General features: G+C 63.6%; 53 protein-coding genes and 3 pseudogenes (2 of these 56 cut by a window edge). 26 read left to right on the forward strand and 30 right to left on the reverse strand.

The genetic code is table 11. The features are described from left to right. The 11 genes from ACN0V4_RS11325 to ACN0V4_RS11375 all read left to right on the forward strand — a co-directional run. Positions 1–153: the 3' portion of a calcium-binding protein gene (locus ACN0V4_RS11325; protein ID WP_417676110.1), read on the forward strand. Its footprint begins 1,557 nt before the window's first position; 153 of the gene's 1,710 nt are visible here — the last part of the coding sequence; the start codon falls outside the window, past its left edge; its stop codon occupies positions 151–153. Between the two features lie 102 nt (positions 154–255). Continuing rightward, positions 256–1,821, forward strand: a complete 1,566-nt coding sequence (guaA, locus tag ACN0V4_RS11330; protein ID WP_417676112.1) for a glutamine-hydrolyzing GMP synthase — start codon at positions 256–258, stop codon at positions 1,819–1,821. 169 nt (positions 1,822–1,990) lie between these two features. After that, positions 1,991–2,887: a DMT family transporter gene (locus ACN0V4_RS11335; protein ID WP_417676114.1), complete on the forward strand. Its 897-nt coding sequence runs from the start codon at positions 1,991–1,993 to the stop codon at positions 2,885–2,887. 55 nt (positions 2,888–2,942) lie between these two features. Next, positions 2,943–3,806, forward strand: a complete 864-nt coding sequence (locus ACN0V4_RS11340; protein ID WP_417676116.1) for an ATPase — start codon at positions 2,943–2,945, stop codon at positions 3,804–3,806. A 109-nt stretch (positions 3,807–3,915) separates the two neighbouring features. After that, positions 3,916–4,860, forward strand: coding sequence for a homoserine O-acetyltransferase MetA (metA, locus tag ACN0V4_RS11345; RefSeq protein ID WP_417676118.1), 945 nt, complete (start codon positions 3,916–3,918; stop codon positions 4,858–4,860). Positions 4,861–4,864: 4 nt separating this feature from the next. Next, positions 4,865–5,827, forward strand: a complete 963-nt coding sequence (locus ACN0V4_RS11350) for an alpha/beta fold hydrolase (RefSeq protein ID WP_417676120.1) — start codon at positions 4,865–4,867, stop codon at positions 5,825–5,827. Positions 5,828–5,870: 43 nt separating this feature from the next. Further along, positions 5,871–6,740, forward strand: a complete 870-nt coding sequence (gene ppk2, locus ACN0V4_RS11355; RefSeq protein ID WP_417676122.1) for a polyphosphate kinase 2 — start codon at positions 5,871–5,873, stop codon at positions 6,738–6,740. 12 nt (positions 6,741–6,752) lie between these two features. Further along, a complete protein-coding gene (locus ACN0V4_RS11360; RefSeq protein WP_417676392.1) occupies positions 6,753–7,367 on the forward strand; it encodes a TetR/AcrR family transcriptional regulator in 615 nt (204 codons plus the stop codon). Between the two features lie 95 nt (positions 7,368–7,462). Next, positions 7,463–8,371, forward strand: a complete 909-nt coding sequence (locus ACN0V4_RS11365; protein WP_417676124.1) for a glycosyltransferase — start codon at positions 7,463–7,465, stop codon at positions 8,369–8,371. Positions 8,372–8,690: 319 nt separating this feature from the next. Continuing rightward, positions 8,691–10,556, forward strand: a complete 1,866-nt coding sequence (locus ACN0V4_RS11370) for an FkbM family methyltransferase (RefSeq protein WP_417676126.1) — start codon at positions 8,691–8,693, stop codon at positions 10,554–10,556. Next, positions 10,553–11,380: a glycosyltransferase family 25 protein gene (locus ACN0V4_RS11375; RefSeq protein WP_417676128.1), complete on the forward strand. Its 828-nt coding sequence runs from the start codon at positions 10,553–10,555 to the stop codon at positions 11,378–11,380. Before ACN0V4_RS11370 ends, ACN0V4_RS11375 begins: the two co-directional genes overlap by 4 nt. 80 nt (positions 11,381–11,460) lie before the next feature. Here ACN0V4_RS11375 and rpsI read toward each other — a convergent pair whose 3' ends face one another. The 3 genes from rpsI to ACN0V4_RS11390 all read right to left on the reverse strand — a co-directional run bounded on the left by rpsI (position 11,461) and on the right by ACN0V4_RS11390 (position 14,023). Continuing rightward, positions 11,461–11,973 carry a 30S ribosomal protein S9 gene (gene rpsI / locus ACN0V4_RS11380; RefSeq protein WP_417676130.1) on the reverse strand — a complete coding sequence of 171 codons (513 nt, stop codon included), beginning with the start codon at positions 11,971–11,973 and terminating at the stop codon, positions 11,461–11,463. Positions 11,974–11,975: 2 nt separating this feature from the next. Next, complete coding sequence (gene rplM, locus ACN0V4_RS11385) at positions 11,976–12,434, reverse strand: 50S ribosomal protein L13 (protein WP_028092164.1); 459 nt, start codon at positions 12,432–12,434, stop codon at positions 11,976–11,978. A 161-nt stretch (positions 12,435–12,595) separates the two neighbouring features. Beyond that, a complete protein-coding gene (locus ACN0V4_RS11390) occupies positions 12,596–14,023 on the reverse strand; it encodes a PLP-dependent aminotransferase family protein (protein WP_417676133.1) in 1,428 nt (475 codons plus the stop codon). Positions 14,024–14,220: 197 nt separating this feature from the next. On the opposite strand from ACN0V4_RS11390, the gene ACN0V4_RS11395 reads away from it, so the two are divergent. Continuing rightward, positions 14,221–14,346, forward strand: a complete 126-nt coding sequence (locus ACN0V4_RS11395) for a DUF1127 domain-containing protein (protein ID WP_417676135.1) — start codon at positions 14,221–14,223, stop codon at positions 14,344–14,346. Positions 14,347–14,433: 87 nt separating this feature from the next. Here the strand turns inward: ACN0V4_RS11395 and ACN0V4_RS11400 are convergent, their stop codons facing one another. Both ACN0V4_RS11400 and ACN0V4_RS11405 read right to left on the reverse strand, forming a co-directional pair. Next, positions 14,434–15,423, reverse strand: a complete 990-nt coding sequence (locus tag ACN0V4_RS11400) for an SLAC1 anion channel family protein (RefSeq protein ID WP_417676137.1) — start codon at positions 15,421–15,423, stop codon at positions 14,434–14,436. A gap of 132 nt (positions 15,424–15,555) precedes the next feature. Further along, complete coding sequence (locus ACN0V4_RS11405) at positions 15,556–15,975, reverse strand: PaaI family thioesterase (RefSeq protein ID WP_417676139.1); 420 nt, start codon at positions 15,973–15,975, stop codon at positions 15,556–15,558. 59 nt (positions 15,976–16,034) lie between these two features. Between ACN0V4_RS11405 and ACN0V4_RS11410 the strand changes: the two genes are divergently transcribed. From ACN0V4_RS11410 to gluQRS, 3 genes are all read left to right on the forward strand, one after another. Beyond that, positions 16,035–16,820, forward strand: coding sequence for an enoyl-CoA hydratase (locus ACN0V4_RS11410; RefSeq protein ID WP_417676141.1), 786 nt, complete (start codon positions 16,035–16,037; stop codon positions 16,818–16,820). A 134-nt stretch (positions 16,821–16,954) separates the two neighbouring features. Beyond that, positions 16,955–18,307, forward strand: a complete 1,353-nt coding sequence (gene trmFO, locus ACN0V4_RS11415; RefSeq protein WP_417676143.1) for a methylenetetrahydrofolate--tRNA-(uracil(54)-C(5))-methyltransferase (FADH(2)-oxidizing) TrmFO — start codon at positions 16,955–16,957, stop codon at positions 18,305–18,307. Continuing rightward, the gene (gene gluQRS, locus ACN0V4_RS11420; RefSeq protein ID WP_417676145.1) at positions 18,268–19,149 is read left to right on the forward strand and encodes a tRNA glutamyl-Q(34) synthetase GluQRS; all 882 of its coding nucleotides are present in this window, start codon (positions 18,268–18,270) and stop codon (positions 19,147–19,149) included. The genes trmFO and gluQRS overlap by 40 nt, the downstream gene beginning before the upstream one ends. 107 nt (positions 19,150–19,256) lie before the next feature. Here gluQRS and hisI read toward each other — a convergent pair whose 3' ends face one another. Beyond that, positions 19,257–19,619, reverse strand: coding sequence for a phosphoribosyl-AMP cyclohydrolase (hisI, locus tag ACN0V4_RS11425; protein ID WP_417676147.1), 363 nt, complete (start codon positions 19,617–19,619; stop codon positions 19,257–19,259). 66 nt (positions 19,620–19,685) lie between these two features. On the opposite strand from hisI, the gene ACN0V4_RS11430 reads away from it, so the two are divergent. Beyond that, positions 19,686–20,138 (forward strand): iron-sulfur cluster assembly scaffold protein, encoded by a 453-nt coding sequence (locus tag ACN0V4_RS11430; RefSeq protein WP_417676149.1) that lies wholly within the window; start codon positions 19,686–19,688, stop codon positions 20,136–20,138. Between the two features lie 976 nt (positions 20,139–21,114). Here ACN0V4_RS11430 and ACN0V4_RS11435 read toward each other — a convergent pair. From ACN0V4_RS11435 to ACN0V4_RS11455, 5 genes are all read right to left on the reverse strand, one after another. Then, the gene (locus ACN0V4_RS11435; RefSeq protein ID WP_417676150.1) at positions 21,115–21,237 is read right to left on the reverse strand and encodes a hypothetical protein; all 123 of its coding nucleotides are present in this window, start codon (positions 21,235–21,237) and stop codon (positions 21,115–21,117) included. Positions 21,238–21,596: 359 nt separating this feature from the next. Continuing rightward, positions 21,597–23,687, reverse strand: coding sequence for an ATP-dependent DNA helicase RecG (gene recG / locus ACN0V4_RS11440; protein ID WP_417676152.1), 2,091 nt, complete (start codon positions 23,685–23,687; stop codon positions 21,597–21,599). After that, positions 23,684–26,125, reverse strand: coding sequence for an NAD-dependent DNA ligase LigA (ligA, locus tag ACN0V4_RS11445; RefSeq protein WP_417676154.1), 2,442 nt, complete (start codon positions 26,123–26,125; stop codon positions 23,684–23,686). The genes recG and ligA overlap by 4 nt, the downstream gene beginning before the upstream one ends. A gap of 109 nt (positions 26,126–26,234) precedes the next feature. Continuing rightward, the gene (gene ctrA, locus ACN0V4_RS11450) at positions 26,235–26,948 is read right to left on the reverse strand and encodes a response regulator transcription factor CtrA (RefSeq protein WP_417676156.1); all 714 of its coding nucleotides are present in this window, start codon (positions 26,946–26,948) and stop codon (positions 26,235–26,237) included. Between the two features lie 123 nt (positions 26,949–27,071). Next, on the reverse strand, positions 27,072–27,350 hold the full coding sequence (locus tag ACN0V4_RS11455; protein WP_417676158.1) for a DUF1153 domain-containing protein: 279 nt from the start codon (positions 27,348–27,350) through the stop codon (positions 27,072–27,074). Between the two features lie 159 nt (positions 27,351–27,509). Between ACN0V4_RS11455 and mnmA the strand changes: the two genes are divergently transcribed. Continuing rightward, positions 27,510–28,655: a tRNA 2-thiouridine(34) synthase MnmA gene (mnmA, locus tag ACN0V4_RS11460; RefSeq protein ID WP_417676160.1), complete on the forward strand. Its 1,146-nt coding sequence runs from the start codon at positions 27,510–27,512 to the stop codon at positions 28,653–28,655. On the opposite strand, the gene lpxB is transcribed toward mnmA, so the two are convergent. The 13 genes from lpxB to pyrH form a co-directional block, all read right to left on the reverse strand. Further along, the gene (gene lpxB / locus ACN0V4_RS11465; RefSeq protein ID WP_417676162.1) at positions 28,649–29,797 is read right to left on the reverse strand and encodes a lipid-A-disaccharide synthase; all 1,149 of its coding nucleotides are present in this window, start codon (positions 29,795–29,797) and stop codon (positions 28,649–28,651) included. The genes mnmA and lpxB overlap by 7 nt on opposite strands. Then, the gene (locus ACN0V4_RS11470; protein ID WP_417676164.1) at positions 29,797–30,591 is read right to left on the reverse strand and encodes an LpxI family protein; all 795 of its coding nucleotides are present in this window, start codon (positions 30,589–30,591) and stop codon (positions 29,797–29,799) included. Before ACN0V4_RS11470 ends, lpxB begins: the two co-directional genes overlap by 1 nt. A gap of 4 nt (positions 30,592–30,595) precedes the next feature. Next, complete coding sequence (lpxA, locus tag ACN0V4_RS11475) at positions 30,596–31,396, reverse strand: acyl-ACP--UDP-N-acetylglucosamine O-acyltransferase (protein WP_417676166.1); 801 nt, start codon at positions 31,394–31,396, stop codon at positions 30,596–30,598. A gap of 4 nt (positions 31,397–31,400) precedes the next feature. After that, positions 31,401–31,865, reverse strand: a complete 465-nt coding sequence (gene fabZ / locus ACN0V4_RS11480; RefSeq protein ID WP_417676168.1) for a 3-hydroxyacyl-ACP dehydratase FabZ — start codon at positions 31,863–31,865, stop codon at positions 31,401–31,403. Positions 31,866–31,931: 66 nt separating this feature from the next. Beyond that, entirely contained in the window at positions 31,932–32,522 is a 591-nt protein-coding gene (locus ACN0V4_RS11485) for an OmpH family outer membrane protein (protein WP_417676170.1), read from the reverse strand. Between the two features lie 27 nt (positions 32,523–32,549). Further along, positions 32,550–34,955 carry an outer membrane protein assembly factor BamA gene (gene bamA, locus ACN0V4_RS11490; RefSeq protein WP_417676172.1) on the reverse strand — a complete coding sequence of 802 codons (2,406 nt, stop codon included), beginning with the start codon at positions 34,953–34,955 and terminating at the stop codon, positions 32,550–32,552. Between the two features lie 122 nt (positions 34,956–35,077). Next, positions 35,078–35,206 (reverse strand): hypothetical protein, encoded by a 129-nt coding sequence (locus ACN0V4_RS11495; RefSeq protein WP_417676174.1) that lies wholly within the window; start codon positions 35,204–35,206, stop codon positions 35,078–35,080. A 136-nt stretch (positions 35,207–35,342) separates the two neighbouring features. After that, positions 35,343–36,695 (reverse strand): RIP metalloprotease RseP, encoded by a 1,353-nt coding sequence (gene rseP, locus ACN0V4_RS11500; protein WP_417676176.1) that lies wholly within the window; start codon positions 36,693–36,695, stop codon positions 35,343–35,345. Positions 36,696–36,699: 4 nt separating this feature from the next. Further along, positions 36,700–37,872 carry a 1-deoxy-D-xylulose-5-phosphate reductoisomerase gene (gene dxr, locus ACN0V4_RS11505; protein ID WP_417676178.1) on the reverse strand — a complete coding sequence of 391 codons (1,173 nt, stop codon included), beginning with the start codon at positions 37,870–37,872 and terminating at the stop codon, positions 36,700–36,702. Between the two features lie 13 nt (positions 37,873–37,885). Further along, entirely contained in the window at positions 37,886–38,686 is an 801-nt protein-coding gene (locus ACN0V4_RS11510; protein WP_417676180.1) for a phosphatidate cytidylyltransferase, read from the reverse strand. Further along, positions 38,683–39,447, reverse strand: coding sequence for an isoprenyl transferase (locus ACN0V4_RS11515; protein WP_417676394.1), 765 nt, complete (start codon positions 39,445–39,447; stop codon positions 38,683–38,685). Before ACN0V4_RS11515 ends, ACN0V4_RS11510 begins: the two co-directional genes overlap by 4 nt. Positions 39,448–39,455: 8 nt before the next feature. After that, entirely contained in the window at positions 39,456–40,019 is a 564-nt protein-coding gene (gene frr / locus ACN0V4_RS11520; protein WP_417676182.1) for a ribosome recycling factor, read from the reverse strand. 61 nt (positions 40,020–40,080) lie between these two features. Further along, entirely contained in the window at positions 40,081–40,791 is a 711-nt protein-coding gene (pyrH, locus tag ACN0V4_RS11525; RefSeq protein ID WP_417676184.1) for a UMP kinase, read from the reverse strand. A 153-nt stretch (positions 40,792–40,944) separates the two neighbouring features. Here pyrH and miaA point away from each other — a divergent pair, with 153 nt between their 5' ends. The 6 genes and pseudogenes from miaA to ACN0V4_RS11555 all read left to right on the forward strand — a co-directional run. After that, positions 40,945–41,844, forward strand: coding sequence for a tRNA (adenosine(37)-N6)-dimethylallyltransferase MiaA (gene miaA, locus ACN0V4_RS11530; protein ID WP_417676186.1), 900 nt, complete (start codon positions 40,945–40,947; stop codon positions 41,842–41,844). A 138-nt stretch (positions 41,845–41,982) separates the two neighbouring features. Then, positions 41,983–42,771 carry an AraC family transcriptional regulator gene (locus ACN0V4_RS11535; protein WP_417676188.1) on the forward strand — a complete coding sequence of 263 codons (789 nt, stop codon included), beginning with the start codon at positions 41,983–41,985 and terminating at the stop codon, positions 42,769–42,771. Between the two features lie 214 nt (positions 42,772–42,985). Beyond that, complete coding sequence (locus ACN0V4_RS11540; RefSeq protein WP_417676190.1) at positions 42,986–44,659, forward strand: ABC transporter substrate-binding protein; 1,674 nt, start codon at positions 42,986–42,988, stop codon at positions 44,657–44,659. A 166-nt stretch (positions 44,660–44,825) separates the two neighbouring features. Next, positions 44,826–44,939, forward strand: a pseudogene (locus ACN0V4_RS11545) (ABC transporter permease); the annotation flags it as partial. Positions 44,940–44,970: 31 nt separating this feature from the next. Next, positions 44,971–45,407: pseudogene (locus ACN0V4_RS11550) on the forward strand (ABC transporter permease subunit); the annotation flags it as partial. Between the two features lie 170 nt (positions 45,408–45,577). Further along, positions 45,578–46,405 (forward strand): annotated as a pseudogene (locus ACN0V4_RS11555) (oligopeptide/dipeptide ABC transporter ATP-binding protein); the annotation flags it as partial. 128 nt (positions 46,406–46,533) lie between these two features. Here the strand turns inward: ACN0V4_RS11555 and ACN0V4_RS11560 are convergent. The 5 genes from ACN0V4_RS11560 to ACN0V4_RS11580 all read right to left on the reverse strand — a co-directional run bounded on the left by ACN0V4_RS11560 (position 46,534) and on the right by ACN0V4_RS11580 (position 53,072). Continuing rightward, positions 46,534–47,736: a Hint domain-containing protein gene (locus ACN0V4_RS11560; protein WP_417676192.1), complete on the reverse strand. Its 1,203-nt coding sequence runs from the start codon at positions 47,734–47,736 to the stop codon at positions 46,534–46,536. 198 nt (positions 47,737–47,934) lie between these two features. Further along, on the reverse strand, positions 47,935–48,297 hold the full coding sequence (locus ACN0V4_RS11565) for a hypothetical protein (RefSeq protein WP_417676194.1): 363 nt from the start codon (positions 48,295–48,297) through the stop codon (positions 47,935–47,937). Positions 48,298–49,313: 1,016 nt separating this feature from the next. Next, positions 49,314–51,128: a Hint domain-containing protein gene (locus ACN0V4_RS11570; RefSeq protein WP_417676196.1), complete on the reverse strand. Its 1,815-nt coding sequence runs from the start codon at positions 51,126–51,128 to the stop codon at positions 49,314–49,316. A gap of 289 nt (positions 51,129–51,417) precedes the next feature. Next, a complete protein-coding gene (locus ACN0V4_RS11575) occupies positions 51,418–52,257 on the reverse strand; it encodes a helix-turn-helix domain-containing protein (protein WP_417676198.1) in 840 nt (279 codons plus the stop codon). Continuing rightward, positions 52,236–53,072: a helix-turn-helix domain-containing protein gene (locus ACN0V4_RS11580; protein WP_417676200.1), complete on the reverse strand. Its 837-nt coding sequence runs from the start codon at positions 53,070–53,072 to the stop codon at positions 52,236–52,238. Before ACN0V4_RS11580 ends, ACN0V4_RS11575 begins: the two co-directional genes overlap by 22 nt. 839 nt (positions 53,073–53,911) lie before the next feature. Between ACN0V4_RS11580 and ACN0V4_RS11585 the strand changes: the two genes are divergently transcribed. The 3 genes from ACN0V4_RS11585 to ACN0V4_RS11595 all read left to right on the forward strand — a co-directional run bounded on the left by ACN0V4_RS11585 (position 53,912) and on the right by ACN0V4_RS11595 (position 55,827). Further along, on the forward strand, positions 53,912–54,541 hold the full coding sequence (locus ACN0V4_RS11585; RefSeq protein ID WP_417676201.1) for a Hint domain-containing protein: 630 nt from the start codon (positions 53,912–53,914) through the stop codon (positions 54,539–54,541). Positions 54,542–54,825: 284 nt separating this feature from the next. Next, complete coding sequence (locus ACN0V4_RS11590; RefSeq protein ID WP_417676203.1) at positions 54,826–55,080, forward strand: hypothetical protein; 255 nt, start codon at positions 54,826–54,828, stop codon at positions 55,078–55,080. 120 nt (positions 55,081–55,200) lie between these two features. After that, complete coding sequence (locus ACN0V4_RS11595) at positions 55,201–55,827, forward strand: Hint domain-containing protein (protein WP_417676205.1); 627 nt, start codon at positions 55,201–55,203, stop codon at positions 55,825–55,827. Between the two features lie 489 nt (positions 55,828–56,316). On the opposite strand, the gene ACN0V4_RS11600 is transcribed toward ACN0V4_RS11595, so the two are convergent. After that, a protein-coding gene (locus tag ACN0V4_RS11600; RefSeq protein ID WP_417676207.1) for a Hint domain-containing protein crosses the window boundary here: on the reverse strand, positions 56,317–56,779 show its 3' portion. Its footprint extends 410 nt past the window's final position; 463 of the gene's 873 nt are visible here — the last part of the coding sequence; its start codon lies beyond the right edge, outside the window; it ends in the stop codon at positions 56,317–56,319.

A 56,779-nucleotide genomic window follows, 5' to 3' on the forward strand; every position in this document is an offset into this window, starting at 1 on the left:
TCTGCCGTCAAGGCGATCCGCAATTTTTTCGACCTGTCGCACAACCACATGGAACAGGTCGGCGCGGATGTGGTGATTTCCGCCGGCAGATTCGAACTGACGCTTGTGGCGGTCGATATCGACGATCTCGGACGGGGCGATTTTCTGTTCTGATGCGGCCCTGTTCCGTTCTGTTCGATCCCGTCGCCAAAGGTTTGAGCCATTGAATGCATCTGCCCCCTTGCCAGCTGCGCCGGCAAATTCTATGGGCCTGACATGACCCAGATATCGCATGACCGCCTTCTCATCATCGACTTCGGCTCTCAGGTGACGCAGCTGATCGCGCGTCGCCTGCGAGAGCTGAACGTCTATTGCGAAATCCACCCCTATCAGAACGTGACCGACACGTTTCTGAAGACCTTCGCGCCCAAGGCCGTGATCTTTTCCGGCGGACCGGATTCGGTCGTGCGCGAGGGATCGCCCCGGCCGCCGAAGGCGGTCTATGATCTGGGCGTGCCGATCCTCGGGATCTGCTATGGCCAGCAGGTGATGATGCAGGACCTCGGCGGCAAGGTCGAGGCCGGCGAAAGCCACACCGCCGAATTCGGCCGCGCCTATGTGACCCCGGGCAAGGAGCGGATCGACCTGCTTGCCGGCTGGTTCCTCGAGGAACGCGAACAGGTCTGGATGAGCCACGGCGATCACGTCAGCAAGCTGGCCCCCGGTTTCGAAGTCTATGGCACCTCTCCGGGCGCGCCCTTCGCGATCACCGCCGATCTGTCGCGCAATTTCTTCGCGGTGCAGTTCCACCCGGAAGTGCACCACACCCCGAACGGCGCCACGCTTTACGAAAACTTCGTGCGGCTGGCGGGCTTCACCGGCGACTGGACCATGTCCGCCTATCGCGACGAGATGGTGAAAGCCATCCGCGAGCAGGTCGGCGACGCCAAGGTCATCTGCGCGCTCTCCGGCGGGGTCGACAGTTCGGTCGCGGCGGCACTGATCCACGAGGCGATCGGCGAGAACCTGACCTGCGTCTTCGTCGACCACGGGCTGTTGCGCCTGAACGAGGCCGAGGAAGTCGTCGGCATGTTCCGTGATCACATGAACCTGAGGGTGATCCACGCGCAGGAGCAGGATCTCTTCCTGGGCGAGCTTGAGGGCGTCTCCGACCCCGAGACCAAGCGCAAGATCATCGGGCGCCTCTTCATCGACGTGTTCCAGAAATACGCCGACCAGATTGAGGGCGCCGAATTCCTGGCTCAGGGTACGCTTTATCCCGACGTGATCGAGAGCGTCTCCTTCTCCGGCGGGCCCTCGGTGACGATCAAGTCGCACCACAATGTCGGCGGTCTGCCCGAGAAGATGGGGCTGAAACTGGTCGAGCCGCTGCGCGAGCTGTTCAAGGACGAGGTCCGCGCGCTGGGTCGCGATCTGGGCCTGCCCGCCAGCTTTATCGGCCGTCATCCCTTCCCGGGACCGGGTCTGGCGATCCGCTGCCCCGGCGAGATCACCCGCGAAAAGCTGGAGATCCTGCGCAAGGCGGATGCGGTCTATATCGACCAGATCCGCAAGCACGATCTTTACGACGAGATCTGGCAGGCCTTTGCCGCCATCCTGCCGATGCGCACCGTCGGCGTGATGGGCGACGGGCGTACCTATGATTACGCCCTGGCGCTGCGCGCGGTGACCTCGGTGGATGGTATGACGGCGGATTACTATCCCTTCAGCCACGAATTCCTGAGCGAGACCTCGACCCGCATCATCAACGAGGTGAAGGGGGTGAACCGGGTGTTCTACGACTGCACCTCGAAACCGCCGGGGACCATCGAGCTGGAATGATCCCTGAAGCCCCGGCCCCGCGCCGGGGCTTTTTGTTTCAGGAGGTTATCGAAAAAACCTAATGCAAAGCATCAAGAATTCCGCGACGCACATCCCGCCGATCGCGCAATAGGTCTTGACCCTCTGCCGCTTTCCCGCTTCGGTTGCGGCCGGAGGAAGGAACCATCACATGCAGGATCAGACGCCCCCGCAGGTAGGCCGCGCCGCATTATGGATGACCGGGGCCATCGCCTCGTTCTCGGCCATGGCGGTGGCCGGGCGCAAGGTCAGCTTCGCGCTCGATACCTTTGAGATCATGATGTATCGCAGCGCGCTCGGCTTTGTCATCGTGCTGCTCGTGCTGAGCGTCACCGGCAATCTGCGCCAGGTCACCACCCGCAACATGGGCCTGCAGGTGATGCGCAACCTGGTGCATTTCTCGGGCCAGAACCTCTGGTTCTTCGCGGTCACCGTGATTCCGCTGGCGCAGGTCTTCGCGCTGGAGTTCACCGCGCCGCTCTGGGTGATCGTGCTGGCGCCCTTGGTGCTGGGCGAGCGGCTGACACCCACCCGCGCGATGGCCGCCGCCATCGGTTTCGTCGGCATCCTGATCGTCGCCCGGCCCAGCCCCGACACGCTGAACGCCGGCGTCTTCGCCGCCGCGGCCGCGGCGGTGTTCTTCGCCTTCACCAATATGCTGACCAAGAAGCTGACCCGCAGCCACAGCGTCGCCAACATCATGTTCTGGCTCACCCTGTTGCAACTGGGATTCGGGGTGATCGCCGCCGGATACGATGGCGATATCGCCCTGCCCGACGCCATCACCCTGCCCTGGCTGGTGGTGATCGCGCTTGGCGGGCTGCTGGCGCATTTCTGCATCACCAACGCGCTTTCCATCGCGCCGGCGGCGGTGGTGATGCCGATCGACTTCGCCCGGCTGCCCACCATCGCCGTGGTCGGCATGCTGCTTTATGGAGAGCCGCTCGACATCTGGGTCTTCGTCGGCGCCGCCGTCATCTTCGCCGGAAACTATCTGAACATCCTCTCCGAAACCGGCCGCCTGCGCGCCACCAGGCGCGCCGCCTGATTGACCGCGCCGCCGCCTGGGACTAGAGCAGGGCAAGGACGAAACGGAGCGGATGATGCTTTACCAGACGGCAGAAGATTGGCGCACGGCCCGCCGCAAGCGGGTCCTGTTCTTCGGCATGTCCGGGCTGGGCAAGACCCATATCAGCAATATGCTCCGCGCCGCCGGAGATTGGTTCCACTACAGCATCGATTACCGCATCGGCACCCGCTACATGGGCGAGTATATCACCGACAACGCCAAGGCCGAGGCGATGAAGGTGCCGTTTCTGCGCGATCTCCTGCTGTCGGATTCGATCTATATCGGTTCGAACATCAGCTTCGACAATCTGGCGCCGGTCTCGACCTATCTGGGCAAGCCCGGCAACCCGATGAAGGGCGGCCTGCCGATCGCCGAATACCGCCGCCGGCAGGAACAGTTCCGCCTGGCCGAGATTCACGCGCTGCTCGATACCGAGTATTTCGTCGACCGGGCAGAGCGGCTTTATGGCTATCCGCATTTCATCTGCGACACCGGCGGGTCGATCTGCGAATGGGTCGACCCCAGCAATCCAGACGACCCGGTGCTGAGCGAATTGGCCAAGCACACGCTGATGGTCTGGATCAAGGGCGATGAGGCCCATACCGAAGAGCTGATCCGCCGCTTCGACCGGGCGCCGAAACCGATGTCCTATCAGCCCGAGTTCCTGACCCGGGTCTGGGATCAGTACCTGGCCGAAAACGACTGCGACCCGCAAGAGGTCGACCCCGATGCCTTCATCCGCTGGACCTATGCCCAGGCGCTGGCGCATCGCCAGCCGCGCTATCAGGCCATGGCCGACAATTGGGGCATCACCGTCACCGCCGATCAGGTCGCCCGAATGCGGGATTCGCATGACTTCGACGATCTGATCGCCGAGACCCTCGCCGCCCGGGGCTGAGCCCCGGCCCGACGGCCCCGCATCCTCTCAGTTTCGTCCTCCCCCTCCCCGCTTGGCAGCGACGCCGGGCGGGTTTATCTATCGGGAAATCACAAGGAACCTTTTCGCCATGCCCATCAAGATCCCAGCTGACCTGCCTGCCTATGACGTGCTCTCGCGCGAGGGCGTCATGGTCATGTCCGAGGATCAGGCCGAGCGGCAGGACATCCGGCCGCTCAAGATCGCGCTCTTGAACCTGATGCCGAAAAAGATCCAGACCGAAAACCAGTTCGCCCGGCTGATCGGCGCCACGCCGCTGCAGATCGACCTGTCGCTGATCCGGATGACCGAACATCAGACCAAGACCACCGCCGCCGAGCACATGGAGGAGTTCTATCGCCCCTTCCAGGAGGTCAAGGACGAGAAGTTCGACGGGCTGATCATCACCGGCGCCCCGATCGAGCACCTGCCCTATGAGGAGGTCACCTATTGGGACGAGATCCAGGAGGTGTTCGACTGGACCCAGACCAATGTGCATTCCACCTTCGGCGTCTGCTGGGGCGGCATGGCGATGATCTATTATTTCCACCGGGTGCAGAAACACATCCTCGACCACAAGGCCTTCGGTTGTTTCCGGCAGAAGAACCTCAATCCGGCCTCGCCCTATCTGCGCGGGTTCTCGGATGATTTCGTCGTCCCGGTCAGCCGCTGGACCGAGATCAAGCAGGCCGAGATCGACGCGGTGCCGGAGCTGTCGACGCTGCTTGGCAGCTCCGAGGTCGGCCCCTGCCTGGTCGAGGACCCGGGGCATCGGGCGCTCTATGTCTTCAACCACTTCGAATATGACAGCGATACGCTCAAGCAGGAATATGATCGTGACGTCGCCTCCGGCGGAACGATCAACGTGCCGGTGAACTATTACCCCGACGACGACCCCAGCCGGAAACCGGCCAACCGCTGGCGCAGTCAGGCGCATCTGCTCTATGGCAACTGGATCGGCGAGATCTATCAGACCACGCCCTTCGACATGGCCAAGATCGGGCAGGAACGGATGGACCTGCGCAACCGCGGGTAGCATGATGGCATTGCGGGCCGCTTTTTTTCTGCTGGCACTCACCGCCCTCTTTTGGGCGGTGACGCTCTGGCGGGCGGCCCGGGCCGAAGCGCGTGCCGAGGCGAACCACCCGCCGATGGGCCAGATGATCCCGGTCAAGGGTGGCCGCATCCATGCCGAGGTGATCGGTAGCGGCCCCGATGTGGTGCTGATCCACGGCTCCAGCGGCAGCACCAGGGACATGGGCTTTGCGCTCGCGCCGCTGCTGGCCGACCGCTATCGGGTGATCCTGTTCGACCGCCCGGGGCTCGGCTATTCCGATGCGCTGAACCCGGCAGGGGCCAGCATCGCCGAACAGGCCGACGCGCTGGTCGAGGCGGCTGAGGCCCTGGGCGCGGCCCGTCCCATCGTCGTCGGCCAGAGCTATGGCGGCGCGGTGGCGCTGGCCTGGGCGGTACGCCATCCGGACAGGCTTGCCGCGCTGGTGCCGGTCTCGGCCGCCTCGCACCCCTGGGACGTGCCGCTCGAGCTGTTCTATCGGATCACCGCCACCCGGCTGGGACACTGGCTGGTGCTGCCACTGCTGACCGCCTGGGTGCCGGAACGAACGGTCACACGGGTGCTTGCCGAGGTCTTCGCGCCGCAGCCGGTGCCGCCGGGATTTGCCCGGTATTTCGGGCCGCATATGACGCTGCGCCGCGCCAGCCTGCGCGCCAATGCCCTGCAACGCGCCAATCTGCTGGCCGAGATCGAGGCCCTGGCGCCGCTCTATCCGCAGATCAGCGTCCCGGTCGAAATCATCCACGGCACCGCCGACACCATCGTCGACCCCGGGCTGCATGCCCAGACGCTGTCCGACCGGGTGCCCGGGGCGCGGGTGACCTGGCTGCAGAACGTCGGCCACATGCCCCACCATGTCGCCGCCCCCGAGGTCGCCGCCGCCATCGACCGCGCCGCCACCCGTGCGGGTTTGCGTAAATCGGTTTAACATTCCATATAGGGTATTCAGACCAATGCAGGATGGTATTGCCATGCAACTTCCCTTTGACGGGGCGATCACCCGGTTTTTCGAGAAAGACGCCCCCGCCTCTATCCGCGAGGCGATCAAGCGGGCCGACAAGGACGATATCCTGACGCCGAATTATCCCCATACCGAGCGGATGAAGAACGAGACCTATGAACGCCAACTGATGGCGCTGCATATCGAACTGGGCAAGATGCAGGCCTGGGTGAAGAAAAGCGGTGCCCGGGTCGTGGTGGTATTCGAGGGCCGCGATGCCGCCGGCAAGGGCGGCACCATCAAGCGGTTCCGCGAATATCTGAACCCGCGCGGCGCGCGCCTTGTCGCCTTGCCCAAGCCGACCGAGACCGAGTGCGGACAGTGGTATTTCCAGCGCTATATCGATCACCTGCCAAGCTGTGGCGAAATCGTCTTCTATGATCGCAGCTGGTACAACCGCGGGGTGGTGGAAAAGGTCTTCGGCTTTTGCACCGATGACCAACGCGAAAGGTTCTTCCACCAGGTGATGCCCTTCGAACAGTCTCTGGTCGAGGATGGCATCCACCTGTTCAAGTTCTGGCTCAACATCGGTCAGGCCGAACAGTTGCGCCGCTTCATGTCGCGCGAACGCGATCCGCTGAAGCAGTGGAAGCTGAGCGAAATCGACGTGAAAGGGCTGAAGCTCTGGGACGAATACACCCGGGCGATCGCCGAAACCCTGAGGCGCAGCCACAGCGCCTATGCCCCCTGGACCATCATCCGGTCGGACGACAAGCGGCGCACCCGGCTCGAGGCGATGCGCCATCTGCTGCTGAGCCTCGACTATACCCACAAGGACATCAAGGCGATCGGCAAACCGGATCTGAGCGTCTGCGACGGCCCCGGGCTGTGGGATAGCTGACACGCCATGGGCATGGGCAAACGCGGCTATCATCACGGCAATCTGCGCCAGGCGCTGGTCGAGGCGGCCTTGTCGCTGATCGAGGAGAAGGGCCCGACCGGGTTCACGCTCTCCGAGGCGGCGAAGCTCGCCGGAGTGACGCCGGCCGCGGTCTATCGGCATTTCGCCGGCCGCGAGGATCTGATCGCCGAAGCCGCCCGCCAGGGGTTCGACATCTTTGCCGACCTGATGCAATACGCCTATGACAGCGGCCTGCCCTCGGCGCTTTCCGCCTTCGAGGCGACCGGGCGCGCCTATCTCGCCTTCGCGCGCAAGCATCCGGGCCATTACATCGCCATGTTCGAAAGCGGCATCTCGCCCAATCGCACGCCCGAACTGGCCGCCGCCACCGCCCGGGCGCGCGGCGTGCTGGAACGGGCGGCAGAGAGACTGTCGCAACACATCCCCGCCGACCGGCGGCCGCCGGCCTCGATGTTCAGCGCCCATATCTGGGCGATGAGCCACGGGGTGGTGGAGCTTTACGCCCGCAACAATATCGCCGCGACGCCATTTTCCCCCGAGGATCTGCTGGAAAGCGGCATCGGCATCTATCTGCGCGGCCTAGGGCTGATCGCGCCCGACGGCTGAGCCTCAGGCGTGAGATCAAGCATCAGCACCGGATACCCGCGCGTTGGCAAGCACCACGCCCGGCATCGCCCACCCCCACCAGGACCTGAAATGTCATGACCGACACACCCCCTTCGGGCGATCTGCCCAGAACCGGCGGTGATCGCCCGCTCTTCTCAGTCATCACCGCCACGCACAACCTGATCCGTAACGAGCGCCAGGAAAGCTTTGAGCGGGTGATCGCCTGCCTGCGTACGCAGCATGCAACCGCCTTCGAGCATATCATTCAGGATGGCGGATCGGATGACGGCACCCAAGCCTTCGTCGCCAAGGTCACGGCAGGCCTGAATTGGGTACGCTTCGAAAGCCGCCCCGACAGGAGCCTCTACGACGGCATGAACATCGCCGCGGCCCGGTCCAGCGGGGAATATCTTCTGTTCTTGAACTCCGACGATTCCCTGGCCAGCTCCGATCTGATGGCCCGCACTGCGCGACGCCTGAGGCGTCAGCGCCCGGATTTCGCCTATGGCGGCACCGCATGGGAGGAGGACACCGGCCAACGCATCGTCAGCGCGCGCACCAACATGCGCGCGGTGTTGCAGCGCATGCCCTTCGGCCATAACTCCGTCTTCATCAGGCGCGACGTGTTCCATGCACTCGGCGGGCATGACATTCGGTATAGAATCGCTGCCGATTACGACCTGATCCTGCGCATGATCGCCACCGGCTATCATGGTCTCGCGCTCGACGACACGGTGTCGCTCTACTGGGCACGCGGCGCATCCGCCGACGACACCCAGGTCGGGCGGGAATATGCCCGGATCTGGCAGGCGTTCTTTGCCCGTTTCCTGCCGGAGCTACCAAGCGTCGAGACGTTCGAGACCTGCTACAGACAGGGACATATGCCAGCAGCCCTGCTGCTCCGCCTGCTCAGAACCAAGGGGCTGCCCCGACCGATTGCGGCGGCGGCTCGCCACAGTCTCGGGAAGTCGCTGCGCCGTGCGCTCCAACCCTGGCGCAAATAGCCGCCATCCCTGCCCCGGCAGCGCCGTTTACAACTCCAACCGATTTTGCCAAAGAGAAATCACTAAGAGACAAAGGCAAAGTCGAAACAGCAATTTCCACCCACGAGACAGAGCTCGCGCGGGTGAGCGGAACGCGATCTGAGGCATGATTTTTTTTTCCTCCAAGTCTGACTCTCGGAATGCCTTGGAGAGGGCGCTTGCGCAGAATGGATCGAGCGCGGCCAAGGAGGCATGCATCATCGACTTTTGCATCCGCGACATGGACGTGGTCGTTGAGACCAGCAACAATGACAGAGGTTGGTCAACCCTCCTGCAGCAAATGCGCACGGTCGATCTGCGTCACCCGATCGGGGTGCTTGATGCCTATTGGAACCGGCAGTCCGGGCAACTCCGTTTCCTGAAGATCGCCGCCGAAAACTGCGCATATGACATCCTGCGCGGTGCCGACGGGCTGCTGCGGCGCCATCAGGTCGATATCGTGCAATTCACATATGTCCCAGGGGCAGACGGGGTCAGATGGCTCACGGTCTGGTCACTGCTACGTCGCAACGGCTACCGCGTTCTTGACGTGGAAACCGGCAGCGCCGTGGGCATCGGGGACCAACAGGACCACCAGAGCGACTTTCTCGCGATACACGAGCGTCTCGCCGGCCCGCTTCTGAACGAACCGCCCGAGACCGGGATCGCCTTCCCGCTGCTCGACCGCTATGGCATCCGCCCCACCGGCGCGCTGCATGTCGGCGGCGCCCACAAGGGGGACGAGATCAAGACCTATCGCACCCGGGGGATCAGCCCCGTGGTCTTCATCGAGGCCAACCCCGGACTGGCCCAGGGCCTGCGCGACCGCTTTGCCAAGGACGCGGACGTCACCGTGATCGAATGCGCCGCCTCGGACAGCGAGGGCACGGCCACCTTCAAGATCACCTCGATGGATCAATCAAGCTCGCTGCTCGACCTCAAGGATCACGCCAAGCTCTATCCCAAGATCGGCGTGACCGAGACGATCGAGGTGCGCACCGCGCCGCTCGACCAGCTTTTGGCCGAGGCTGGGGTTGACCTGTCAAAGCTCGATTTCATCGCCATGGACATCCAGGGCGCGGAGCTGATGGCGCTCAGGGGCGCGACAGAGACGCTCAAGCATATCAATGCCTTGCAGCTCGAAGTGAATTACTCCGAGCTTTACGAGGGCTGCCCGCTGATCTCCGATCTCGATGCCTTCCTGGGCGATCACGGTTTCATCCGGGTGATGACCAATACCCCCTATTCCGAGGAATGGGGTGACGCGCTCTATATCCGGCGGCCAATGGTGACCTGTTCGGCGGTGGGCAATATGGGCCGGTTCGGCAACCAGCTCTATCAATACATGTTCATCCAGAGCTATGCGCGCGAACATGATTTCACCGCCGCCACCCCGATCTGGGCCGGCGACGAGATGTTCGAGGTCAAACCCGGCGTCGATCCACTGCCGAAGATGCCCTTCGGGATCGAGGAAACGAAATACGATCTGGAAACCAGCAATATCGCCAACGATCCGCTGCTGCATCCGAACACCGATTTCACCGGGTTCTTCCAGTATCACAGCCGCTATTACAAACCCTACAAGGCCGAGATCCTGCGCGATTTCACCTTCAAGGGCGCCTATGCCGACCGCGTGGCCGAGATCGCCGCGCTGTTCGAAAAGCAGCCCGGCCCGGTGGTGCCGCTGCACCTGCGGCGCGGCGATTTCGGCACCGGCGTCTTCTTCATCGCGCCGGAAAGCTGGTATCTCGACTGGCTGGCGCCGCTGCGCCAGGCGCATTCCGACCTGACGCTCTACATCGCCTCGGACGATCCGGCGGCCGTGCTGCCCGCCTTCAAGGATTTCAACGTCCTGACTGAGGCCGACCTGCCCGCGACCGATCTGCCGCACGGCTTCTTCACCGATTTCGCCGCGTTGACGCTGGGCGATCACCTGGCGATCTCGAACAGTTCCTTCTCCTTCGCGGCGAGTCTGTTGAACAAGACCGCGCAAAGCTTTGCGCGGCCCTGCCTGACCGAACAGCGGCTGATCCCCTATGAGCCCTGGAACGCCCCGGTGCTGCTGCGCGCCCATGAGGCCGAGGACGTGGGCGAGGAGTTCATGAGCGATCGTGCCAAAGGCCGGTCGAAATACAAATGGCGCAAGCTGCGAAAGCTCTTCGGGTGAGCCTGCCGGTTCATTTCATCAACCTCGACCGGGTGCCGGAACGAGCCGCCTTCATGCAGGCGCAATGCGCCCGCGCCGGGTTTGACAGCGTGCACCGCTTCGCCGCCGTGGATGCCGCGACCGCGCCGATCAGCCCGCGTTATCGCCCCGGTCGATGGGGCGCTTACTGGAGCCTGCTGCCATCGGAGGTCGCGGTATTCGAAAGCCACCGTGCGCTCTGGCAGCAAGTGGTGGAGAGCGGTCAGCCGGCGGTGCTGATGGAGGATGACGTTCTGCTGTCCGAACAGGCCGGCGCGGTCTCAGCCGCCCTCGCCCCCCATGCCGACCGCTTCGACATGGTCAAGCTCGACGCCCCCGGCGGGCTGATCCGCCTCGGGCCCGAGGTGACGTTGGGGGGGATGTCCCTGCGCCCGCTGACCGGGGTGATCGCCAGCGCCGCCGCCTATATCCTGACGCCTTCGGGGGCCAGGATCCTGCTGCATCGGTCGGAAAGCTATTGCGACCACCTGGATGATTTCCTGACCCGGCTGCATCCCGGCTATCGCCCGTTCCAGCTGGCGCCCATCGTGGCACTGCAGGGCATGTTCGCCGATCTGCGCGACGTGCCGGGCATCCCGCCCAGCATCTCGGGCAGCGAACGCACCTCGGCCGCGCCGCGCGCCCGGGCGCCCAAGGGCCCCGCCCCCTATCGCCTGGGCAAGGAGCTGAAGCGCAGCGCCCGCAAGCTGGCGCGCAAGCTCTATGCCGATCGCGCGCTTCTGGCGCAGGGCGGCCGCATCGGGCGGCTGCCGGTCGCCCCCGACCTGCCAGGCTACAAGACCTGATCCCGCAGGCAAACGAGATGGCAGAAACGAAAAAGGCCGCGCAAATTGCGCGGCCTTTCGTATTTGGAGCGTTCCAGCGATTAACGCTTGGAGAACTGGAAGGAGCGACGGGCCTTGGCCTTGCCGTATTTCTTCCGTTCGACCACGCGGCTGTCGCGGGTCAGGAAGCCAGCGGCTTTCAGAGCGCCACGCAGGCTGGGATCGTAAAGTTGCAGAGCCTTCGAGATGCCGTGCTTGACCGCACCGGCCTGACCCGAAAGACCGCCGCCCTTGACGGTTGCCATGACGTCGAATTCGCCTTCGACACCGGCCACCTGGAACGGCTGCCGCAGGATCATCTGCAGCACCGGACGGGCGAAGTATTTGGTATAGTCGATAAACTTGCCCTTGTTGTCCCGGATCAGGAACTTGCCCGAGCCCGGCTTGATCCAGACGCGAGCGACCGCGTCCTTCCGCTTGCCGGTGGCATAGGAGCGGCCCAGTTCATCACGGACGGGTTCGCGCGGCAAATCGAGAATGACCTCGGCGGTCACCAGTTCCCCATTGGCAGCGACAATGTCGAGTTCAGCGAGGGTCTTGATTTCTTCGGCCATGATCAGCTCCGGGTGTTTTTCTTGTTCATGGACTTCACGTCCAGAACTTCGGGGCTTTGCGCCTCATGCGGGTGCGCGGCGCCGGCGTAGATACGCAGATTGGTCAGTTGCTGACGCGACAGACGGTTGCCCGGCAGCATGCGCTTGACAGCCTGGAACACCACGCGCTCGGGATGCGCGCCTTCCAGGATTTGCTGCTTGGTGCGCGACTTGATGCCGCCCGGGTGGCCGGTGTGCCAGTAGAAGTGCTCTTCGCGCTTCCGGCCGGTCATCTGAACCTTGTCCGCATTGATGACAATGACGTTGTCGCCCATGTCCATATGCGGGGTGAAGGTTGCTTTGTGTTTGCCACGCAGACGCATGGCGATGATCGAGGCAAGACGACCCAGAACGACGCCCTCGGCGTCGATCAGGATCCATTTCTTGTCGATCTCTGCAGGTGTCGCAGAAAAGGTTTTCATCGGATCGGTCCTGTTTGACGTGATGCGCGGGACAGGGTCCGGCCCGCGGCAATTCGATGGGCGGGGTATAAGGAAGGTCTTATGCCGCGTCAACAGAGATGAATTTTGAATTACACAATATTTTCAGTCACTTAAAAAATAGGTATTATAATACCCCACACTCAGACGGCAATACGCTCCGGCGGATTGTCCAGAAGCGCGCGCAGCCGGCGCATCGCCTGTTCGAAGGTGTCGAGCCCGAGGCCGGCGTTGATCGACAAGCGCACCGCATGCGGCGCCCGCGAGGTGCGCAGGACGAAGTCCTCGGCCGATCGCAACCTCACCCCCTCGGCCTCGGCCGCCTGCACGAAGGCGCCGGTGCGCCACCCGAGCGGCAGATTGAGCCAGAGAAAGGGCGCGTCGGCGCGCCAGACCATCTGGTAGCTGCCCAGAACATTGACCGCGCATTGCACATAGTCGCGGATCGTCGCCTGGATCTTGTTGCTGAGCGGTTCCAACCGCGGATCGGCCAACAGCCGCGCGATCAGGTCGGTCAGCGGGGTCGCCAGGCCGAAAAAGCTGTATTCGGCCGAGCGGCGCAGATGCGCGGTGCGATCCTGTGGCGCCAGCGCGAACCCCACCCGCAGCGCCGGGGTGATGCTCTTGGAAATCGAGGTGACATACCAGCTGCGTTCGGGCGCCAGCAGCCGATAGCTGGGCACCGTCGCCTCAGAGACGTGATAGCAATTGTCCTCGAGGATCTGCAGATCGTGGCGCCGGGCGACCTCGACCAGGGCGCGGCGGCGCGCCAGCGGCGTATGGGTCAGCGTCGGATTATGCGCCTCGGGCGAGGTGCAGAGGATCTGGGCGTCGTGCTGGCGCGCCGCGACCTCCAGCGCCTCGGGGATGATGCCCTCGGCATCCATCGCCACCGGCACCACATCGGCGCGCAACAGCTCAGCCGCACGACGGAAACCGGGATAGGACAGCTCCTCGACCAGAACCACCGGGCGGCGGCCGCGCAGCACCGTCTGCAACACCAGGCAGAGCGCGTTCTGCCCGCCATTGGCAAAGACCACATCGCCTTCGCGCACCCGCCCCACCGCGCGTTCCGACAACCAGCGCGCCGCCGCCTGCCGGGCCGGTCGGGCCCCTTCGCGCGACGGGTAATGCATCAGCCCTGAGGGCGGGTTCCGCGCGATCTCGCCCAGAAGCTCGCGGATCAGACGGGCCTGGCCGATATTGGGCAGATGCGGCGAAAACAGGTTCACGTGATAGCCGTCGCCGGCCTCGTTGTTATGGGGGGCGACGTCCAGCACCAGTTCGCTATCGCGAAATCCCGGCTCGTCCGGCCCCTCGCTCACTGGCGGGGCCACGAAGGTGCCACGCCCGACCTCGGCCTGCAGCACCCCTTCGTCGGTCAGGATCTTATAGGCTCGCGCCACCGTGCCCGGCGTGATCTCGAGCTGATAGGCCAGTTCGCGCACCGGAGGCAGCTTTTCCCCGGCCGCAAGCTCCTTGCCACGCACCGCGCGCCGGATCCGGTCGACCACGGCCCGGTACTTGGGTCCGCTGCTGGCTGAGAAGGTATCCGCCCAAATTGTATTCATAACAATCTTTCTTTTGACCACGGCCAAAGTTCATTGTACCAAAATCATACCGAACAAAACGAAAGTGTGTCAATACAATCTCGATAGGTGCTCTAATGTCTCGCATGACGCAAACCGGATCTTCCACTGTCCTCGGCGCAGGTCGGCGCCAGCAGCCGACCATCTCCGGGTTCAAGCGTCTCACTCAGGTATTCGGCATGTGGTTGATGCGACGTCGCACCCGCATGCAATTGAGCGAGCTGGACGCCTATATGCTGGATGACATCGGCGTCACCCAGGCGCAGGCCCGCAGCGAGGCCGACCGCCCGTTCTGGCGCGGCTGAGCCGAGGCAAGATTATCCCCGTCCGTTTTATCGGACCTCTTCCTGGCCGGGGCTTTGCCCCGGCTCTTTTTTTGCCTGTGGTCGAGGTTACTCGGGCTGACAGATTTCCTTGCGGGCTATGGCCAGAAGCGTGCGCAGCGACAGACCCAGGATGATCACGCAGAGCGCCGCCAGCATCCCGTAGCCCAGCAGCAGATGCGCCGCCGATTGCGCCACCCCGGCATAGAGGAAGGACGCGATGGTCAACGCGGCGACCGGAAAGGACAGCGCCCACCAGCTCAGCGTGAAGGGCAGCCGCAAGAGCTTGGGCAGCTGCACCAGCACCAGAATGGCAAAGACATAGGCCGCGTTCAGCAGGATATGCGCGAAGGGGTCGATCTGGCCGACAAGCTGGTAATAGGCGACAAAGGCCACGGCGGGCGGTGCGATGAGGATCACCAGCGTCGGGAACAGCCGCGCCGGGATCGGATTGTGGAACACCAGCCGGTTCATCACCAGGGTCAGAAGCACGATCCAGAACACGATACCGCCGGAAAAGAACAGCCAGGACAGTTCATTGTACCCCAGGCGCACACCGGCGACTGGTACAATCACATTGCCCACCGCCGGAATGAACCAGGCCGGGGTCAGATGCGCCACCTCGAATGACCGATGGCTGATCCAGCCGGAGACCACGGCGATGGTCAGGATCCCCTGCCCGACCGTCCCGAGGATCCAGAGCGCCAGCGCCAGCTTGGGATAGGCGCCAAGGCAGGCCGTCGCCGTCAGCAGCAGCGCCACGGTCATCGCCGGAAAGAAGGCCAGCTTGACGGGGTGGTTCCACTCGGCCCGCACCGCGGCGGGATAGCGCAGCAGCTTCAGCAGATAGACCGTCGCGATCGCCATGAAGACGATTGCCGCGGCATAGAACACCCCCTGGCTCAAAGGGGCCGCCCAGGCGAGCGTCCGACCGGCGCCATGCAGCGCCAGCACCAGCCCCATCAGCCCCATCGCCACCGCAAAGAAGGTGACTGGGAAATGCGACAAACGTTGCGCCTCGGGCGTGGCAGAGGCGGCAGGATCGACAGCGGAAGACATTCAGAAAACCTCATGTGTTTTCCAGACCCTGCCCAAGCTTGACGCCGGCGACATTGATTCAGGTCAAAAGCAGCATTCCAAAAACAGCTTTTCTGCCCTTGCTTTCTCTCCGCGCTCGTCGACCCGCGCCCGCTATTTCGGCGGGATCGAATAGGTCATGCTGGCGCGCGCCACCGGATCGGAGCCGCCGTCCGAGAACATCAGCACATCGGCCACCGCCAGCACCCGCCCCAGCTTGAGCAAGCGGCATTCGGCGATCAGGTCGCGCCCGGCCTCGGGCTTGCGCATGAAATCCAGCGAACAGTTGGTGGTCACCGCCAGCGCCTTTTTCCCGACCCGAGCCAGCACCATGGCATAGACCGCCACATCTGCCAGGGCGAACATCGAGGGCCCCGACACCGTGCCGCCGGGCCGCAGGTGCCGCTCTGCCGTCAACAGCCGCATGGTGATCCGCTGGGGGCTCAGGTCGTCGATGGTGAAATCGTCGCGGATCTGCGGAAACACCTCGTGCAGATACTCCGCCAGTTCGTCCCGCGTCAGGGCCAATGTCATGCTTTTCCTCCCGTCTCTCCTCTCCTAGACTAGAGGCGAAGTGTGGGAGGAGAGACAAGATGGCAATTCTGGAACGTCACGACACCGGCGCGGTGGCGCATCTGCGGATGACCGCGCCCGAGCGGCTGAACGCCCTGTCGGACGAGATGCTGGCGGCGCTGCAATTCGAATTCGATGCGTTGAAGCAGGACCACGGCATCCGCGCCGTCATCCTGTCAGGCGCGGGCAAGGCCTTTTGCGCCGGCCACGACCTGAAACAGATGACCGCGGGGCGCCAGGCCGAAGACGGCGGCCGCGCCTATTTCACCGATCTCTTCGATCGCTGCACCCGGATGATGCTGTCGATCCGCGATCTGCCGCAACCGGTGATCGCGCAGGTGCATGGCATCGCCACCGCCGCCGGCTGCCAATTGGTGGCAAGCTGCGATCTGGCGGTGGCCGCCGCCGGCACCCGCTTCGGCGTCAACGGGGTGAACATCGGCCTGTTCTGCTCCACCCCCATGGTGGCGCTCAGCCGCAATATCGCGCGCAAGCAGGCCTTCGAGATGCTGACCACCGGCGCCTTCATCGAAGCGGAGGAGGCCCGCGCGCGCGGGCTGGTCAACCGCGTGGTCGCCCCCGAGACGCTGGAGGCCGAGACCGCCGACTTGGCCCAGACCATCGCCGCCAAGCTGAGCGCGGCGGTGCGCATCGGCAAGCGCGCCTTCTACGATCAGATCGAGATGCCGGTGGAACAGGCCTATGCCTATGCCGGCGATGTGATGGTGGAAAACATGCTCTACCGTGACACCGAAGAGGGTATCGCTGCCTTCCTCGACAAGCGGCCGCCAAGCTGGCAGCAATAGCCGCAATCCGGGGGATGTGACAGACGTCCCGCCGCCTGCGCCGCGACGGTCAGGCCCGCGTCCCGGCCATCGCTGCGACCCGCCCGCATCATCGCCCGTTGCGCCCCGCCGTCGCCTGGCCTATCTGGCAAAGCATGAGCGAGACACTTCATATCGTCGGCGGCGGCATGGCCGGGTCCGAGGCCGCCTGGCAGGCGGCAAACGCCGGGGTGCGCGTGGTGATCCACGAGATGCGCCCCAAGGTCGAAACCTTTGCCCATCGCACCGGCAACCTGGCCGAGATGGTCTGTTCCAACTCCTTCCGGTCGGATGACAGCGAACAGAACGCGGTCGGGCTGCTGCATTGGGAAATGCGCGCGGCGAACGGGCTGATCATGGCCACCGCCGACGCGCATCGCCTGCCCGCCGGTGGCGCCCTGGCGGTCGACCGCGATCCGTTCTCTGAGGCGGTGACCGCGACCCTGACGGCGCATCCCAATATCTCGGTCTCCGCCGAGGAGATCACCGAGCTGCCCGACCAGGGGCATTGGATCATCGCCACCGGGCCGCTGACCTCTTCGGCGCTGGGTCAGGCGATCCAGGCGGAAACCGGCGCCGATGCGCTGGCCTTCTTCGACGCCATCGCCCCGATCGTCTATGCCGAAAGCGTCAACATGGACCTGGCCTGGCGGCAAAGCCGCTATGACAAGGGCGAGACCGAGGAAGAGCGCACCGCCTATCTCAACTGCCCTATGGACAAGCCGCAGTACGAGGCTTTCATCGACGCGCTGCTGGCCGCCGACAAGACCGAGTTCCACGAGGGCGAAACCGCCGGCTATTTCGACGGCTGCCTGCCGATCGAGGTGATGGCCGAACGCGGCCGCGAGACGCTGCGCCACGGGCCGATGAAGCCGGTCGGGCTGACCAACGCCCACAAGCCCGAGGAAAAGGCCTATGCCGTGGTGCAGCTGCGCCGCGATAACGCCTTGGGCACGCTCTATAATATCGTCGGCTTCCAGACCAAGATGAAATACGGCGCCCAGACGGATGTGTTCCGCATGATCCCCGGGCTGGAGAACGCGAGCTTCGCCCGGTTGGGCGGCATCCACCGCAACACCTTCATCAACTCGCCGACACTGCTCGACAGCAACATGCGGCTGAAATCGCGGCCGAATATCCGCTTCGCCGGCCAGATCACCGGGGTCGAGGGCTATGTCGAAAGCTCGGCCATGGGGTTGCTGGCGGGCCGCATGGCCGCGGCCGAACTGGCGGGCCATCCGCTGACGCCGCCGCCGGGCACCACCGCCATGGGGGCATTGATCACCCATATCACCGGCGGGGCCGAGGCGAAGACCTTCCAGCCGATGAACGTGAACTTCGGCCTCTTCCCGCCCGTCGACGGGCTCAAGGGCGGACGCCGTGGTCGCAAGGATCGCTACAAGGCCTATACCGACCGCGCCAAGGCGGATTGGCAGGCCTGGCTCGGCGCGGCGGAGACCCTGGCCTGATCACCCGCTTCGCCCCCTCGCCCACCGGCCCGCTGCATCTGGGCCATGCCTATTCGGCTCTGCTGGCCTGGGACATGGCGCGGGCGGCGGGCGGGCAGTTCCTGCTCAGGATCGAGGACATCGACCAGAGCCGGTCGCGGTTCGAGTGGGAGGCGCAGATTTACGACGATCTGCATTGGCTGGGACTAAGCTGGCCCCTGCCGGTGATGCGGCAATCGGACCGGCTGCCGCGCTATGCCCTGGCGCTGCGGCGTCTGTCGGACATGGGGCTGACCTATCCCTGCCGCTGCCGGCGTGCCGATATCGAGGCTGCCGCCGGCGCGCCACAGGAGGGCGTGCCGCAATATGGCCCTGACGGGCGGATCTATCCCGGCACCTGCCGCGCCCGGCCGATGGCCGAGGCCGGCCCCGAGGATGCGATCCGGCTCAACATGGAAAAGGCCACGGCCTACCGCCCGCTGCGCGGCTTCACCGAAACCGGGCCGACGCATGGCGGTCAGCATCTGCTCGACCGCCCCAGTCTGATCGAAACCGTGGGCGATATCGTCCTGCTGCGCCGCGGCATGGGCGGGTCCTATCACCTGTCGGTGGTGGTCGATGATGCCGACCAGGGGATCATCCATGTCACCCGCGGCGAGGATCTGTTCGAGGCGACCCAAATCCACGTGCTGCTGCAGGGGCTGCTGGGCCTGCCGACGCCGATCTACCACCACCACCGGCTGATCCGCGACGCCACCGGCAAGCGGCTGGCCAAGCGCGACGACGCCCGTGCCATCGCCCGCTATCGCGACGAGGGGGCCACGCCGGCGGATATCCGGGCGATGGTGGGCTTGGCGGGCTGAGGACGGGGGGCTCTGCCCCCACGGCCTGCGGCCGCCCCCCGGGATATTTCACGCTAGAAAAAGGCTGCAGGCCGTCTTCCTTGGAAGCATGTCGCGGGCGCGGGCCCTCAGTCTTCCATCGGCTTCATCAGCTCGACCGGCTCGCCATCGCGGATCGCGGTGTAAAAGCAGCTCTGCCGGTTGGTGTGACAGGCCGGACCAGTCTGATCGACCAGCACCAGCAGGCAATCACCGTCGCAGTCGATGCGGAAATCGACCAGCTCCTGCACGTGACCCGAGCTTTCGCCCTTGATCCAGAAGCTCTGGCGCGAGCGCGACCAATAGGTGACGCGGCCCGTATCCAGCGTGCGGGCGACGGCCTCGGCATTCATCCAGGCCATCATCAGCACCTGATGGGTGTGCGCGTCCTGGGCAATCACCGGGATCAGGCCGGCCTCGTTATAGCTCAGGGACTCAGGATCGAAGGACATGCGGAAAACCTTTTGCAACGCGGATCGGGGTGACTATGTAAGGATATAACAGAGGAAGGGAACCCCATGTCCGGCGATAGCGATCTGGTCAAGCTCTATTCCCAGCGTATTCTGGCGCTGGCTGCGGATATTCCCCATCTGGGCCGGCTCGGCGCCCCCGAGGCCAGCGTCAGGAAACGCTCGCCGCTCTGCGGCTCGACGGTGACGGTCGACGTGGTGGTCAAGGATGGCAGGATCGCCGATTTCGCCCAGGACGTGAAGGCCTGTGCCTTGGGTCAGGCCGCCGCCGCGGTGGTCGGTGCCGCCGCCATCGGCGCCACCCGCGCCCAGGTGGAAACCGCCCGCGACCAGCTCAAGGCGATGCTGAAAGACGGCGGCCCCGCGCCCGAGGCGCCCTTCGACGGGCTCGAGGTGCTGCTGCCGGCCCGCGAGTACAAGAATCGCCACGCCTCGATCCTGCTGGCGCTGGAGGCGACCGCCGAGGCCATGGCGGAGGCCGATAGGGCCCATTGCGCCTGACCTGAACCGGATCCGCAGGCGGGTCTCGCATCTTGACCCAGCACCGCCCGGTCGTGATCGCCATCCCCATCTTCCTCCCCCTCACCGCCAGGAAGGTGGCGCAGCGGATTGCCTTGGGCGGCGCCGGAGGCGGCGGTTCTTCCAGCTCGGCGGCCGGGTCCTGATCGCGGCGCTGGCGCTCGCCTTCACCGCCTTCGCGGCGGGCATCGTTCCGGTCCTCTTCGCCCTCACGATGACAGGCGGCGAGGTCAGGGCAGAACCGAGTGCAAGGAGATCAGCAACCAGCGCGGGGAGCCCTCAAACCCAATCCGGCGCGCTTTCCGCTCGCCCGGCGCGGTGCCAGGTTGGCATCCTATCCCGACCGCGAACGATCGCCTCCCCCTCGCGGGTCGGGAGGTGAGCGCCGCGATCCGGCTGGCCGTGATCGTCGCCGCCTATCTGCTGACGCACTTGGCTGCCTCGATCATCGGGCTGATCGGTCATCCTCAGCCCTGTGATAGGGATGACCCTCGCTGCGGTCGCGGCCGATGCGGTCTTGATCGAGCGGCTGAAGCGCCGCGCCATCGGCGATCTCTGAGGTGACGAACATGCTCAGGCCTGGCCTGAGCCCCTCGGCGCCCTGCCCGATCGGCGCCGATGGCGCCGACCTCTGGCCGCCCCGCCGGAGGAGATGCGCCAGAACTCAAGCGTTCTGCGCGTTCGCGCCCGCCTCCACTTGCCCACCGGCGCGGCACAAGAAAAAACCGCCGCACGTTCCGGATGGGAACGGCGGCGGTGAAGTAAGCGTCTCTCGCGCGGGATCCGAGGTTGGCGCCATCCGGTCCAAGAGGCGGCGGACCGGTGGGAATGGGACAGGCAGGTCACCTTCCTTCGCCCCCAATGGGACAGTGAGACGAAGGCAGCGCTGACCTCGGCGCGAGATCGCAGGCAGAACCGAAAAATCTCCTTCAGATAGGAACCGGGAATATGGGAGCGATCAGATCAGCCCGGGCAAATGCAGCCCCGCCACCAACATGATCACCAGTGAAATCACCCCCATCGCATCCTGCAACAGCGTGTTGCGGTGGGTAGAAACAACGGTCTTGATCTGGCGCAGCATGGGATCACCTCCGGGTTGGTCAGCCAATCTGTTGCCACTTTGTTCTCATACCCCCCCGAGTCGATCAAGAACTTTTTGAGAACATTTGTGAACATCTGAGAACATGAAAGGCAAGGCACGGAAAAGACGGGGATTTTTTTTACCCCCTCTTTGTTCTCATTTCAAAGCTGCTGCGCCGGCGCCCTTCCGTTGACGGCTGAAAGGCTCCACGGGAGCCTTTCCGGGACGCGGCCTCCCCGGGGGCCAGGCCCGTCCGTGGCTGAAAACGGTCCGTGGGGCCGTTTTCCGGGACGAGGCCTTCCCGGGGCTCCGCCCGTTCGCGGCTGAAAGGCTCCACTGGAGCCTTTCCGGGACGCCGCTCACCCCACGGTGATCAATCGGATGGCCTGATCCTGCCGCATCAGCCACAGCATGGCGCGCGCCGCCTGCCCCCGCGGCCCCTGCAGGTCCGGATCGGTCTCGAGAAGCGTGCGGGCATCGCTCTGCGCCACGGCCATCAGCGCCGCCTGGCGTTCCATGTCGGCGATGCGAAACCGCGGCAGACCCGATTGCGCCGTGCCGATCAGATCGCCGGCGCCGCGCATTTCCAGATCGACCTCGGAGAGGCGAAAGCCATCCTCGGTCTCGCGCAGCACTTCCAGACGCCGCCGCCCGCCCTCGCTCAAGGGAGGCTGATACATCAGCAGGCAGGTGCTTTCTTCGCTGCCCCGCCCAACCCGGCCGCGCAGCTGATGCAGCTGCGCCAGGCCGAAAATCTCTGCCCGCTCGATCACCATGATGGTGGCATTGGGCACGTTCACCCCGACCTCGATCACCGTGGTGGCGACCAGAACCGATGTCTCGCCGCGCTGGAAGGCGGCCATCGCCGCATCCTTTTCGGCGGGTGGCATCTGGCCATGGACCAGACCCACATGGCCCTCGCCCAGCACCGCGCGCAGATGCTTGAACCGCTCCTCCGCCGCGGTCAGATCGGTCACCTCGGATTCATCGACCAGCGGGCAGACCCAATAGCATTGCTTGCCCTCGGCAATGGCGCGACGCAGATGCGCGACCACCTCGTCGCGCCGCTCGGTCGAGATCACGGCGGTCTTCACCGGCTTGCGCCCCGGCGGTTTCTCATCGAGGATCGAGACATCCATGTCACCATATTGCGCCAGCGCCAGCGACCGCGGGATCGGCGTCGCCGTCATCACCAGCACATCGGCCCCCATGCCCTTTTCCGCCAGCTCCAGCCGCTGGCGCACGCCGAAGCGGTGCTGTTCGTCGACGATGGCAAGCCGCAGGTCGGCAAAGCTCACATCCTGCTGGAACACCGCATGGGTGCCGACCAGGATCTGGATATCGCCCCGCGCCAGCGCCTCGAGCTTGGCGCGCCGCTCCGCCCCCTTGTCGCGGCCGGTCAGCAGGTCCAGCACGACGCCGGCCTCCTCGGCCAGGGGCCGCAACCCCTCCAGATGCTGGCGGGCGAGGATTTCGGTGGGCGCCATCATCACCCCCTGGCCGCCGGATTCCACCGCGATCAGCAGCGCCAGGAAGGCCACCAGTGTCTTGCCGGCGCCGACGTCGCCCTGCAGCAGCCGGTTCATCCGGCTGGGCTGCGCCATATCGGCGGCGATTTCCTCCACCGCGCGGGATTGCGCCCCGGTCGGACGATAGGGCAAAGAGGCCAGCACCTTGTTGCGCAGCCGGCCAGTGCCGACCGAGACGATGCCGCGCGCCTTGCGTTCGCGCCGCCGCGCCAGGGCCAGGGTCATCTGATGGGCGAAGAATTCGTCATAGGCCAGCCGTTCCCGCGCCGGCGCGGTCAGGGTGACGTCATCGGCCCCTTCAGGCGCATGGGCCATGCGCATGGCGCCCGCCCAATCGGGCCAGCCCTGCTTGACCAGGAGCGCCGGGTCGATCCATTCGGCCAGATCCGGCATCCGCATCAGCGCCCCGCGCGTGGCCTTGTACATCACCTTCTGGCTGATGCCCTGGGTCAGGTGATAGACCGGCTCGAACTCGGGGATATCGCCGGCCTCCTCGACCGGCAGCACATGGTCGGGATGGACCATCTGCGCCAGGCCGTCGAACAGTTCGAGCTTGCCCGAAACCAGCCGCCGCGCCCCCTGCGGCAGCAACCGCTGCAGGTAATCGCCGCGCGCATGGAAGAAGACCAGCTGGAATTCCTCCTGCGCGTCAGAGACATGCACGCGATAGGCGCCACCGCGATTGCGGGGCGGCCGATGCATCCCCACCGTCACCTCGACCGTGAGGGTGGCAGGCAGCTCTGCCCCGCGGATGGTATCGCGGCGGCGCCGGTCGATCACCGCATAGGGCAGATGGAACAGCAGATCGCGCGGCGCCTCGATATCGAGCTGCCCCATCAGCTGCGCCGTCTTGGGGCCGACGCCTTCCAAGGTCTCCAGCCCCGCGAAAAGCGGAAACAGGGGTTCCGGCCGTCCCTTCATGCCGCTCCGATCAGATCGAGCCATTCCGCCTCGTTCAAGGTGCGGATGCCAAGTTCGCGCGCCTTCTCTTCCTTCGACCCGGCACCGGGGCCAGCGACCACGATGTCGGTCTTCTTGCTGACCGAGCCCGAGACCTTGGCGCCAAGCGCCTCGGCCCGCGCCTTGGCCTCGGCCCGGGTCATCCGTTCGAGGCTGCCGGTGAAGACCACCGTGAGGCCGGCCACCGGGCTGCCCTCGGCCTTGGGCGCTTCGACCGCCTGGATGGCGAGATGCGCCGCCAGCCGATCGATCGAGGCGCGCTCGCGGCTTTGCGAAAAGGCGGTGACGAAGGCCACGGCGACGGTGGTGCCGATGCCGTCGATGCCGACCAGATCGTCCCAGGCGGCGCGGGCGCCTTCGGGGAGCGCCGGATCGGCGGTCCAGATGGCGGCGCGGGTGTCCGTGATCTTGGCCCGCCGCCCGTCATCGGCCGCCGCCTGCCGTTCGGCGTCGACAGCCTCTTCAGCCCTCAAATGGCGTTCCAGCGCCGGGCGGGCGGCGTCGAGCGCGGCGATCATCGCCTCCCAGGTGGTGTAATGGCGCGCCAGATCATTGGCCACCACCTCGCCCACATGGCGGATGCCGAGCGCGAAGATCACCCGGTTCAGCGGGATCTCCCGCCGCTCCTCGATGGCGGCGAAAAGGTTCTGCGCCGATTTCTCGCCCCAGCCCTTGATCTGCGCCAGCGGCTTGCCGGCCAGATGGCGAATGCCGGCAATCACGTGATCGGCGTCGCCCTCGTCCACCGGCACGCCAGAGCTGCGCAGCAGATCGGCCAGTTGCGCCAGAACCACGCTCCGCCGCTCCGGGTCGCTGCTGATCTGCTGGTCGATCCGGGCGCGGGGATCGGCGGTCAATTGCGCGGCATCGCCATCGCGACGCGCCAGGGTGAAGATATCGGCCGGTTCCGAGATCCGGCACATGAAATAGAAGAACTCCACCTGCTTGGCGCCGAGCCCCTCGATATCGAAGGCCGCGCGCGAGACGAAATGCTTCAGCTTCTCGACCGCCTGGGCGGGGCAGATCAGCCCGCCGGAACAGCGGCGGACGGAATCGCCCTCCTCCCGGATCGCGGCAGAGCCGCATTCCGGACAGACGTGCGGGAAATGATAGGGTTGCGCCGTCTCGGGACGTTTCGACAGATCGACATCGGCCACCTTGGGGATCACGTCACCGGCGCGATAGACCTGCACCCAGTCGCCGACGCGGATATCCTTGCCGTCGCGGATCTGGGCGCCATTGGCGTCGCGCCCGGCGATATAATCCTCGTTGTGCAGGGTGGCATTCGACACCACCACGCCGCCGACGGTGACCGGATGCAGCCGCGCCACCGGCGACAGCGCGCCGGTGCGGCCGACCTGAATGTCGATGGCCTCAAGCCGGGTCCAGGCAAGCTGGGCGGGAAACTTGTGGGCGATCGCCCATCGTGGCGTGGTCGAGCGGAACCCGAGCCGCGCCTGCAGCGCCAGATCGTTAACCTTATAGACCACCCCGTCGATGTCATAACCGAGCGTGGCGCGCTGTTCCTCGATCCTGGCGTAATGCGCCAGCATCTCTTGCGGGCCACGGCAGAGCACGGTCAGATCATTGGTGACGAAACCCAGATCGCGCAGCCGCGCCATCGCCCCCATCTGGGTGTCGGACAAAGGCTCTGACAGCTCCCCCCAGGCGTAGGCGAAGAATTTCAGCGGCCGCGACCGGGTGATTTCCGCATCGAGCTGGCGCAGCGATCCGGCAGCGGCGTTGCGCGGATTGGCGAAGGTCTTGTCGCCCTTCTCCTCCTGCCGCCGGTTCAGCGCCTGGAAATCGGCATCGGCCATATAGACCTCGCCGCGCACCTCGAGCAGATCGGGGGCGCCCTCCAGCCGATGCGGGATATCGGGGATGGTCATCGCATTGGCGGTGACGTTCTCGCCCACCGCGCCGTCGCCGCGGGTCGCCGCCTGCACCAGCACCCCCCGTTCATAGCGCAGCGACAGCGACAGCCCGTCGATCTTGGGTTCGGCGGTATAGGTGACCTCGCCATTCTCCAGCCCCAGATACTTCCGCACGCTGAGATCGAAGGCCTCGACATCCTCGGCCGAAAAGGCGTTGCCCAGCGACATCATCCGATGCACATGGGTGACCTTGGCAAAGCCCTCGGCCGGCCGCGCCCCCACCCGGTCAGAGGGGCTGTCGGCCCGTTTCAGATAGGGAAAGCGCGCCTCGATCGCCGCATTGCGCTGCTTCAGCGCATCATAGGCCGCATCCGACATCACCGGCGCGTCTTCGGCGTGATAGGCGTCATCGGCGCCCAGAATCACCTGCGCCAGCCGCGCCAGCTCGGCCCGCGCCTGATCTTCGGTCAGCTCATCGACCGCAAGAATATCGCCTCTCGAAAGGTCTTTGTCGTCCGTCACAGTCCCGCGCGCCCCGTTCCATTCGTTTCGGAATGAATGTTCCGGTTCCCTGATAGGGCGCGCGCCGCCGTTGGTCCAGACGATTGGATCGGTCTCGCCCGGCCGCGCGTCAGGCGCTGACGGCGATCCGGGCGTTTTCCGCCGTCTCGCGCGGATCGCGCAACACATAGCCGCGGCCCCAGACGGTTTCGATATAGTTGTCGCCGCCGGTGGCCTGGCTGAGCTTCTTGCGCAGCTTGCAGATGAAGACGTCGATGATCTTCAGCTCGGGCTCGTCCATGCCGCCATAGAGATGGTTCAGGAACATCTCCTTGGTCAGCGTGGTACCCTTGCGCAGGCTCAGCAGCTCGAGCATCTGATATTCCTTGCCGGTCAGATGCACCGGTTCGCCCGCGACCTCGACCGTCTTGGCATCGAGATTGACCGAGACCTTGCCGGTATGGATGACCGATTGCGAATGCCCCTTCGACCGGCGGATGATCGCATGGATGCGCGCCACCAGCTCGTCGCGATGGAACGGCTTGGTGAGATAATCATCCGCGCCGAAGCCGAAGCCCTTCAGCTTGTTCTCGGTATCGTCCGAGCCGGTGAGGATCAGGATCGGCGTGTCGACGCGGGCGAGCCGGATCTGGCGCAGCACCTCATGCCCGTTCATGTCGGGCAGATTGAGATCCAGCAGGATCAGATCGTAGTCGTAGAGCTTCGCAAGGTCGATTCCCTCCTCGCCCAGCTCGGTCGAGTAAACGTTCAGATTGGCATGCGTCAAAATCAGCTCGATGCTCTTCGACGTAGCCGGATCGTCTTCCACCAACAGGACGCGCATAATGGAAATCTCCCTACATACCGTAATCGATAGTTCACATTAACCTTGACCCGAACTTTGGCCAAAAAAAGTTAATCGTGTGTTACTATCGTGAAAACTTCCATAACAGCATGGCATGACAACTTATGGTTGTCGATATCTTTTCAAGGCGGTGGCCTTCAACGCCTGTTCTCCGTGCTGTGCGACCGCCTGCATCCAAGATTCCAGCTCTTCGTCGCTCAAAGAATAGCGTTTCTTTGCCTCGCTCTCGGAAATCAGACCGTAGATGATCCCCCGAACCACCGCCGCCTTGCGCGAGGCGACCCAGCGCTGGGTCGACGCCGGCGGCAGATCGGCACGCGTCATCGTCGTTCCATCCGGCAATCTGACCGCACGCGGTCCTTCCACTTTTTTCAGATACATAGTCGTCACCTCAGCATTCCCGGGACTGAGTCTGACGATCAGGCCTTAACCGTTGGTGAAACCCACCCTTGAGAGTAGTTCGGATTTTCCTATATTCCGAAATATCTCACGCCGCCCTTCCCCGCGACCTGTCCGAAGACCATTCAAGGAGCCACCGCCATGGCGCTGGATACCGATATTCCGCTGAACACGCTTGACCTGCCGAAGCCGCCCGAACAGACCCGGGTGGTGGTGGCGATGTCGGGCGGGGTCGACAGTTCCGTGGTGGCGGCGCATCTGGCGGATCAGGGCTATGACGTGGTGGGCGTGACGCTGCAGCTTTACGACCATGGCGCGGCGCTGGCCAAGAAGGGCGCCTGCTGTGCCGGCATCGACATCCACGACGCCCGCCGGGTGGCCGAAGAACGTGGTTTCCCGCATTACGTCCTCGATTATGAGAACATCTTCAAGGATGCGGTGATCGACGAATTCGCCGACAGCTATCTGGCCGGCGCCACCCCGGTGCCCTGCATCCGCTGCAACGAACGGGTGAAGTTCAAGGATCTGCTGGAAACCGCCAAGGATCTGGAGGCCGACTGCATGGCCACCGGCCATTACATCCAGCGCAAGATGGGCCCCAACGGGCCCGAGCTGCACCGCGCCGCCGATCCGAACCGCGATCAATCCTATTTCCTGTTCTCCACCACCCGCGAACAGCTCGCATACCTGCGCTTCCCGCTCGGCCATCTGCCCAGCAAGGACGCGACGCGGGCGATGGCGGCGGATTACGGGCTGGCGGTGGCCGACAAGCCGGACAGCCAGGACATCTGTTTCGTGCCGGACGGAAATTATGCCGCGGTGATCGAAAAGCTGCGTCCCGGCGCCGCCGATCCCGGCGAGATCGTCCATGCCGACGGCCGCGTGCTGGGCACCCATGAAGGCGTCATCCACTATACCATCGGCCAGCGCCGCGGCCTCGGCATCGGCGGGCTAGCTGAGCCGCTCTATGTGGTGAAGCTCGACGTCGACAAGAAACAGGTCGTCGTCGGTCCGAAAGATCTGCTCTCGACCCGCATCGTTCCGGTGCGCGAGATCAACTGGCTCGGCGACGAGCCCTTCGAGTCGCGCCCCGAATGGCATCTCTCGGTCAAGCTGCGCTCGACCCGGCCGCCGCGCGAGGCGATCGTGCGGCCGCTGTCGCCCACCACGGCAGAGGTGGAGCTGCTGATGCCCGAGGAAGGCGTATCGCCCGGTCAGGCCTGCGTCTTTTATGAAACCGAAGGCACCAGGGTGTTCGGCGGCGGCTGGATCTGGCGGGGTTACTGACCCGCCTGCCCCAGCCCGCGCAGCACCGCGCGGGCTGCGCGCAGCCCCGGCGCCTCGCCACCCCGCCCAAGCCGGTCCATCGTCAGCGCCATGGCGGCCTGTTGCGCCTGCGGATCGGCCAGAAGCTTGAGCACATGATCGGCGATCGGGCCCGGCTGGCAGGCGGGGCCCAGATATTCCGGCACCACCCGGGTTTCGCTGACCAGATTGACCAGATTGGCGGTGTCGAGCTTGACCATGTATTTCGCCATCTGCCAGGTCAGCCAGCTGAAATCATAGGCCATGACCATCGGCGTCGCCGCCGCAGCCAACTCCAGCGCCACCGTGCCCGAGGCCGCCATGGCAACATCGGCGGCGCCGAAAGCGGCGCGTTTCTCGGCCGCGTCAGCGCCATCCAGAATCAACGGCTGCTGCGCCCAGCCCGAGGTCAGCTCGCGCACCAGCGCGGCGACCGGACCGGCGGCCGGAAGAACCGGGCGCAGATCGGGGCGCGCCGCCATGATCCGTTGCAAGGCCTCGCCGAAGACCGGCGCCAGGCGCGTGACCTCGCCCCGCCGCGATCCCGGCAGGACCAGCAGCACCGGCGCCTCACCCAGGCCATGGGCGGCGCGGAAAGCCGCAACCTCTGCGGCGCTCGCCACCGGCTCCGCCACCACGGGATGGCCGACGAAGTCGCACTCCATCCCGGCGGCTTCCATATAGGGCGGCTCGAAAGGCAAGAGCGCCAGAACGTGATCAATGACCTTGGCCATCTTCACCGCGCGTCCCGGCCGCCAAGCCCAGACGCTGGGGGCGACATAGTGAACGGTGCGGATATCGCAGGCCTGTTTCACCAGCTTGGCCACCCGCAGACAGAAATCCGGGCTGTCGATGGTGATCAGCACATCGGGTTTGGTGTCGATCACCGCCTGCGCGGTCTCGGCGATGCGGCGTTTGAGGTGGAAATACTTCGGCAGGACCTCGGCGATGCCCATCAGGCTGAGTTCGTCCATCGGAAAGCGGCTGCTCAGCCCCTCGGCCTGCATGCCTGGGCCGCCGACACCGTCGAAGGTGACGCCCGGCACCAGTTCCTTCAGCCCGGCCATCAGCGCCGCGCCCAGCTTGTCACCCGACAGCTCTCCGGCGATCAGAAAGACCCGCATCAGCCCTGCGGATCCCGCGACCACAGGAACAGCCCCAGCCGGTCACAGGCCGCGATCACCGCCTCGGGATCCAGCAGGATGACGCCGCCGGCCTCGATCACCAGCCCGTCAAGCCCGGCGTCGGCGGCGCCGCGCACGGTGTCGGGGCCGATGGCGGGCAGATCGGCGCGGCGGTCCTGATCCGGCTTTGGCGCCTTGTAGAGGATACCGCCCCCCTCGTCCGGGCGGTCGAACAGACAGGCCAGCATCCAGTCGGTGCCAAAGACGCTCTCCACCGCCAGCGCCTGGCCATTCAGCACGGCGCAGGCCTGGCCGATATCGGCGGCGCCCATGGCCGCGACGATCTCGGCGCCACGCCGGGCATCGCGCTGATGCGCCTCGGTCGGCTGGGCGATGGTGGGGCTGCTGGCCTCAAGCAACAGGCCGGGCGCGGCCTCCTGCGCCGGAACGACGGCAAGCCCCGCCGCCTCGAACACGCTCAGAACCGCGCGCAACGCGCCATCGTCGCCGCTTTGCAGCGCGCCCATCAGCACCGGGATCAACGGCAGGGTGGCGGCATCGAAGCCGGCCGGATCAACCTGCGGGCGGCGGATCCCGCCAGCGAGACAGACGCGGGTCACCCCGCGCTCCTTCAGCGCCGCGATCAGCGACCCCAGCGTCTCGATCCGGAACCAGAGATCGACGTCCAACCGCTCGGGTCCATTGTCCTCGAGCGCGCAGATCAGCGCCGGCTGCTCCTGCGCCCCGGCGATGGCAACGGGCAGAGAACCACGCCCGGCGATCAGCGCCAGCATCGGTTCAGCCCCCCGGAGTCAGGAACGACCGGTCGCTCTGACCGGTGATGAATTCCACGATCTGACGGACATAATCGCTGTCGGTTTCCTCGCCCAGACGATGGGCGCGCTCCTGGAAGGTGCCCTCGCCCTGCGCCAGCATCTGGAAGGCGGCGCGCAGCGCGGTGATATCGGCCCGGGGAACCCCGCGCCGCTTCAGCCCGACCAGGTTCAGCCCATGCAATTCGCCGCGCGGCGCCTGCACCAGCCCATAGGGGATCACGTCGTTCGCCACCATGGTCAGCGCGCCGATGATGGCGCCGCGACCGACCCGCACCCATTGGTGCAGGCCCGAGATGCCGCCGATGATCACATCATCCTCGATCACGCAATGCCCCGCGGCGCCGGCATGGTTGACCATGATCACCCGGTTGCCGATCTGAACGTCATGGGCCACGTGACAGCCGGCCATGAACAGGCAATCGTTGCCGATGCGGGTGACGCCGCCGCCGCCCTCGGTGCCGGGGTTCATGGTGACATGCTCGCGGATCCGGTTGCGAGCGCCGATCTCAAGCCGGGTGTTCTCTCCGTGGAACTTCAGATCCTGCGGGATCTCACCGATCACCGCGAAGGAGTAGATCGTGGTATCCTCGCCGATCCGTGTGTCGCCGGTCACCACCACATGGCTTTTCAGCACCACGCGGTCGCCCAGAACCACTTGCGGGCCGACGATGCAGAACGGTCCGATCACACAGCCGTCGCCAAGCTGTGCCCCCTCTTCAACGATTGCCGTCGGATGTACCTGAGCCTTGTTCTCGGGGGCCATCGGATCAGTCCTTCTGATAATCGACCATTGCAGAGAATTCGGCCTCGGCCGCGACCTCGCCGTCGACCGTGGCAAGGCCCTGGAACTTGAAGATCTTGCCGCGCATCTTGCCACGCAGCGTGGTGACATGCATTTGCATCACATCGCCCGGCACCACCTTGCGGCGGAATTTGCACTTGTCGATATTCATGAAATAGATCAGCAGCTCGGTATCGACGATATCCATGCCGACCCCCAGCATCACACCGGCAGTCTGCGCCATGGCTTCGATGATGGTCACGCCGGGCATGATCGGGGTTCCGGGGAAGTGGCCCTGGAAATGCGGTTCGTTCATGGTGACGTTCTTGATGCCGCGCGCCGAGCTGTAGCCGTCGATGTCGATCACCTTGTCCACCAGAAGGAAAGGATAACGGTGGGGAAGGATACGCTGGATCAGCTGGATATCCGCGCTTTTCATCTCTGCGGTCATGAAGGGGGTCCCATTGGTCGTCATTCGGGCCTGACTAACAATCCCGGCCGGTTTGAGCAAGCCGCGCTATTGATCCGGCGCATCTGTCGAGGCATCGCCAAGATTGGCGCCGTCGCCGATCGTCGCGTCGATCCGGATAATCGCCTCGTCGGTGACATCGGAGGCATTGGCCGAGAGAAAGACGCTGGAGCGTTCCAGGATCACGCTGGCCCCGGCCTCGGTCATCAGCGCTTCAAGCACCGGCCGAGCCGCACGCAGGAAGGTCCCCCGCGCCTTGTCGGCTTTCTGGTTGAGCGCGCGCGCCTTGGCGTCCTGGGTGCGACGGATATTCTGCACTTTCTGGTCGAAGGCATCCGCCAGGGCGCGAAAGGCAATCGGCTGCATGGTCTGGCGCTGCTCGGTAAGCTTCTTTTCCTCGGCCGTCAGTTCCGCTTCCATCTTGCGGTTCTCCGCCGACAGGACGGCGCTTTCGGCCTCGATCTCGCTTGCGATCCGCTTGCCGAAGGCCGAGCCGGCGAACAGCCGGTCGGTCTCAAGTGTGAGAATGGCGCTGTGCGGCACCTGCACGACGGGGGTTCCAAGCTGCTGCGCCGATAGCGTCGGAGCGGCAGCCAGCAGGAGACAGGCGGCCAATAGCCCGGCCCCTGCTCCCGTCATCCGGCTGCGCGCCCTGATCATGGCGGATCAGAACTTCGCCTGCAGCGTCAGATCGAAGGATTGTTCCTTGTCATAGGATTCCTTGCTGATCGCCTTGGAGAAGTTGAACCGCAGCGGGCCGAACCCGGTGGTCCAGAGGAACGACAGACCGATCACCGAACGCCAGGAGCCATCCGCCCCGACGATGCAGGAGGCCGTCCCCGAGGTGCCGCAGCTATTGGCCACAGCGGTGTTGACGTCGCTCAGGTTCCACAGGTTGCCGACATCGAGGAACAGGCCACCGCGCAGGCCGATCTCGTCCGGAAGACCCAGCGGGAATTCAGCCTCGAACCGCGCCACCGCATAGAAGTTCCCGCCAAGCGCATCATCCGACACGCTGCCGCCGGCATTCAGCGACATGTCCCGCGGCCCCATGCCGCCCGGTTCGAACCCGCGCATGATGTCCGAGGACAGCAGGAAGCGATCGACGGTCCGGCTGGTGTCCGAGCCGAGCCAGCTCAGCGCGCCCGCCTCGAAGGTCGCCCGCAGGATCACATCGTCGTTCATGACCTTGCGCTGGGTGATCGCCTTGGCATTGGTGCGGACGAATTTGCTGTCCCCACCCAAGCCGGCGAAATCGGCGCCGATCTGGAACATGGTGCCTGCATTGGTATCGAGCCCGTTGAGACGGCTGTCGAAAGTATAGCTGAAGCCAAGCGAACTGGCATCCTCGCGGCCGCGCTGGATTTCGCTGTTAATCACCGCACCTTGCCCGGCGGTATCGCGCGCCTGCATTTCCGCGCCCAGCCAGGAATACTGCAGCTTGAGCTTTTGCAGTTCCGACAGGTTGAAGGTCAGCGCCGGGGTGAAGAACAGCCGCTTGGTATCGTAGGAGGCATAGCTCGAGTTCGTCGTTGCCATCCCCAGGTCCAGATCGAACTTCAGATCGCGACCCATCAGGTAAGGTTCGGTGAAGCCGAAGACATAGGCCTCGGAATCCTGCGCGGTCGAGAAGGTGAAGGACAGCCGCTGGCCACGCCCGAGAAAGTTGTTCTCGGACAGACCAAGCGCCACGCCGAAACCATTGTTCACCGAATAGGAGCCACCGAGGCTGAGCGAGCCGGTGGCCTGCTCTTCGACGTTCACGTCGACGATGACCTGCTCGGGCGAGGAGCCTTCGCGGGTATCGACATCGGCCTTGGAGAAATATCCCAGCGCGCGGATGCGTTCGGCGCTGGCGCGAATTTCACGCGGGTTGAAGGGATCGCCCTCGGAAATGCGGAACTGCTGACGCACGACGCGGTCGAGCGTGGTGGTGTTGCCCTCGATGTCGATCCGCTCGACGAAGACCCGCGGTCCCTTGGTCAGCACGAACTGCACATCCAGGGTCAGATCGCGATCGTTGCGGGTGACACGCGGTTCGACCCGCAGGAAGTCGACACCGTTCTTGATCGCCAGCCGCTCCTGCCGGGTGACCGAATTGTCCACCTCGGTCGGAGAATAGATCTCGCCCGACTTGACCTTCAGCGCCGCCTGATATTCTGCGGCGTCGACACCGGGATATTCACTGACGGTGGAAATCTTGCCGAACTTGAACTGCTGGCCCTCGGTGACATCCATCACCAGATAGAAGGCATCCCGTTCGCGGGTGAATTCGACATTGGCGCTGTTGACGCGGAAATCGACATAGCCCCGCGACTGGTAGAAATCACGCAGCAACTGCTTGTCAAAGGCGATCCGATCCTCGACCAGCGTATCGCCCCGCAGGAAGGTGCGCAGGATATTCGCCTGTTTGGTGGCCAGCACGCGACGCAGGCGGCGGTCCGAGAACACCCGGTTGCCGACGAAGCTGACGCGCTCGATCTCGATGGTATCGCCTTCGGCAATCTCGAAAATCAGATCGACCCGGTTGTCGCTGCGCCGGATGATGCGCGGCACCACGGTGGCGGCGACCCGCCCCTGCTGCGAATAGGCCTTGGCGATCGCATCGGCATCGCGATCCGCCTTGGCCGGGCTGAACACCTGACGCGAGGTGGATTCGATCAGCTTCGACAGCGCATCGTCCTTGATCCGCCGGTTGCCTTCGAAATTGATGACGTTGATGGTGGGGTATTCCTTGACCTTCACCACCAGAGTACTGCCCTGGGGCTCCAGATCGACGGTTTCGAACAGCCCGCTCGCCATCACCTTCTGATAGACGTCGTTCAGTTCCCCGGCAGACATCGTCTTGCCGTTCGCGATTCCCGTGTAGGACGCGATCGTGGCACTTTCGACCCGCTGGTTGCCTTCGACCTTGACCGAATTAAAGCGATAATCCTGAGCCATCGCCGGAGCAGCGAAGGAGAGGAAATACAGCGAAACGAATAAAACAAGAGCGGCCAGCACACGGAAAAAAACGGTGCTGCCGATGCCACGCTCAACGCAGGGTTCTCCTGCGGTGCTCCCCAATCCCATAGTCTTGAACCCAGTATTTTGCAGACAGTTAGGAAGTAGGTATCGGGATTGCCACGCGATGTCAAAAGCCCAATTGGCCGACCCGCCCCAGCGGCGCGCGAACGCCGCCGAAGCGGTCGCGATCACATCGCGCCGGCCAGCCACCCCGCCGCAGCGAACGCCAGGAGAATTGTGGAAACGAACAGGATCAGGTCCCAGTTCAACTGCATCAACAGGCTGAGACCGCGATAGGAATGGCGCAGATTCTGCATCCTTTTGGCCCTTCTCGACGCGTTGGAGTACGATTTGCGTCGACAGGCTAGGTGCGCAATGTGGCGACACTGGGGCAAAACCGGGGCAGCGCCTGCCCCGGTGCCAACGTCAATGCGGGGTTAACCGCCGGCGCAATCAGCAGAAGATATCGTTGCCGAGCGCAAAAAACATCAGCGACAGGATCAAGGTCAGCCCAAGGGTCATCAGCACCCGCAGCGCCTTGTCGCTGGGCGGGCGGCGGAACACCGCCTCATAGGCGTAGAACGCCAGATGCCCGCCGTCGAGCGCCGGAATCGGAAACAGGTTCAGCAGCCCCACCGCCGTCGACAGCGTCGCAATGAACGAGATGAAGGTCTGCACCCCCTGGCTTGCCAATTCCCCCGAGGTTTCGGCGATGCCGATGGGCCCCGAGATGTTGCAGGTGCTGATCGCCCCGGTGATCATGTGCCACAGCCCTGAGATCGAGCCGGTGATGATCGCCCAGGTCTGTGCCACGGCGCCGAGGATGGCCTGCCCGGGACCAGCGGTGGTCGTGGCGGGCTCGAAGGCCATGCCGCCGACAATGCCGATCCGCCACTGGGTGGCAAAGCCGCCATCGGCCGCCGGTTCGTCCACCCGGCGCGGGGTCAGGGTGAATTTCGATTCTGCCCCCTCGCGCCAGACCGTCAGCAGCACCGGCGCACCTTCCGAGGATTCGACCGCCGCCTTCAGATCGCTGAAGACATAGACCGGCTTGCCATCGACCTCGGTGATCACATCGCCGGGACGCAGCCCGGCATCGACCGCCGCGCTGCGCGGCGCGACGCGGTAGACATAGGCCGGGAAGGGATGCGGACCGCTGGCGGTCACCTCCTGCCCATCGCGGCGCACGGTGTAATCCAGCGCCCGGGCATGCGGCAGATGGTTCAGAAAGCTTTCCCAGGCAAGACCGTCGGTGAAGGACGGCGCCGGGGTGCCGGCGATCGCCAGCACCACATCGCCTTGCTGCAGGTTGGTCTCGATCCCCGGCATCGGGTGCATCTTGCCGACCGTCAGCGGGTCGCGCGCGACCCCCTGGAACATGAACACGCCGGTGAAGACGGCAATCGAGAAGATGAAGTTGAAGGCCGGCCCCGCCGCCACCGTCAGCACCCGCGCCCAGAGCGGCGCGCCATGCATGGTGTGGCGCAGGTCGTCCGGATTGTGCTGATAGATCTCGGCCATCGTCGCGCCATCCTTGCCCGAGGCGGCATTGGCGTCGCCAAGAAACTTGACGTAACCGCCGAAGGGCAGCGCCGCGATCTGCCAGCGGGTGCCCCGCTTGTCGACCCAGCTGAGCAGCGTCGGCCCGAAGCCGAGCGAGAAGACTTCGGCATGAATGCCGCTCCAGCGGCCGACGATATAGTGACCGAACTCATGCACGAAGACGATCACCGACAGCGCCACGACAAAGGCGATCAGGGTGTAAACCAGCCCGCCAAACTGCGGGATTAACTCAACAATATTCAAGGTCTTATCCTGCTTTCTTCGCCGCCGCCTCATCGGCCCATTCCCGGGCGAGATGGTCGGTCAGGAGCACGTTATCAAGTGTCATCGCGGCTTCGTCATTGCGGCGTTGCGCGGCGTAACGGTCAAGAACCGCCTCGACCACCGCCGCCATATCGAGAAATCCGATGCGGCCGGCAATGAAATGATCGAGGCTGCGCTCCTTCGCCGCGGTGAAGACCGCACCGGCCAACCCGCCCATCTGCATCACCTCGCGCGCCAGCCTGAGCGCCGGATAGCGGGCTTCGTCCGGGGCGCGGAAGGTGAGCTGGCCGATCTTCGCCAGATCGAGCCGGTCGACCGGCAAGGCACGGCGCTCGGGCCAGTTCAGCGCATAGCCGATGGCATGGCGCATATCCGGCGCGCCCACATGGGCCATCAGCGCCCCATCGACGAAACCGACCAGGGCATGGATCATCGATTCCGGATGCACCAAGACCTCGATCTGATCCGGAAGAATTCCGAAAAACTCTTTTGTCTCAATCACTTCCATGGCCTTGTTGAACATGGAGGCGCTGTCGATGGTGATCCGCTGCCCCATGTCCCAATTGGGATGGCTCGAGGCCTGCTCGACGGTGGCGGACCGCAACCGCTCCAGCGGCCAATCGCGGAAGGCGCCGCCCGAGGCGGTGATGATCACCCGCTCGACCGCCGCCATATCCTCGCCCACCAGGGCCTGGAAGATCGCCGAATGTTCGCTGTCGACCGGCAGGATGCGGGCGCCATGCGCCGCCGCGGTGCGCAGCACCAGCTCCCCGGCGCAGACCAGCGATTCCTTGTTGGCAAGCGCCAGCGTCGCCCCCTGTTCCAGCGCGGCAAGCCCGGGCGCGAGCCCGGCGGCGCCGACGATCGCCGACATCACCCAATCGGCCGGACGCGCCGCCGCCTCGCGGATGGCCTCGGCCCCCGCGGCGGCCTCAACGCCCGAGCCGGCGAGCGCGGCGCGCAGATCAGGCAGACGATCCTCATAGGCGGTCACCGCCAGCTCGGCCCCGAGCGCGATGGCATCGGCCGCCAGCCGCGCAATATTGCCGCCGCCGGTCAGCGTCACAACCTCATAGGCCTTGGGATCGCGCCGGATCAGGTCGATGGTGTTCTGCCCGATAGAGCCGGTCGCCCCCAGGATCGTCACCCGCCGCATGTCGATTGCCTTCTCATTGAATTCCGGGGGGATAGCCCGTCAACTCCATCACGATCAGCACCAGGATCGCCGCCCCCAGCATGCCGTCGAAACGATCGAACAGCCCGCCGTGTCCGGGAATGAGCGAGCTGGAGTCCTTGACCCCCGCCCGCCGCTTGACCGCGCTTTCGGCGATATCGCCAAGCTGCGAGGCGAAGGAGGCCAGCGCCGACAGGCCGATCAGCCAGGCGCCTGCACCGGTGACAAAGGTAAAGGCCCAGCCCACGATCATCGCCACCAGCCAGCCGGCCGCGGTGCCGGACCAGGTCTTTTTCGGGCTGATCTTCGGCCAGAACTTCGGCCCGCCCAGCAGGCGACCGGCGAAATAACCGGCGATATCGGTGCCCGCCACCACCAGAACCAGCCAGAGCATCCAGGGAAAGCCGAATTCGCTGCGCACCGACATCATGCCGAAACCGGCGAGCAGGATGAAGATCAGATAGGGCACGAAGACGCGCCGGTGCTGCGGCAACCAGAAGAAGCCGACGATCGCCGGCAGGAGCAGCATCGGCAGAGCAAAGCCCGCCTTGAGGTAGATCGCCAGAAAGGCCGCCCCTCCGGCCAGCAGCCCCATCGCGACCGAACGCGCCGCGACATCCGGCGGCATCATCCGCGTCAGTTCCCAGACGATCAGGCCAATGGCGATCGAGACGAAGGTGATGAAGACATAGCCGCCCATCCAGACCGCGCCGAGCCCCAGCACCGCCAGCACCAGACCCGAAAGCACCCGCGCGGTCAGATCGCCCCAGCGGCCGGCGGCCCGTGGCTGGTTCATGTCTTCACCGCCCCGAAGCGCCGATCACGCCGGCCGTAACTCCGGCACAGCCGGTCCAGCTCCTCGCCGGTGAAATCCGGCCAGAGCGTGTCGATGAATTCATATTCGGCATAGGCCGATTGCCACAGCAGGAAGTTGGAAATCCGCGCCTCGCCGCTGGTGCGGATCACCAGATCGGGATCCGGCAGCACACAGGTGTCGAGGTATTTCGGCAGGGTTTCCTCGTCAACGTCCTCGGGCTTTAGCTTGCCATCGGCCACGTCCTGCGCCAACCGCTTGGTGGCGCGCGCCACCTCGTCGCGGCCGCCATAGTTCAACGCGATGGTCAGATGGGTGCCGTCGTTGCCCTCGGTCTCGAGTTCGAGCTGATCCATCAGCGCGATCAGCTTGGTATCGAGCCGCACCCGGTCGCCGATGAACCGCACCCGCACGTTCTTGGCGGCGAGCGCCTGCATTTCCTTGGCGATATAGCGGCGGAACAGGCTCATCAGCCCGGCCACCTCGGTCTGGGTGCGCTTCCAGTTCTCGGTCGAGAAGGCGAAGATCGTCAGATACTTGATCCCCAGCGCCGGGCAAGCCTCGACGATCTCGCGAACGCGCTTGGCGCCGGCGTGATGGCCGAACAGCCGCGGCCGCCCGCGCGCCTGCGCCCAGCGGCCATTGCCATCCATGATGATGGCGACATGACGGGGGCCGCGCGACAGAGCCTGCGTCGCGGCGCCCGTATTCGGGCCGGTTGCGGGGGCGGGATCGCGCGGCATGATCCGGGTCAAACCTGCATGATTTCGGCCTGCTTGGCTTCCAGCGCCTCGTCCACCGCCGCGATCATCTTGTTGGTCAGCTCCTGCACCTCGGTCTCCCAGAACTTCTGGTCGTCCTCGGACATGCCGTCGGTCTTGGCCTTCTTGATCTGATCCATGCCATCACGGCGCACGTTGCGAATCGCAACCCGCGCATGTTCGGCATATTGGCCCGCGACCTTGGTCAGCTCGCGCCGGCGTTCCTCGTTCAGCTCGGGGATCGGCAGCATGATGATGGTGCCGTTGAGCTGCGGGTTGATGCCGAGCCCGCTTTCGCGGATCGCCTTTTCCACCTTGCCCACCATGCCCTTGTCCCAGACGTTGATGGTGACCATCCGCGGCTCGGGCACGTTGACGGTGCCGAGCTGGTTGATCGGGGTCATCTGGCCATAGGCGTCGACCATCACCGGCTCGAGCATCGAGCCGGAGGCGCGCCCGGTGCGCAGCGAGGCGAATTCGGTGCGCAGGTTCGACATGGCGCCGTCCATGCGGCGTTTCAGTGCATCGGTATCGAGTTCGAAATCTTCGGACATGCTGTCCACTCCCCCGGTCTTGTTCGGAATGTTCGGATTGTCGCTTGCGGGGTCTATAGCCCTAGCCATACACCTTTGTATAGGTGCCCTCACCGCAGAGGATGCCGCGGAAGCCGCCCGGCTCGTCCAGCGAGAAGACGATGATCGGCAGATTGTTGTCGCGTGCCAGCGCGATGGCGGCGGCGTCCATCACCCCCAGCCGCTTGGCCAGCGCCTCGTCATAGGACACGGTGTCATAGCGCTTGGCATCGGCGAACTTGTGCGGATCCTTGTCATAGACCCCATCCACCTTGGTGCCCTTGAAGATCGCCTCGCAGGCCATTTCGTTGGCGCGCAGGGCGCCGGCGGTATCGGTGGTGAAATAGGGGTTGCCGGTGCCGGCGGCAAAGATGCAGACCCGTTTCTTTTCCAGGTGGCGCACGGCGCGGCGGCGGATATAGGGCTCGGCCACCTCATCCATCCGGATGGCGCTGATCACCCGGGTGAAGACGCCCAGACCTTCGAGCGCCGATTGCATCGCCAGCGCGTTCATCACCGTCGCCAGCATCCCCATATAGTCGGCGGTGGTCCGCTCCATCCCCTGGGCGCTGCCGGACAGGCCGCGGAAGATATTGCCGCCGCCGATCACCATGCAGATCTCGACCCCCATGTTGTGCACCGACTGCACCTCGCGGGCGATGCGTTCGACGGTGGGCGGATGCAGGCCGAAGCCCTGATCGCCCATCAGCGCCTCGCCCGATATCTTGAGCATCACGCGATTGTATTTGGTCATTAGCGTTCGGGATTCGGTTGATTGGGAAGAGGTCATGTTGCGCTCCGCTCTGGCACGGGTTTATTTTTCGCGCCAAAATGTCGGAAATCGCCGCCGGGTTCAATGCAACAACCGCCGGAACCGACGCGAAACTGTGCATTTGGAAGATGGATCATGCTGGCGCAGAAACTGGGACCGAAGCTGGGGCTGTCCGGCCTGCCGGAGATTCCCGACGATATCCCGGTGCTGATCGCCGGCCCCACCGCCAGCGGCAAGTCCGCGCTGGCGCTGGAAATCGCCCGCCGGCACGGCGGGGTGATCATCAATGCCGATGCCAGCCAGATCTATGACTGCTGGCGGGTGATCACCGCCCGCCCCAGCGCCGAGGAGGAGGCCGAGGCGCCGCATCGTCTCTATGGCCACCTGCCCCATGATGCGCGCTATTCCGCCGGTCACTGGCTGCGCGAGGTCGCGCCGCTGCTGCAGGGGCCGGACCGGCCCATCATCATCGGCGGCACCGGGCTTTATTTCCTGGCGCTGACCGAGGGGCTGGCCCAGATCCCCGCTACCCCGCCCGAGGTGCGGGCCGAGGCCGATCTGATCCCGCTCGACCGGCTGCTCGCCGATCTCGACCCAGCCACCGCCGCCGGGCTCGACCAGCGCAACCGCGCCCGGGTACAGCGCGCCTGGGAGGTGCAGCGCGCCACCGGCCGACCGCTGGCAGAGTGGCAGTCCGACACCCCGGCGCCCCTATTGCCGATCGACCGGGCGATGCCGCTGGTCTTCGACGTCGACAAGGACTGGCTCAACGACCGCATCGCGCACCGCTTCGACCTGATGCTGCAAGGCGGCGCGCTGGAGGAGGTAGCGGCGATGCGCGACCGCTATGATCCCGCCCTGCCCGCCTGCAAGGCGATCGGCGTGCCCGAGCTGATGGCGCATCTCGACGGCGATCTGACGCTGGAGGCGGCCCGCGCGCGCGCCACCGTCGCCACCCGCCAGTTCGCCAAGCGTCAACGCACCTGGTTCCGGGCCAGAATGCGCGCCTGGCATCCGATCACCCCGCAGCGATAGGCAGGCGGGCGAACCGGCGAAATAAAGCGCAGGATCAACCGGTCGGCTTGTCCGATTCGTCGGGCGGTGCTCTATTGGTCGGCAAATCCCTGCGCATCGGATGTCCTTTTCGAACACATGGCCTATGATCCGATTGAAATGACCGACATCCGGATGGTCACGCTGGCCCAGCTCAGCCAGCGGGGGGCCTGGCAGCTTGAACTGGTCCATGACCGCGCCGAACATCTGCTGATCTGGATCACCCGCGGCCAGGGGGTGGCGCTGTTGGACGGGCAACGGCGCGGCATCGGGCCGCATAACGCCCTGTTCATCCCGGCGCGCCACCTGATGGCGCTGGAGCTGATGCGCAACGGCTTCGGCCAGGCGCTGCTGATCCCGCAATCCAGCGGGCTGACGCTGCCGCGCGAGGTCCAGCACCTGAGGGTGCGCGACACCGCCAGCCAAAGCGATCTGACCGCGCTGTTCGAAGCGCTGGGGCGCGAACAGTCGGGGATGCAGCCGCTCTATCATTCCGCGGTCCATGCCTATGCCGAGCTGATCACCATCTGGCTGCGCCGGCATATCGAGGACGCCGGCCCGCAGCCCGCCAACGCGGGACAGAGGCTGGTGCAAAGCTATTGCGACCTGCTGGTGCGCGAATACGCCAGCGGCGCCTCGATGGCGGTTCTGGCCGAACGGCTGGACGTCACCCCCACCCATCTGACCCGGGTCTGCCGGGCCGAAACCGGGCGCACCGCGGCCACCCTGCTGACCGAACGGGTGCTGCACGCGGCGCGACGGCTGTTGATCAGCACCGATACCCCGGCGCAGGACATCGCCCGCCATCTGGGTTTTGGCAGCGCCGCCTATTTCACCCGCTTCATCCAGCAACACACCGGCCATCCGCCGACCGCCCTGCGCCGGGCAGCGCATGCGGGTCGCCAATAGCGCCGCCTGGCAGATGGTCGCTTTTTCACATCGTCGTGTCGTAATTTTGATATCAACAGGAGTTGCGCCGGTTGACGCTAAGGGATTTCTGTTGCCGAATCCCCCCATGGCGAACCAGACACTCCGGAACATAAATCTGCCGAGGGCGGCCTGAAGCCCGGCGCCCCCTCCCGCCGGCTCCTTACCGAACCACCCCCATGACAGGGAGACATCCATGCAGCATGCCATCACGCAAGGCGAGACCATTCATCCCGCGGCCCGGATGCACGCGGAGGAATACCTTGACGGCAAGCTCAGTCGGCGCGAATTCCTGACCCGCTCCACCGCGCTCGGCGTCACCGCCGCGGCGGCCTATGGGTTGATCGGAGAGAGCCCCGCCCAGGCGCAGACGCTGCAGGGCACCCCCAAGATGGGCGGCACGCTCAGGGTGCAAATGCAGGTCAAGGCGCTGAAGGACACCCGCACCGCCGACTGGTCGGAAATCGCCGCCCAGACCAGCGGCACCTGCGAATGTCTGGTCGAATACGAAAACGACGGCTCGTTCCGGCCGATGCTGCTGGAAAGCTGGGAGGTCAACGACGACGCCACCGTCTATACGCTGAAGGTGCGCCCGGGCATCAAATGGCACAATGGCGATGATTTCACTGCCGAGGACGTGGCCCGCAATTTCGCCCGCTGGTGCGAAAAGGGGGTCGAGGGCAACTCGATGGCGGCGCGCGTCAGCTCTCTGATCAACCCCGACACCGGCCTGGCGCGCGATGGCGCGATCACCGTGACCGATCCGCTGACCGTGGTGCTGAAGACGGCGACCCCCGATATCTCGATCATCCCGGGCGTCGCCGATTATCCCGCCGCGATGGTGCATTCCAGCTATGACCCCGCCAAGCCGACCGAACTGGTCGGCACCGGGCCCTACCGGCTTGCCAGCGTCGAGGTCGGCGTCGCCACCACGCTGGAGCGGATCACCGACGAACATCCCTGGTGGGGCACGCCGATCTATGGCGGCCCCTATCTGGACACCATCGAATATATCGATTTCGGCAGCGACCCCTCGGCCTGGCTGGCGGCGATCGAAGCCGACAAGGTCGACATGCTGCATGAATCGGTCGGCGAGTTCATCGACATCATGAACGACATCGGCCTGGTGCAATCCGAGGTGGTGACCGGCGCGACGCTGGTGATCCGGCCCAACCAACTGGCCGAGATCGACGGCAAGCGGCCCTATGCCGACAAGCGGGTGCGCAAGGCCATCGCCATGGCAGTGGACAATGCGGTGCTGCTGGAGCTGGGCTATGGCAATCGCGGTCAGATCGCCGAGAACCACCATGTCGGCCCGATGCATCCGGAATACGCCAAGCTGCCGCCGATCAAGCCCGACCCGGAAGCGGCCCGCGCCCTGATGGAAGCGGCCGGCATGCTGGATTTCGAGCATGAGCTGATCTCGATCGACGACGATTGGCGCAAGAACACCACCGATGCGGTGGCGGCCCAGATGCGCGACGCCGGCTTCAAGGTGAAACGCACCGTGCTGCCCGGCTCCACCTTCTGGAACGACTGGACCAAATACCCCTTCAGCTCGACCAACTGGAACCACCGGCCGCTGGGGGTGCAAATCTGGGCGTTGGCCTATCGTTCGGGCGAGGCCTGGAACGAATTCGGCTGGTCGAACCCGGAGTTCGACGCCCTGCTGGAACAGGCGCTGGCCATCGCCGACGCCGACAAGCGCCGCGAAATCGCCGCCAAGGGCGAAGCGCTGATCCAGGAGGAAGGGGTGACGATCCAGCCCTACTGGCGCTCGCTCTATCGTCACATGCGCCCCGGTCTGGTCGGGACCGAGGCGCATATCTCCTATGATCACCACCAGTACAAATGGGCCTGGGCGGAATAATCGCCCAATACCGGCAAGCCGCCTCCCCCGAGGGGGCGGCCGATGCCACCGATCTCCCCGCGGCGCCTTGCGCGCCGGCCAGGACAGACCCCTGAAGGGGTCATGACGAGGCCTGACCAAACGGGGGCCCAATGGGACTTTTCTCCTGCCTTGTCGGGTGGGGGTGATGACGCTGACGGCGCTCTGCCTGACGGTCATCGTGTTTCCCCTCACCAACCTCTATCTCAATCTGGAGAAACTGGCGAAGACCGAAGGCAACTTCCGCGTGTCTGACCCTGCTGATCCCCCCCGAGATCATGGCGACCGGGGTGCCGGGGCCGCTCGATCTTTTCGATATTCCCGGCGGATTGCTGGTGGTTTTCGTCTCGGTCGTCTTCGTCAAGTCACCCACCGTGTTCCGCATCACGCGCGGGCTGACGATGGACATCAGATGCGCGATTACGGCGCCGCCGCCCAGCCCAGCGGCGCAGGCCCCTGGTATATCATGCTTTGGAAGATCCTGCCGAACGCCCGCGGCCCCCTGATCGTCGATTTCTGCCTGCGGATCGGCTACAGGACGATCCTTCTGGGAACGCTCGGCTTCTTCGGCCCGGGCCTGCTGCCCGAAGGCCCGGACTGGGGATTGACCATCAACGAGGGGCGCAAGCTTCTGTCGATCGGCCTGCATCCCGCGCTGGCGCTCGCTGTCGCGGGTTCTGGGGTGAACCTGCTGGCGGAGAGGCTTCGCGAGGAAAGTCTCAGGGACTGACGACAGGACCGGGGGCGCTGCCCCCGGACCCCCGACGTATTTTGAACGAGAAGAAGCAGGGGACGCGGCCCTGCCCCCGACAGGGAGAGTGATATGCCGAAACCGACCCAGGACGGCCCGATTCTGGAGATCGACAAACTGTCGATCTCCTTCTTGATCCGGCTGCGGGAAATTTGGATTTTTCCGTCTCGGTTCGACCTGGTGAAGCGGTGGGGCTGCTGGCGGAGAGCGGTTGCAGCAAATCGACCTTCGCCAAGGTGCTGATGGGGTTGGAGACCGCCACCTCGGGCCAGCTCCTGTTCGACGGGCGCAATATCGAAGCGCTGCCGATCGACGCGCGATGCCAAGACCGTGAGCGAGATTCAGATGGTGTTCCCAAAGCCCTTCGACATGCCCAACCCCTCGATGACCCTGGGCCGGCAGATCATCCGGGCGTTGGAGATCTTCGGGGTCGGCCGGAGGGTGGCGGAAGGTCGCGAGCGGATGCTTGCAACTGCTCGCCCCGGTGAAACTGCCGCGCGAATTCTCCGACCGGATGCCACGGTGCAGGCGGCGGTGACCGACCTGCTGATCGAGATCCAGCGGCAGCAAAAGACCACGCTTCTGTTCATCTCGCACGATCGCTCCGTCATGCGCTACCTGAGCGATCGGGTGATGATGTATCTGGGCCATGTGGTGGAACCGGGCAGCACCGATCAGGTCTTCAGCCCGCCTTATCCCCCCATACCGAGGCGCTGCTATCGGTGGTGCCGATCGCCGATACTTCGGTCGAGAAGACCCATATCGCGCTGGAGGATGACGTGCCTTCAGCCATGAACCTGCTGCCCGGCTGCCCGTTCCAGACCCGCTGCCGCGAGTAATCGCAGGTGCCGGGAGGGCTCTGCGACCGCGAGGTGCCGCCGGTTCGGCACCTCACCGAAGGCCATCAGGTGAAATGCCACCTGGGCGACGATCTGCTGGGCACGATGGAGCCGGCGATCAAGATCGCGGCGCAGTGAGGCGGATGGACAGAGATCCAGCCCGCGCTGCGCCGGACACAAACGACAGCCCAACATGAGGTAGCCGTTGGAAGTCAGGCAGTTGCGATGCCCTGCTCTCGCAACTGCGGCGGAACCGCCCTGGGGTCTCAGGCGACGACAAGCTTGCCGTTGCGCGCCATACGCTCGGCGAATTTGCGTGCGCGGCGGCCCGGGATCAGCAAACGCACCGCGGCGGCGCCCACTTCGGGATCGGCCTCAAGGCCCGGGAAGATTTCCAGAATTTCCTGACGCGCTTCTGGAGAGACTGACTTGAGCGCCTCGGGCCCGGTGAACAGGCTCTCGGTCAACGCCCCATTCGAGAATACCACCTGATGCGCGTCGAACAAGAAATGCCAATAGGTCACCTCAACCAGATCGTCGGCCACCTCGATGCCGTCAAGCGCCAGCAGATGTTTGGCGGCGACCAGAACTTCGGCTTCGTCGAACATCCGCTCGGCCACCTTTGACCGCACCAACACCCGGTGCTGCGGCGAGACGACAAGGTCCTCTACCGGCCGGTTCTGTGCCAACGCCCCGGCACGGATGCGGATCGGGCGTAAGTTCGGATTGGCCGCCATATCCATCCTGGACAGTGTCCGCGAGCCGATCCAGCGTACCGGTTGATAGCCACAGTCGAGCGTCAGAACATCGGCGCCGACTTTCAAGTGTTCCACCGCAATTTCGCCGGCGCGTGTTTTGATCAATGTGCCGGAGGCGAAGCAGATGATCGGAGCCGCGAGGTAGTGAAACCCCTGTGCCATGCCGTAGCCATTCAGGGTATCGCTGGTTGCGCTGAATGTGGTCGACGTACTCTGGCTAACCGTGAGGGATTCCATCGGGACCTGCGTCCACTTGCTGGTGTCCTGCGTGTAACCGTTCTCATCCACGCCGCCGCCCGTGGAGTTGTTCGGCATCAGAAAGGTGTCGCCATTGGGCATCTGGGCGTACCAGACCTGATATTTTCCCGTCGATCCATCGGTGTAGACCACATCGACATAGACCGCGTTGAAATAGTCCATCGGGCCGTTGTAATCGTTGATCCCATCGCCATTGAGATCGTAAAAGAACCCATCCCCCGTCCCGCCATTCGGGTCATCGGGACTGCTGGTGATGTTGTCCTGTTGAACAATATTGGTGCTGCCGTCGTTATACGAGGTCACACTGACGACGGATTGCGCAATCGGGTTGGCCGCATCACCGTAGGTGCCGTATATCTGCGAGGAGTTACCGGCGGTTTCGGTCCCTGGGTTTCCCGGTTGAACCAGATTCAGATTTCCGAGATAGAAGGCATCGGTAGTAAAGTCAGTCATGTCGTTCTCCCAGCAACAACATTCACTCACATTTTGAATTGCTGTCGTTCAAACTGACGCTACGGGTACTCATGTCGCTTCCCCGTTGATCAGCCCCAAAACTGCCCCTGAGCGGCCGAAATCGCCCACCTCATCGGTAATGCAGGGCGGCATCAATGGAATTGCGCTAGAAAGCTCCAAAAGCGGATTAAACTAGCTTCACCTATCGGGGTGCGGGTACAGCCCGCGCACTGTCCAGGTTGCGGTTCCGCCTCCTGGTAGCGTGTAGGTCAGAACAGTGTTGCTATAGATGACGACCTCATTGACTTGGCGATAGACGCCATCCGCCGTTACGAACCGATCACTGGTGCTTGTCGTGGTATCGTCGGTATCAGCATCGTCCATTCTGTCGTCATCGTTGGCATCATACATTTGCATGGTGCCGTAGGCTTGGTATCGGTAGGTTTCCCCCGTACCCGACCCGAGATTGTAGCTGTTTCCCCCCAAGGTTTCTGCATCGTTATTGCCGGTATTGGTCAACCCGGTCGCATACCAACCCCAAGTGTTTGATAACGTGGCCATTGCATCCTTCCCTCTATATAGGAGTCGCATAGGTGTCGCGTGGGGCCGGTAAGAAATAAGAATCCTCCCCTTATGGAAGGAAAGCTTACCTGCAAATTCTGCAGCAAAGATTCTCTGATGAGTTCCGCGATGTCCCCCGATTGCGAAATCGGGACGCAATCTAGGGTTTAAAAATATCGTCGCGCACCTCGCGACCATAAGAATTTCCGCTGAAAATCACGCTGGCCGGGGTCTCGACATCACCACACCGAAATGGCGGCGTGCATTTGAGACCTGATTCCCGGCAGTTTTAGGTCCGAAAGATAGTTCTGCGGGTTTGGTCGTGGCGGTTTTATTGCACGCATCCCATGAGGGGATTCACCTGGTGAACTCAGCTTGGCATCACGAAGCATCGGCGGCGACAGAGCGGGACAAAACACGGTGCTACGGCGATAGGATCAGGTCGGTTTCCAGCGGACTGCGCTCCAGCACGGTGGCGCCGGATCGGGCGCAGATTCGGGCGCGCGGCTCACTTCTCAACGAAGCAGGCGCGGATCCCGATCCAGCGCGGGTTTCCGGTATCCGTCGCCCCATGTCAGCCCACTGGCCCCCGACACGCAGCCCTTGCCGTGCTGGACCTTTATCATGGTGCTGGATGTGAAAGAGGACAGCCGCCGCCCCCAAAGGATCGCGATTGTTTCCCAAGCCGGAAAACCTTTGACCGACAGAGCCTTCGGCACGCAGCGAGAAGCTGGCAATGAGGGTGAACAACGGGTCCAAGGCGTCGCTAACTGTCAGGCAGACCAGGGAAGACCCGTTTTCTCTGAGGGCAATTCCTTCGGCGGGATCGACATTTGCAGAAATGCCCGGAGAGACGACATTGAACGCCGTCGCCGCCTACTTGCCTTATCTTTCTCTGGTTCTCGCGCCGCCAGAGCCGGCCTGTCACAACACGCCCGGAGGGGACGGAAAAACAACCAGTAATACGATTGCCCTCCCGCCCCTTCCGGAACGTCCCGCCGCCAGCATTGGGGGTGCTAGACGACGAGTGACTTGCCGCGGCGCGCCACACGCTCGGCAAGTTTTCGAGCCAGGCGACCAGGGATCAGCGGACGCACAGCGGCGCACTCCAGCTCGGGATCGGCCGCCAGGTTCGGAAAAATCTCAAGAATCTCCCGACGGGCCTCCGAGCCAACGGCTTTGAGGGCTTCGCGGCCGGTGAACAGGCTTTCAGTCAGAGCCCCGTTCGAGAACACCACCTGATGCGCATCGAACAGGAAGTGCCAGTAGGTCACCTCGGTCAGATCGTCGGCAACCTCGACATCTTCGAGCGCCAACAACTGCTTGGCCGCCACCAAAACCTCGGCCTTGCCGAACATCCGCTCGGCCACCTTCGAACGCACCATAACGCGGTGCTGCGGCGAGACGATCAGGTCCGTATCCGGCTGCCGGAGCCCCAGTGCGCCAGCGCGAATGCGGATCGGGCGCAGGTCCGGGTAAGCGGCCAGATCCGCGGCATGAAGGCTCCGCCCACCGATCCAGCGCAACGTCTGATAGCCGTTATCGAGCGTCAACACATCGAATCCGACCTGAAGCTTCTCGACCGGAACCTCGCCGCCCCGGGTCATGATCCGCGTCCCCGAAGCGAAGCAAACCACATTCGTCTGGTCCCAGGTCAAGCCGCCGGTGATGCCGGTCATGGTCAGCGTCGGCCCGGTCATGTCAGTGCCGTTGAAGCTGATCACACCATCCGCGAGGTCATGGTTCAGGGCCTGAATCGGATGTTTGAAGTTCGTGCCGTTGGCGACGTTATATGCCGCCAAGGTCGATGGGTTGAAAATGCCATCGAGGTAGATGAAATCGTTATTGGTCTGATTGCCGTCGGTATAGGGGCCACCGGTGTCATTGCCGAAATCGGTAATGGTGTCATTGCCCCGGTTGGCACCGGTCCACCAGAAAAGATCATCTCCGGTTCCGCCGGTCAGCGTGTCGTTTCCGACAGGATCACCCGCATCGCCACCGTCGAGGACGTCATTACCCGCGCCGCCATCCAGACTGTCGTCTCCAGCATTGCCGGCCATGACATCGTTGCCGTCGCCACCCAGGATGGTGTCGTTGCCCTGACCACCGCGCATCACGTCGTTGCCGGCGCCGCCATCCATGTAGTCGTCGCCGGGCAAGGCGTCGGTGGCTTGGTCACCGATCACAAAGTCATCGCCATCGCCCCCGTACAAGAAGTCAGAGCCGTTTTCGCCAAGCAGAGAGTCATTTCCGATGCCGCCGTAGATGGCGTCGCTATCATCACCGCCACGGAGATAGTCATCGCCGGCGTCGCCCGAGATGATGTCGTTTCCGGAATCGCCATTTATGCTGTCGAGACCATCGCCGCCGTAGATCTGGTCATCACCATTGCCACCGTAGAGATCGTCATCACCGCCATTGCCATAAATGAGATCATTGCCGCCCTCGCCGAAGAAGATGTTCGAATAGACCGACGATGGATCGGTCGAGTCGAACCCGATCATCGTGTCGCCGAATGCCGATCCGTAGATCCCCTCGATGTTATACAGCGTATCGCCCGCGGCATCGCCGTAGTACCCATTGCCCGTGGAGAGATCGACATAGACCCCCGCAGCGCTGTTGGTATAGGAAGCGAAATCAAATCCAGCGCCACCATCGAGCACATCTGCCCCGATGCCGCCGTCGAGCGAGTCATTGCCCAGGTCACCGATAAGCCAGTCATTACCGGCAAAACCATAGAGCCAGTCATCCCCAGCAAAGCCATCGATAGTGTCGGCCGCGGAGGTGCCATAGAGTGTATCGTTTAAAATGGAACCGTTAATGATCGCCATGCTCCGCCCCCGCAAAAATGTTACCAAACTCACATTTTACCGACCCGGTGCTGGCCAAAATATAGACCTGTTTGTACCGGTTGAGCGTTTACATCGCCCTTGTTGATATTCTTCGGCGAGTGGGAGGATTCGGGCTATTCTCTACGGTGCGACAGAAGTGAGTGCGTCGAAACCCAATGGTGCGCAACTTCACAGAATTAAACACCGGTAGTCTTGGGAATGGATCGCTGAGGCAGACAAGGTGCGCCACCTTTGGGTGACGCACCTTGGGTCCTGGCGTGACGAAGGGTCAGCTTGCGACGCCGATGCCGAGCATATGGCGCACTTCCGGACCAATTTCCGGAGCGTCCTTGTGGAATACCCCGCAGGCCCTCAGGTCCGCCTTCATCAAGCGCCGGCCCTGCAAACGTTCACACACGATCGGTATCGTATAGGCTGGCCGCATAAGCGAGTTGTTCGTTGTCGTCATGTTCCCTGTCAGATAGGGCTGATAGGGCAGCACCGGCGGGTCGATCACAAAGTTAATCAGCCGTGCATTCGGCCGTCCGAGGTCCTGAACCTCGACAATATAGAGCCGCTCGCCGAGCCACTGCACCACCCCTTCCACCTTCATCGGGGGCCGTGCCCCGAAACCCTGGCCATAGGCGTCGATATACATGACCGTCTTGATGAGGGTCAGCGCGCCATCCTGGAAGATTACCGAATAGGCGCGGCCGATCCTGTCCCGGTTGGTCAGCAGCCGGCCATACATGTGATAGGCGCCGCAATACTGCGCCAGGATTTCCTTCGTTTGCGCCATATTCTCGAACAGGCCATTCATCATCTTCTCGACGCGCGGTGACAGCCCCTGCAATTGCAGGGGCGGCTGCCACAGGTTCATGAACGCCTGAGGCGGCAACAGCAGATCATCTGGCCGCAGGCCTGCTGTACCGGCGATGCTCTGCAGCGTCTCTATCGACGGCATGCTCCTGCCGCTGAGATACTTGTTGAGCTGCTGGCGGCTGATGCCGAACTGCAGTGCGGCATGCGACGTGCCTGAGTAGCTTTGCACGATGACGCGAAGGTTCTCAGGAAAATAGTAATGTTCCCTACTCTTCATGATGCGCCCTACCTGCTTGCCAGGCGACATGCAGGCGCACTGTCTTCTGGGCTCAGGCGGTAACGAACTTCGTCATTCAACGAGGGATCGCCCAGATCAAAAAGACCGCAGGCCTTCATGTTGCGCCTGATGTGACGCGATCCGGGCAAGCGCTGCAGCACCAGATTGGATTCGTAGATCGGTCTCGTACCGAAGCCGAAGCTGGTCATCAGCATGCCGCTCATATACTGGATCCCGGGGATATAGGCCGGATAGAGTAGCGAAAATCCTGGAACCGAGTCCTCGCCGTACGCGCTGCTTTCGACGAGCTGAAGCCGATCCTGAATAAAGGTAACGATATGGGTCGCTCGACGGATTTCCGAAATTTTCCAATCACTTCCGCCTTTCACGACACGTTCGAGAACAAGCGCGTAAGTCATGCTGCCATGTTGATAAATGACCATGTAGCTGCGCAAAATCTGCTGCGGAGACGTCGGTATGATGTGATAGCGGAAATACCGCCCGCAATAGGGCGCAAGATCAGCTTTAGCATTCTCGGAGATCACGACGAGTTGGTCGACGAGCTGATGCTCAGGGCGCCGCTGCGCGCCCGCTTGACTGCGCATTTGCGCTCGCGACAAAAGCTCGGGCGGGCCAGTCAGCACTTCGGTGGGCAGATCGAACGCCACAGCGAAGCGGCGAAGAATGCGCAGCGACGGGACCGAGGATCCATTGAGATATTTGTTCAATTGTTGGCGGTTGATGCCAAGGCGCCGCGCCGCGGCGGATATAGATGGCTCACTGGCCACGAGAAATTGGATATTCCTTGTGATATGAGATGCTCTATCACATTGATAATCAGTCATTTCCTTCATTCCAGAAGTCGCCCCCCTCTTACCACACAATGGTTGCAACTTCCGTTTTCACTCACGTCAGCTGCGACAATTGCACTTTCTACGTACAACTAACCTGCAGATGACGAACAACGATGGGGGCGGTAACTGGCAACTTCGCAAACGGGCTCCACTCCTGTCAACTGGTCGAATCGTTTGCAGCTAAAATAATCGAAGACGCGTGATGCAAACCTAACAGGCCGCCGCTCAGTCCGGGTATCAGGCTCAGCCGGAATCCCGCTTCTGCACAGTCAGAAGGTCGCACAGCGATCCGTTTCGAAATGTGCGACGTGCCGGTCAGCTACCGAGAGCGAGGGCCTGCGCCAGGAACAGGCCGGTCGCGGCACCTTCGCCCCCTTTGATGGCGGCCGAGAGCCCCCCAGCACATGGGCGCCCCCCCTCGAATGCGTCAAGGGGAGCCATTGATCTCAGCCCTCCCCGCTGAAACGGGAGACATGCCACTTTCAGCCTTCGCCGTTGGTGGATCCGCCGAAAAACTGACGCCATAGAGGCGCGGTTGCGACACCAAGTGACGCAAATTCGATCGGCATCGCACCTGAATCAGGACCAGTGCGGAACCAGTTTGCGAACTCTGCAGAGCCCGATCGCCCGCGTATAAGCGAAGTTTCAGGGAGCGCGCGAAGGGAATCATAAAAAGCCATCCAAAAGAGAATGGAACGCTCGCTCGAAAGGCGGGCGGAAGTTCCGGAACCATCAATCAACCGATGGGGCACATGGTTCACAAGCCGGAAAATTCCTAACTATCTTCCGTAAATACGTCGTGTTTTGATGAAAATGATCATGGTAAAAAAATGCAACCATCACGTCAGCTTCATAATCTCTCTCTCGTTGAGCCGACTGACGATCTGGAGCATTTGGTTGGAAGCTACTCCTTCCCCAGCGACGCAAATATAGACGCCTATCATTGCGAACTTTCGATTTCGCTCCTGGAACCGGGAGATATGGTTTTCACCCTGAGCGATGGGTTTCTTCCCATTTTTGAAATCAGATCAAAATGGGTATCAAGCGAGAACGGTGGGAATCGCCTAAAATTTCTCCCAGGCAGCATCGGGAACCTCGAAGCAATAACCGTTTCACGCGATCAAATATTCCAGCTCACCCATCCCCTTGCTGAATCCCTGATCGGCTCTCCCTGCGTCTTCGTCCGCGCCGAACATCTCATACCGCAGCCGGATGTGATTTGCTTTCCAGTTCGGTCACTTGAGTATTTTCAGATACGGCTGGAGCACCCCGGCACCATTTTCGTCAATGGCGTGCCATGCCTCGTTCCCGGCCAGCCCTCACAGGACATCTCCCCTCTGCCGCCCCATGAAACCACGGTCGGCAATCAAGTTTATGGGCGTTTGGTTTTGCAGGAGTGGGAAGTGGAAATGCTTCTTGCCCATGGGCGTTTTCAGTGTGGGGCGAGGCAACTGGAATGAGGTCGCGAAAAAATGACCTGGCGGATCGAAGTCAGCACCTCACCCACACCAAAACCGTGAGTTTCGTGTCGATGGGCATCTCCAGCCTCGATGGATTTCCCTCTTGCCGCCCGACATCTCCATCCGCGACGCGCCCCGAAAAATCGGAAATTTTCACAGGCATTCCCTGATCGAAACAAAAAGAGAAACCCATCCCACGGCGAATTCTGCAGATAGCGGAAGACATGAAACCAATTAGATGCCTTCCGTTAAAAATTTCACTACACAACTGAAGAGGACTCACCTTGATTTCCAAATTTGTATTGGCACTGTGTCCGATCTCCATGCTGGCCGCATGCGGGCTCTCCCCCGAATACTACGAGACAGCGCCTGTCTCGGTGGCGACATCGGCGGGCACGGTGGTCTGTCAGCTCTACACGCCCCAAATTGTTGTCTGGGACCGATCCATCGACCGGCCGGCCAAGATGGGGGTCGAGGACGCGGATCAGATCTGCAAACGCGAAGGGCTGCGCCGCCGCGATGAGCTGCGTCACGAATAACACCCTATGCGCTCGCTCAGCTGAACGGAGCCAGTTCCGATGAACTCCCACATATCCCTAGTGCCTGACGCCGGCGCACGAGCCGCAGATCGCTCTCTCAGACGGGATCGAGGCAAGCCCATGTTGGCTCGCCGGGGGCGATCCGGCACCGCTGCGACCCCCGTCGGTCTGGAGCAAGGAACCCTCGTCAGCACCTCAGCCGGACATCTGCCGGCTGAGGTGATCGAGCCCGGCATGCTCGTCAACACCGAAAATGCCGGCGCGCAACAAGTCCTTGCAGTGCTGAAGAGCCAGTCGACGGCCAGTTCCGACGACGCGCCAGTCACCTTTCCCGCCGGGTGCATCGGGAATATCCAGAGCCTTACCCTCAATCCCCAGCACTGCATCGTGATGACCTCACGACAGTGCCTCGAGCTGTACGGGGTTTCAGAGGTTTTCGTTCCGGCCCTCTTCCTGGCGGGGGGTCATGGTTCCGCAAGACCCGGTCCGTCCGTCTTCTACCAGCTCCTGTTTCGCGAACATCAGATCGTCTTCGCCAATGGCGTGATGGTGGAAAGCTTTTATGCCGGGCCGACCGAACGGGAGACTCTCGACACGGAAGCGAAGGGACTCGTCGATCAGGCGCTGCCCGAGCTCGCCGATCCCTTTATGAACCGCTACGGGCCGAGAGCACGTCTGCGCCTCACCAGACGCGAATTTGCGGTTCTGATGGGGCTTGGCGATAGCCTGACCTTGCCCCCAGTTTGAGGCGTCTGGCGTCAAAATCCCCGCAGAACGGGAACCGCAGCGGTTTTGCCGGCGGCTCGCTTGGGGGCTTTCCCTACTTCATGCATATGTCGAAACCTTGGCAGCTTGACCCGAGCAGAGCCGGCTGGGTCGATACACCCCGTTCCTGTCGCCACAAGGGGTTCGGTGCTCTGCCTCGGCAGAGGTCTTGTCCGACGGCCGAGCCAGGGAAGGTATCGCGCTGGCGGCCAATGTCTTCACGGCAACCGCTGCTGATGCGACGTTTCTCTCAAGCCGTTCTGTTCAGCTAATTTCCGTCGGTTTCGGAGCGTCCATGACAGGGGCGCTTGAACACGCCTCTTGTTGCCGAGGCCAGAGCTGGCGCTTCAGGAGATTGCGGACCGACCATCGCCTGGGCCGTCTGTCCGCCTGCGCGGGGAGTGATCGGCGCATGCATTCCTTTGGGTTAGAACACCGCGCTTGGGATGGGCGCACCTCTTTCGGAGGGGGTCAGCAGCTTGGAGTACCGGGGCGGAGCAAGGGGATCTTCCTCTCCTGATGCGCCCGGATCACCGACTCCGCGGTGCGGGGGCTCAGCGTTGGCGCAAGCGACGCGAGAAAGGCCTCGGACATGCTCTCCCGCTCTCTCTCCAGGCGCAGCTTGGCATGTTGATATTTCGCCCCGAACAGCAACAGCTGCAGCGTTTCCTCGTCGAGAGGGGTCGCGATGCGAAACCCGGCGGAGTTAAAGATCTCCTGCGCTCGGGTGATCGGCTGAACATAGGTCACTTTGCGACATGACGTCTCGACGCTGACCCCCTCCAGCGACAAGAGGCTTCGTGCCGTAATGAAAACCTTCCGATATCCAGTCAATTCGTGGATCAGATCGGAATCCACCAGAATTTGCGTTCCAGGAGAGACGAGAACATAAGATTTGACGGTCTTGAGGCCCAGAGTACGCGTCGCACGCGGA

Origin of the sequence: Pseudodonghicola sp., from assembly GCF_048268305.1 — a bacterium.
GTDB lineage: Bacteria > Pseudomonadota > Alphaproteobacteria > Rhodobacterales > Rhodobacteraceae > Pseudodonghicola.

Excerpts from the sequence above, each read along its gene's own strand:
- guaA (WP_417676112.1), top strand. The coding sequence starts at position 256 with ATGACCCAGATATCGCATGACCGCCTTCTCATCATCGACTTCGGCTCT.
- ACN0V4_RS11335 (WP_417676114.1), top strand. The coding sequence starts at position 1,991 with ATGCAGGATCAGACGCCCCCGCAGGTAGGCCGCGCCGCATTATGGATG.
- ACN0V4_RS11340 (WP_417676116.1), top strand. The coding sequence starts at position 2,943 with ATGCTTTACCAGACGGCAGAAGATTGGCGCACGGCCCGCCGCAAGCGG.
- metA (WP_417676118.1), top strand. The coding sequence starts at position 3,916 with ATGCCCATCAAGATCCCAGCTGACCTGCCTGCCTATGACGTGCTCTCG.
- ACN0V4_RS11350 (WP_417676120.1), top strand. The coding sequence starts at position 4,865 with ATGGCATTGCGGGCCGCTTTTTTTCTGCTGGCACTCACCGCCCTCTTT.
- ppk2 (WP_417676122.1), top strand. The coding sequence starts at position 5,871 with ATGCAACTTCCCTTTGACGGGGCGATCACCCGGTTTTTCGAGAAAGAC.
- ACN0V4_RS11360 (WP_417676392.1), top strand. The coding sequence starts at position 6,753 with ATGGGCAAACGCGGCTATCATCACGGCAATCTGCGCCAGGCGCTGGTC.
- ACN0V4_RS11365 (WP_417676124.1), top strand. The coding sequence starts at position 7,463 with ATGACCGACACACCCCCTTCGGGCGATCTGCCCAGAACCGGCGGTGAT.
- ACN0V4_RS11370 (WP_417676126.1), top strand. The coding sequence starts at position 8,691 with ATGCGCACGGTCGATCTGCGTCACCCGATCGGGGTGCTTGATGCCTAT.
- rpsI (WP_417676130.1), bottom strand. The coding sequence starts at position 11,973 with ATGGCCGAAGAAATCAAGACCCTCGCTGAACTCGACATTGTCGCTGCC.
- rplM (WP_028092164.1), bottom strand. The coding sequence starts at position 12,434 with ATGAAAACCTTTTCTGCGACACCTGCAGAGATCGACAAGAAATGGATC.
- ACN0V4_RS11390 (WP_417676133.1), bottom strand. The coding sequence starts at position 14,023 with ATGAATACAATTTGGGCGGATACCTTCTCAGCCAGCAGCGGACCCAAG.
- ACN0V4_RS11395 (WP_417676135.1), top strand. The coding sequence starts at position 14,221 with ATGTGGTTGATGCGACGTCGCACCCGCATGCAATTGAGCGAGCTGGAC.
- ACN0V4_RS11400 (WP_417676137.1), bottom strand. The coding sequence starts at position 15,423 with ATGTCTTCCGCTGTCGATCCTGCCGCCTCTGCCACGCCCGAGGCGCAA.
- ACN0V4_RS11405 (WP_417676139.1), bottom strand. The coding sequence starts at position 15,975 with ATGACATTGGCCCTGACGCGGGACGAACTGGCGGAGTATCTGCACGAG.
- ACN0V4_RS11410 (WP_417676141.1), top strand. The coding sequence starts at position 16,035 with ATGGCAATTCTGGAACGTCACGACACCGGCGCGGTGGCGCATCTGCGG.
- trmFO (WP_417676143.1), top strand. The coding sequence starts at position 16,955 with ATGAGCGAGACACTTCATATCGTCGGCGGCGGCATGGCCGGGTCCGAG.
- hisI (WP_417676147.1), bottom strand. The coding sequence starts at position 19,619 with ATGTCCTTCGATCCTGAGTCCCTGAGCTATAACGAGGCCGGCCTGATC.
- ACN0V4_RS11430 (WP_417676149.1), top strand. The coding sequence starts at position 19,686 with ATGTCCGGCGATAGCGATCTGGTCAAGCTCTATTCCCAGCGTATTCTG.
- ACN0V4_RS11435 (WP_417676150.1), bottom strand. The coding sequence starts at position 21,237 with ATGCTGCGCCAGATCAAGACCGTTGTTTCTACCCACCGCAACACGCTG.
- recG (WP_417676152.1), bottom strand. The coding sequence starts at position 23,687 with ATGAAGGGACGGCCGGAACCCCTGTTTCCGCTTTTCGCGGGGCTGGAG.
- ctrA (WP_417676156.1), bottom strand. The coding sequence starts at position 26,948 with ATGCGCGTCCTGTTGGTGGAAGACGATCCGGCTACGTCGAAGAGCATC.
- ACN0V4_RS11455 (WP_417676158.1), bottom strand. The coding sequence starts at position 27,350 with ATGTATCTGAAAAAAGTGGAAGGACCGCGTGCGGTCAGATTGCCGGAT.
- mnmA (WP_417676160.1), top strand. The coding sequence starts at position 27,510 with ATGGCGCTGGATACCGATATTCCGCTGAACACGCTTGACCTGCCGAAG.
- lpxB (WP_417676162.1), bottom strand. The coding sequence starts at position 29,797 with ATGCGGGTCTTTCTGATCGCCGGAGAGCTGTCGGGTGACAAGCTGGGC.
- ACN0V4_RS11470 (WP_417676164.1), bottom strand. The coding sequence starts at position 30,591 with ATGCTGGCGCTGATCGCCGGGCGTGGTTCTCTGCCCGTTGCCATCGCC.
- lpxA (WP_417676166.1), bottom strand. The coding sequence starts at position 31,396 with ATGGCCCCCGAGAACAAGGCTCAGGTACATCCGACGGCAATCGTTGAA.
- fabZ (WP_417676168.1), bottom strand. The coding sequence starts at position 31,865 with ATGACCGCAGAGATGAAAAGCGCGGATATCCAGCTGATCCAGCGTATC.
- ACN0V4_RS11485 (WP_417676170.1), bottom strand. The coding sequence starts at position 32,522 with ATGACGGGAGCAGGGGCCGGGCTATTGGCCGCCTGTCTCCTGCTGGCT.
- bamA (WP_417676172.1), bottom strand. The coding sequence starts at position 34,955 with ATGGGATTGGGGAGCACCGCAGGAGAACCCTGCGTTGAGCGTGGCATC.
- ACN0V4_RS11495 (WP_417676174.1), bottom strand. The coding sequence starts at position 35,206 with ATGCAGAATCTGCGCCATTCCTATCGCGGTCTCAGCCTGTTGATGCAG.
- dxr (WP_417676178.1), bottom strand. The coding sequence starts at position 37,872 with ATGCGGCGGGTGACGATCCTGGGGGCGACCGGCTCTATCGGGCAGAAC.
- ACN0V4_RS11510 (WP_417676180.1), bottom strand. The coding sequence starts at position 38,686 with ATGAACCAGCCACGGGCCGCCGGCCGCTGGGGCGATCTGACCGCGCGG.
- ACN0V4_RS11515 (WP_417676394.1), bottom strand. The coding sequence starts at position 39,447 with ATGCCGCGCGATCCCGCCCCCGCAACCGGCCCGAATACGGGCGCCGCG.
- frr (WP_417676182.1), bottom strand. The coding sequence starts at position 40,019 with ATGTCCGAAGATTTCGAACTCGATACCGATGCACTGAAACGCCGCATG.
- pyrH (WP_417676184.1), bottom strand. The coding sequence starts at position 40,791 with ATGACCAAATACAATCGCGTGATGCTCAAGATATCGGGCGAGGCGCTG.
- miaA (WP_417676186.1), top strand. The coding sequence starts at position 40,945 with ATGCTGGCGCAGAAACTGGGACCGAAGCTGGGGCTGTCCGGCCTGCCG.
- ACN0V4_RS11535 (WP_417676188.1), top strand. The coding sequence starts at position 41,983 with ATGACCGACATCCGGATGGTCACGCTGGCCCAGCTCAGCCAGCGGGGG.
- ACN0V4_RS11540 (WP_417676190.1), top strand. The coding sequence starts at position 42,986 with ATGCAGCATGCCATCACGCAAGGCGAGACCATTCATCCCGCGGCCCGG.
- ACN0V4_RS11560 (WP_417676192.1), bottom strand. The coding sequence starts at position 47,736 with ATGACTGACTTTACTACCGATGCCTTCTATCTCGGAAATCTGAATCTG.
- ACN0V4_RS11565 (WP_417676194.1), bottom strand. The coding sequence starts at position 48,297 with ATGGCCACGTTATCAAACACTTGGGGTTGGTATGCGACCGGGTTGACC.
- ACN0V4_RS11570 (WP_417676196.1), bottom strand. The coding sequence starts at position 51,128 with ATGGCGATCATTAACGGTTCCATTTTAAACGATACACTCTATGGCACC.
- ACN0V4_RS11575 (WP_417676198.1), bottom strand. The coding sequence starts at position 52,257 with ATGTCGCCTGGCAAGCAGGTAGGGCGCATCATGAAGAGTAGGGAACAT.
- ACN0V4_RS11580 (WP_417676200.1), bottom strand. The coding sequence starts at position 53,072 with ATGACTGATTATCAATGTGATAGAGCATCTCATATCACAAGGAATATC.
- ACN0V4_RS11585 (WP_417676201.1), top strand. The coding sequence starts at position 53,912 with ATGCAACCATCACGTCAGCTTCATAATCTCTCTCTCGTTGAGCCGACT.
- ACN0V4_RS11595 (WP_417676205.1), top strand. The coding sequence starts at position 55,201 with ATGTTGGCTCGCCGGGGGCGATCCGGCACCGCTGCGACCCCCGTCGGT.